Source organism: Nostoc sp. (assembly GCF_036917195.1).
GTDB lineage: Bacteria > Cyanobacteriota > Cyanobacteriia > Cyanobacteriales > Nostocaceae > Nostoc.
On sequence record NZ_JBALDG010000038.1, the window covers coordinates 1 to 57,671 of the forward strand.

The following is a 57,671-nucleotide window of genomic DNA, read 5'->3' on the forward strand; positions in this document are numbered from 1 at the left end:
GGAATTTCTACTTGATGGCTGCATAAATTGCCAGAGTGAAATCCACAATAGCATTTCATAATTTTTTATTCTTATTTAGCGACAAGTCTTTTGTATACTTCCCGTAAACGCAGACGCAGCAGTTCCGCTAGCAACAGGCGATTGACAAAGGCATAGTTAGCAGCAGTAGCCTCAGCTTGCAAGTAACTGGCGACTAGTTCGGGGTGAGAATGGGTAGAGAGAGGAAAAATCTGCGAATCAGGGTACTTGAGACCTTTTTGCCAAATCGCCTTAGCTTTATCTCGCCATATTCCCCCAATATACTTACCCACGTTTCGAGAACCAGAGTGAATCATAAAAGCTAGCTGTCCCTCGCGCACTCCCCAGGCGTGGGCAAGTGTACGATTTTCAACTTTATCAACCCGTTGCACTTCTACAAAATGGTTGCCGCCGCCAATGGTTGCTAGTCCGCCATCGCGTACTAGTCCAGCATCGGGAACCAATTCTTCAGGCGCAAGTTTCCAGTCACCATCCATTGAACCACCCAAGAAGATGCGTTCGCTCTCTTGGGCAAGTTGTTGCAAATCAGACTTAACTACACTCCCTGTAGGCTGATCTAGCATGGCATTCAGCCAACCGGAAACTCCGTACTGAAATAGAGCCTGCATTGCGTCAGCAGTCATCGTCACATCACGTGTACCGAAGAAGTAATCCCCCTTCATCCGTTCTACGAATTGGTCACGCTTTGCCAGAAATTCCTCTATTGTCAAATCAGCAACATGCAGGCGCATTCCACAATTGATGTCAGAACCGACAGCACCAGGGATGACCTGACCCACAGTTTCTACGACTGAACCAATGGCAACACCCGCATCACCTGGATGAAAGTCAGGCGTAGCACAGGCACGACAAACGCATCCACCTGACGGGTGGCGGACGCTTGCCAAACTCGCTAACTGCTTCAGTGCCTTAGCTTCAACAGGGAAATCTTCTGGCAGTAACACTTCTGCTACAGGGACATCAGGAGAATTAACTAAACGGACAGAATAAATGCGATCATTATAAGTTACATCCAAACCTTGCCGCTCTAAAGCACGCAGGAGACGTTTCAGATTTTTTGGCTGCATGAAAACTCCAAATAGAGCCTTAAAAAAGACTCTTTGTTGTGAAGAGATGAGGAGACTTGGGTTCAGCAGCCGCGTCTCAAGTGGTGCGGAGGGTCATTTTCCCAGAACTGTGGGGAAAACAACAGGTTATATAGCCTTAATAACACATACTTGCATCGGAAGACAAGTGTTTTGTAGTATCTTGTATTTTTAGCAATTTATGTACTACATATGTAAATAAATTTGAAGTTTAGCGAAAAACTTTTAAAATTCTCTAGACTCTCCAGCCGGCTAGAGAGTCTAGGATGAATTCAAGGCGACTCTCTTTCCAGTTATTTCTGACTGTTGACGGTTGTCCCTCAGTCATCCAGCTTCGTCTGGCTAGGTTGTTCATTTTATCCCGTAAATCTATGACTCTCCAACTCACAGTTCCCAATATGGCTTGTTCTGCTTGTGCAGGCACCATCACCAAAGCACTTCAGGCAGTCGATGCCAACGCCAGCATTCAGGCTGATCCGACAACCAAGCTTGTCAGTGTAGAAACTCAAGCATCAGAAACAGCAATTAAAGAAGCGTTGGCTGCTGCTGGCTATCCAGTTGCTTAATCTTTAAGATCCTCTCACATCAATCACGGCGGTTCATTTAGTTATGGATACTCTCACACTCAAACTTCGAGGCATGAGTTGCGCCGCTTGCGCCAACAACATCGAAAGGGCAATTCGCTCTGTTCCTGGGGTGATTGACTGCAACGTTAACTTTGGAGCCGAACAAGCCGCCATCAATTACGATCGCTCTCTAGCCAATTTGGAGAAAATCCAAGCTGCTATAGATGCTGCGGGATACTCTTCCTACTCACTCCAGGAAGAAATGCTCTCCGAAGAAGATGATGCAGAGATTGCGAGTAGGCAAGCATTACAACGCGAACTCTCCCTCAAGGTAGTGGTGGGAGGTGTAATCAGCATTTTCCTACTTTTGGGGTCGTTGCCCATGATGACTGGGCTGAACTTCCCCTTGATTCCAAGCTTCCTGCAAAATCCTTGGGTAGAGTTAGTGCTGACAACACCCGTCGTGTTCTGGTGTGGTGGATCTTTTTACCGGAATGGCTGGAAAACCCTCAAGCGCCATACGGCGACAATGGACACGCTGATTGCTTTGGGTACAAGTGCAGCGTATTTATATTCTTTGTTTGTCACTGTTTTCCCGAAATTTTTTATTGCTCAGGGCTTGATACCTCATATTTATTACGAAGTTGCCGCGATTGTCATTACCTTAATTTTGTTGGGACGGTTATTGGAAAATCGCGCTAGGGGGCAAACTTCTGAAGCCATTCGCAAACTCATTGGACTGCAAGCTAGAGATGCCAGAGTTATCCGTGATGGTAGGGAAATTGATGTTCCCATCGCCGAAGTCAGAATCAACGATGTGATTTTGGTGCGTCCTGGTGAAAAGATTCCAGTAGATGGCGAAGTGATTACAGGCGCTTCGACGGTAGATGAAGCGATAGTGACGGGTGAAAGTTTGCCAGTTAAAAAGCAACCAGGAGATGAAGTGATTGGGGCAACGATTAATGGTGCGGGTGCATTTCAATTTCGGGTGACACGAGTCGGAAATGATACGTTTTTGGCTCAAATCGTCAAACTAGTGCAACAAGCCCAAGGTTCTAAAGCCCCAATTCAGCGGTTGGCAGATCAAGTGACAGGATGGTTTGTCCCAGCTGTGATTGCGATCGCGATCGCCACTTTCATCATTTGGTTTAATTTCACTGGCAACCTCACCCTAGCAACAATGACAACGGTGGGTGTACTGATTATCGCTTGTCCTTGTGCTTTAGGTTTAGCTACCCCCACTTCTGTAATGGTAGGGACGGGTAAAGGTGCAGAAAATGGCATCTTGATTAAGGGTGCAGACAGCTTAGAACTAGCACACAAAATTCAAACCATTGTTTTAGATAAAACTGGCACTTTGACTCAGGGGAAACCTACAGTTACAGACTTTGTAACTGTCAACGGTACAACTAATGGTAATGAAATCAAGCTTTTACAGTTAGCAGCAACGGTGGAACGCAATTCTGAGCATCCTTTAGCATCAGCAGTGGTGAAATATGCCCAGTCTCAAGAAGTGAGTTTAATAGAGGCAAAGAACTTTCAGGCGATGCCAACGGCTACCCACTTCGTGGCTAACGCAGGTAGTGGTGTCCAAGCAGTTGTTTCAAATCAGCTTGTGCAAATTGGTACACAACGCTGGTTAACAGAACTTGGAATTAACACCATTGCTCTCCAGCAGTATAAAGATGCCTGGGAAGCGGTTGGTAAAACAGTCATTTTGATTGCAGTAGATGGCGAACTACAAGGAATAATGGGTATTGCTGATGCCCTCAAACCTTCATCCACAGCAGTAGTGAAAGCTTTACAGAAGTTAGGTTTAGAAGTAGTAATGCTTACCGGAGACAATCGTAAAACTGCTGATGCGATCGCTCTACAAGTTGGCATCCAGCGAATCTTTGCCGAAGTCCGTCCAGATCAAAAGGCAGCGATTATCCAATCTCTGCAAGGGGAGATAAAGAGATTTCCCAATTCAAAATCCCAAATCCCAAATCTAAAATCTAAAATTGTCGCAATGGTAGGTGATGGCATAAATGATGCGCCAGCTCTAGCACAGGCTGATGTGGGTATTGCTATTGGTACGGGAACAGATGTAGCGATCGCAGCTAGCGATATCACCCTAATTTCTGGAGATTTGCTCTTAATTGTGACAGCAATTCAACTGAGTCGCGCTACCATCAATAATATCAGGCAAAATCTCTTCTTTGCCTTCATTTACAACGTCATTGGTATTCCCATTGCGGCTGGAATTTTGTTCCCCATCTTTGGTTGGTTACTCAATCCAATCATCGCTGGAGCAGCGATGGCTCTTTCTTCGCTTTCTGTTGTTAGCAATGCCCTCAGATTGCGTAACTTTCAACCAAAAACTACCTCAAAATTGCAGGGTAATTTAGGAAATGTTCAGTAAAAAAATGCTTTGGGGAAGCCTTATAGCTTTAGTGCTTCTCACTGGAACATCAGGTGTAACATTAGCAGAAATCCCAGCCCACTTGTCACAAACCAGCCAATTTCACCGTATTGAGCAACCTTTAGGCTTGAAAGTTGGTGTTGCGATCGGTGGTTTAGCCTTAATTGGACTAGAGTTGTGGTGGTTCCTTCTCTATAAAAGTTCTGAGTCCTAAATCAGGAATGAAACCCAACATTATTTGGGAATTTGCTGGGTACAGCAAAGCGAAACCAAACCTATAATTCATATTTTTGACCCTTACTAATGACAGCGAATACTACAGCGCATTTTAACTGAGTGTAGTACACAAACTAGGTTTCAAAGTCAGGTATAAAGCCTATTTTAGTCGTGACTCCTGACTCCTACTGTAAGTCTTATTTTGAATGATCGGACAAATTGTATCCTCATGGTGGTCACCGATATTCTTCCAGCCTGAAAGTAATCCTTCTATTTCAGAACGTAAGGTTAACAATTGATTAATTTGGCGATCAATCTGCAAGACCTTATCTTCAAACTTTTCTTTAATTTCACCACAGGGAGCCTGTCCTTGGTCATAAACCTGAAGAATATTTCCAATCTCCTCTAAGCTAAGACCAAGATTTTGTGCCCTTTTAATGAAAGCTAGACGAGTCAGCACATCCAATGAAAACTGGCGAAAGCCTCCCTCTGTTCGTCTTGATGATTTGAGTAAACCTAAACTCTCGTAATAGCGAATTGTCCTGATGGGGATTTTGCTTATATCTGTTACCTGACCAATCAAAAGCAGTTTTGTCTCCTGAGTTAACACGGCAGATTTTCCCAAATATTGTAATTATTATGACATATTTTCCTAATTTATTAACTCATTTGATTTAGCAAAATGTTGGCATCAGTAGTTGAAATTTTTATCTAATTAAAGATTTTACTAATTTACTACCAACATTTAATAATTTCCGCTTATTTACTTAAATTTACCATTTTTATTTAATAAATTTAACTCAGCATTTTACCTCTCTAATTTTATCCATTGATAGGGTAACTGTTTGTCATGGTACTGAAAGTAACTGTTTTTTTTTAGTTTGCATGTTATTTCTAGATTAACTGCTTCACCTCAAGTGAAACTATAAAAATGAATCTCAACTCGCAGACTTTTAGCTCAACCCGTAAACCTAAAATTTTCAATAATCCAGAGCGTTTTATTGAAGGATGGTATTGGCTAATACCCTCTCGAAATCTGCGGGTGGGTGAAGTAAAACCTGTCACGATTTTGGGCAGAGAATTAGCGATTTACCGTGGTAAAGACAAAAGAGTAGTTACCTTTGATGCCTACTGTCCGCATATGGGCGCTCACCTTGCTGAAGGTAAAGTTGAGGGTAATGCACTACGTTGTTTTTTCCACCACTGGAAGTTTGATGCTGAAGGGATGTGTATTGATATCCCATGTTTAGATACGCCACTTTCCCTAAAGTTACAAACTTGGCCCACTGCTGAGAAGTACGGGATGATTTGGGTTTGGACTGGAGAAATACCACAGCAACCTCTACCTTTTGTTCCAGAGTTAGAAGAAAAAGAGTGTGATGTTGCTATTACTTCCCATTTTGTGATGAACTGTCACCCGAATGTGGTAATGATTAATGCAATCGATGCTCAACATCTCAATACAATTCACAAACTGCCAATAGAAGTTATTTTTGAAAGACAGGAACTGAACGAGAATGCTATTATCTTCAGTAACATTACACCCATCAAAAACAATTCGTCTTTCATTAAGCTCATCCGTCTTTTCTACAAAAATGCCATAACTTACAGTATTTGCTATTGGTACGGCAGCATTGGTATTGTGACAGTTGGGCCCGATTTCTTCCATATTCACATGATGGTTGCAGTTCGCCTCTACGAAGGGGGAAAAACTGAAGGTCAAATCTTGTTGATGACCAAAAAACGTAAAGGAATTTTTGGTTGGTTATGCAATCGAGTTGTGCTATGGCTGACTAAGATTATAGCTAAGTACTTTCTCATGGGTGACATTAAAATTGTCCAAACAATTCAGTTTGATTTAAAAACTCCCATCAAAGCAGATCAGTCAGTTATGCAGTTTATTAACTATGTTGAAAAACAGCAATCCCTAATGTGGGGGACTTGGCAAGAAGCGCGATCGCGCGATGTGGAGAGCAAGCCCAAGCGTGAGAAATGGCAAGATACAATGAGTAATGACTAATATCATGTCTATATGACCAGAATTTTGTCATACTGCTTGGATACAAAACTGTAGATTAACAGGCTAATTATTTTATGGTCAATTAAACGGACATGATATAACAACTAATAAAAGTTAAAAGTTCAACAAATTACTTTTAACTTTTAATTTATTTTTTTCCTGGGCTACCAGATTAATAAAAAGAAGTGGCTTTGCCACTTCCTAATTCCCAGGTAGAACCTAAGTCATGAGTATAACCACTACAAAAAATTGAAATAGTATAAACAAACACCAATTAACTGAATATCTCTATTTTCCTTGTTTTCTAGGTAGGGAAATCCTGATTTCCATCTGCCAAATAACTGTATATTTACATAAGTCTCATGATTGCAATGCAGACTCAATTCTATCCAGTTCATCGCCAAGATGTGCCAGTTTTGCCTCTTCATCAAGAAGCTGCTGTTCTAATTGAAACTTAACGGCGGTACCAGCCTCAATAGCTACAGCTTTTTTCATCTGCTTAAACTTCTCGCTGCGGATGTCAAATTCTGCTTGAAGCGCGTCTAGTTTTTGCTGCGATCGCCCTCGCTCTCCGTTAAGTTAGTACAAATTGGACTAGTTTTAATAGTTGTTGCTTCACCAGGTAAAAATTTACTTCCACCTGCGTAATAGCAAAGGGGAAAATTATCGCCTAAATCCAGCACTTTATTTACAAACGGGTGCTGCGACCCTGATATTCCCACGAACTGCCTATCAATTACTGGGGGGTGCGCCGCAGGCGCACTCCCCTGAACGGTTACTATTTATATATAATTGATTTTTCCGAATGATTTAGATTGCTAAATTTTAATTACGAATTACGAATTAGTATTATATCTGAGCGCTCAGTTCTGATGGCAAAATTACTGTAAATGTAGAACCTTTTCCTAGCTGTGAATTTACTTTAATCTCGCCATGCATTAACTGGACAAATTGAGAGACTATTGCTAAACCTAATCCTGTACCATCAGTATTTTGTACTTGGGGATAAGTTACGGCACGAAAATAGGGATTGAAGATTTGTGTTTGAGCCTCTGGGGAAATACCAATACCACTATCAGTAACAGAGATAGCCCACTGCTGTTGAGATTCCATCCAGCACTTTAAAAGAATTGAACCTGTTTGTGTATAACGAATTGCATTACTCAGCAAATTGGTAACAATTTGCTGAAGCCGGAGTGGATCTGTAGTAACTTGCTTGGGAGCGCGATCACAATCAACTACTAAAGATAATTCTTTGGCCTGCGCTAACGGTTCAATCATCTCAATAACTAAGTTGATTAAATCATGTACGTCAGTGATACTTGGCTGCAATATCATTTGCCCGGTATCATAACGCGAAATTTCTAGAGTATCGTTGATTAAACGGACAAGAAGCCTACCACTCTTGAGGACTCGCTCGATACTTTCAAGATTTGTATAAGAATCCTTAAGTTCTGGTTGTTGACGCTGCTGACGTAAAAATAAGTCTGCATAACCAATAATTGAAGTTAGGGGCGTTTTCAGTTCGTGAGCCAACTGAGATAGATTTTCTTTACTAGCACGAACTAAACGAGTTAGTTCTTGGTTAGTCAACCGCAACTGACTTTGCAGTTGTTTAAACTCTTGTATTCGCCCTTGGGTGTAACTGTGAAAACAACGGGCGATCGCTTCATCAATTATCATATCAATCAGGCGAACCGCCCGTAATACCTCTTGCGGAGACGCATTTAATAAATCTTCTTCTAAATAAGAAAAAATCACAAGTCTGAGTAAACGATACTCTCGTGCAATTTCTGCTGGCTCAAATCCTTGTTCAGCGCGAAGTGTGCCGTGTTCTAGGCTTGCATCGACTACCGTTTGTAAATCGCTGGTTGCTGATTCAGAAAGTACTGTTGCTAATGCTTTCAAAACGCGCGGTAAGCTATTTCGTACAGCTTTAAAAGTTAGCTCTTTAGTAGCTTCGATTTGTTCATCCTGGTAAACTGCTTTTACCCATTGTTCAATAATGGCATTACTTTTCTGACTTAGAGTTTGACTAAAATCCATCTTATGCTCAATCCAATACATTAAGCGGGAAGTCCCTTTGGCTAAAGCTAGCTTAGTCCGTTTAAGGTAATGTTGGCAACTGAGGCAGGATTTACGCAACTGGCACAAAGGTTTCGGTAACTGTGCCGCAAAATAGATAACAAAAAACTGTAAAATCCTTTTGGGATCTAACTTTAAATCATATCTCGAATCACCGAAAACCTGATAAGTGATCCGTTTGCTCCAACACTCTGAAAATCTCCCAAAACATCGGAAATATCTGAGATGGTTCTACCTCGTCAAGCAAATCTCGGATACGGTTATTGCTTGGAATCTGATGCACACCAAACAGGCTTTGAGCATTATTATGCCCTTTGTTCTCTGCCATTGAGCGTTGATAGGCGAGAAAACAAGGGGTTTGTAGTAAAAAACAGATTAGACGCGCTTAAAGTTGCGTCAGTATCTGATGTGGATTAGAAAGGCTCCTACTGAATGAGTCTCAATAAAGCTTGTTCGAGATCATCAAGCTGTTGAGCCAATTCGTTTAGTTCAGCTTCAGTTTGTTCAATTTGCTTTTCTAATTGCAAGCGAATGAGAGTATCTGCTGCGATCGCATAATCTAGTATAAGAACGTCGTCTCCATAGTCCCTCTACGCCCTAGCAAGCAAACTGATGTTTAGCATACCACTACTCACTTGGGTTCAGTACAACGATAATTTCTGCTAGCCTGATTCCCAGAGGTTTCCAGTGGGGATTGCTGGAGGAAAAAGTACTGTCCCCAGAAACTGCTTGGTAGTCATTAGGGAACTTTTCAGAACCATTGGGAGCCGTGTTTACTCGTAAAATCAGTTTGCCTTGATAACGAGATAATTTACTACTATCTAATAAAATCGTGCCGCCGTAATCCCACGCCAATCCATAAAGTTTAAAATTACCTAATTTTTTGCGTAACTCGCTCAAAGGGATTCCGACACCGATACCTTCGCGGGTTTTCCAAGCTGAACCCAAGTTACGCACATCTAGAGGTTTAGTACGAGTATTATCACTCCAAACTACCAAGAATGATCGCCCCTGATTTAGATTTAACTGAGTAGCTGCAAAACTACCCATTCCTTCAGCGCCAGAAATGGTTTTATCAATGAGATGGGATGCACCAAACAGCTTCACTAAATCTTGCTTGGTGGTTGTGCGTGTAATCGGCCCCACTCTTTCCCCAGGAACAATCAAGGTGTCTGTTAATGGTTGCGATTTAGCAACAGTCACTGGATGATTGATTTTCTGGGGTAGTGCAAAGGCTGGGTTTGCTGAATAGTTTAGCAGTAAAGCTAAAGTAGCTGTAGCAATGCCTTTTATTGATGAATTCATGGGTTCCATTTGGGGTAGCAGAATATGAGTGAGAAGCGTTAAATAAATAACTCCTTACTCTTTAGTTTTAACTTCTACAATTTCCCAATTATGAATTCCTGATTTCCCAATAATTTTATTTCATCGCTCTAGTTGCGTTAAAAATTGCAAGCATTGCTACTCCAACATCAGCAAAGACAGCTTCCCACATTGTCGCTATCCCGAAAATACCCAATCCAATAAATACAGCTTTAATTGCTAAAGCAAAACCAATATTTTGCCAAACAATTTGCCTTGTTTTTCTAGCAATTTGTATTGCTTCTGCGACTTTTGACGGTGCATCTGTCATGATCACAATATCGGCAGTTTCTATGGCTGCATCTGAGCCTAACCCACCCATTGCCATACCAACATCTGCTCTAGCAATCACTGGCGCATCATTAATACCATCCCCAATGAAGGCAACTTTACCATGCTTGCCGGCGGTGCTGAGTAACTTCTCAATGGCATTGACTTTTTCTTCAGGTAATAACTTTGCTTCGTAAGAATCTATGCCAAGCTGTTGAGCAATTCGGGAGGCGATCGCTTGATTATCTCCTGTCAACATTACTGTTTTCTCGACACCCATTCGCTTGAGTGCTTGAATAGCGTGTCTCGCATCTTCTTTAAGTTCATCAGTAATGACAATATATCCAGCGTAAATATTATCCACTGCTAGATGAATAACTGTTCCTTCTAACTGGCAATTATCATGAGCAATCTTCTCTCTATGCAATAGGCGATCGCTTCCCGCTATTACTACCTGATTTTTAACCTTGGCTCTAATTCCATAACCTGTTATTTCTTCATAATCTCTCACATCTAATGTATCAATTTTTTCACCATAAGCATTGCGGATAGATTGGGCAATAGGATGATTTGAATGCGATTCTACTTTGGCTGCAAATTGCAACAATCCTTGTTCATTAAAGCCATTTTTTGGTACTATTTTTGCTACTTGAAATACTCCTTTAGTTAACGTTCCGGTTTTATCAAAAACAACTGTATTGACTGCATTTAAACTATCTAAAAATGTAGAGCCTTTAACCAAAATACCACGTTTAGCAGCACCTCCCACACCTCCAAAGTAACCTAATGGAATACTGATAACTAGTCCACACGGACAGGAAATAACTAATAAAATTAAGGCCCGATAAATCCATTCAGAAGAAGTTGCGCCAGAAATGAATAAAGGAGGTAACAAAGCAACTGCTAAAGATGTAAAAACTACTATTGGCGTATAATATCGGGCAAATTTAGTAATAAATTTCTCTGTTTCTGCTTTTTTACTTTTGGCATTTTGCACCAAGTCTAAAATCTTAGCAATGGAAGATTCATCAAAAAGTTTTGTTACTTTAATGCTGAGAACACCCATTTTATTGATCATCCCAGCCAAAACTGTCTCGGATAGCCTCACCGTTCGCGGCACAGATTCTCCAGTTAATGCAGATGTATCAACTTGCGAATTACCATCTATAATCTCACCATCTAAAGGAATCTTTTCTCCAGGCTTGACAACGATAATATCCCCAATCTTTACTGTTTCTGGCGACACTTTCTTAAGTTCTCCGCCTATTTGGATATTGGCATAGTCTGGGCGGACTTCTAATAAAGCTTTAATAGAATTACGAGAACGACTAACGGCAATATCTTGAAACAATTCCCCAATTTTATAAAATAGCATGACTCCGACAGCTTCGGGTAATTTATGAATTGCGATCGCCCCTAATGTCGCTACTGCCATCAAAAATGTTTCATCAAATACTCTACCTCTGAGTATATTGCGCCCAGCAGTTTTTAAAACACTCCATCCACTTAATAAATAAGCAGGGATAAAAAGTAAATATTCACCTATTGAGTAGAATGTATTGTGTAATTGATTTTCAAAAATTACACCAGGTGCATATAAACTTAAAATCACTACCAAAGGCAATACCTCATTTTTAAGATTGAATTCTCCACCGTGGTCGTGATCGTGGTCATGGTTATGATTCTCATCATGATTGTGATTATGAACATGGTTATGATTCTCGTGATGGTCATGTTCGCAGTTGGAACAACCTGATGATTCTAAATGTACTTTCTGCTTCATTTTTTCTGTTGAGGCTAGTAAATTACTTGATATATGAGCCTTTTTCCAAATGTAATCAAAAAAAGAAGTTTTTACAAGTTGAGAATTTAAGAATGAGAATCTATATCAGATTAATTATTAAATATTTGTCCTATCTTTTGATTAAAATCAAGATTTTTAATCTTGTAAAGATAACGATATTAGTTCGGAATTGTATAGAATAATATCAGATATAGTTTTTGTTCGTAGTCAGCGATTTATCGCTCTGTATAATATTTTAAAGGGTTAGAGCCGCTGACTACGAGCTTTAATTTAATTAAGCCCTTATACTTAACATCAAGCAAACAATCACTATCTTGGGAATATTAAAACTATTTCATTCTTATCTAGCTCACTTCAGAATGAATTCATCAGTTTAATAGTGAAACTCGTCTTTAGACGCTGAGAAAAGGTTATAGTCCGTTAAAACGGACTTTAGTTATTAGACTGGAACTTGAGTTCTAGACGGTTTATGTATATAACGAAATAGAACTGTTAGGAATATACAGCAGATTTAAATTTTGTGAAGTACACAACTTAGGTTAGGTATCAAATTTAGACAGAAAGCCTGTTTGACTTGTGAATTATGCTGTAGCAACTAGTTTGTGCTCAAACTGGGTAGATATGGAACTTTCTTGAGTAATAAGTGTCAAGCTAGCTATTCTTAGGGAAAATTCACTTGAAGTTTGAAAGTGAATATAATACCCTAAACTAGTAGACAATTTTCTCAAGGAAATCTATGAACAAAAAAATTATCCTGAATTTACTTTCCAGTTCCTCTATTTTTGTGTCGATGATGTCTACGCTGGGGGTATTTCATCCTGCCCATGCTAGTATTAATATTACACAAAAATTAATGCACACACAAGACGGTCGTACCTGTATCACTAACCCACATGGGCAAAAAGATTTTGTGTGTATTCGAGATTCAGAGAGAAAGCAACCTTATACCTCATCTACACGTTCCTCAACCATTGTCACATCAGTATCAGATCAGAACATTGCCATGTTGAATTTTACTGACGCGGAAAGCGATCGGGCAATTCAGCTATTTGGATGCGATTGTCCATTGTGTATAAATTCTTTGCGTCAGTTGCAGGGTACTGGAAACCTGGTTTATTAGGATTGAAAAGCCTTGACAGGGACTATAACTTCTGTTAAATACACATGATTAATCACGTATAAAACATATACGAAACCAAAAAAGCACTTTTAACCACTTACCACTACTATTGTTTGGTCAAATCTAAATTCATTGTTGGGGCAGTTTGTAGCATTACTTCAAAGGCCTCAAATTAATGTTGACGAAGAGGACGCATAGAGAAAAAGAGGTAAAGATGGACAGAGGTTTTTACGCAAAGAAATTATCGAATACTCTCTGTGCGTAAGAGCGTTCTGTTCATTCAACCACCTCATTCACAGGGAATCTATCAATCAACTGCATCGCCCGATAGGCATTACGCTGGAAAGAGTGTGGCAAATGGGGAACGTGGGGGATTTGCGATAATAAATCCAACGTCCGCCGTAAAATTCTTACTACATCGCCTTCATCCAAGGTAGTGTTCTCGCAGAGTTCTGTCCACTCCATTCCTAGCGCCCATTGTTCCACTATGGCAATTAACTCAAATTCCAACCATATAGGCAGCGCTACGTTATACCGCCGTTGTCGGTGGAACATTTGGTGACGAATTCCCCGCAATTTTTTCAAGGCTTCTGCCACTTCATTACTAAGCTCAAAGTTAACCTTGCTATCTGGACGGGGCGTTTCCATCACCAAAGCGGCGGCGGCGGCGGCTAAATGGTGTGGATCTAAGTTGTCCAATTCACCACTAGCGAATACTAAACCCAACCACAATTCATTCTCCCCTCGAATGGCGGCAGCGATTTGCCCTAATTGTGTAGGAACTAAGTTATCTAAAGCGCCAAAGTGTTGCAGAATTGAAATTAAATTGAGAAATTCTTCCCAATGACGTTGTGACTGTTGCTCTACTTGCTCTTGCAACTGTTCGAGTTCGGCTTCTAGTTCGACATAGCGGGCGCGACGCTTGAAAAGCGTGGCAGCATTGCCTGATTGATGTAAGGGATGAGCTTCTAATTGCTCTTGGATGGCGGCAGTTCGACTGAGTTGTTCTGTTACTTCTGGTGCTAGATACAAAGATTCTATCGGATTGGGAATACGTCCAGCGATCGCAAAGGTTTCTTGACTACCACGGCGCGACTGTCCTGGTTTCAAGGGCATCTCTGGCGGTGGTAGTACATCAGGTGGCACCTCAACTCGCGGTAGTTCAGCATACAAATCGACTACATCCCCTGTTGTTGCTACATACCAGCGGTTATCGTGCCCCAAGCATACCAAGTAAGGAGCTTGACCAAAACTAGGCGATTTTCCGACTAAGATTGCGGTTACAGGTGAAGGCACTGTGATATTTTTGCCTTTAAGACTTAACAGAGTTCCTGAGACTGCAAAGCTCAACATCATCCCTAATTCTTGTTGTCTATCATCCTGCGCTTGCTCTTGCAGGGTTTTCAATATCTGGCGTTCTATTTTCAGGCGTTGCCGCAATTTCTCATAAACAGCCAGTTCATTTTCATCAACTGCGGCGATTTGCTCATGAAGTTGAGCTAATTGTGTTTGTAGTTCGGCAATCTCATCATATTCTGGTCTTAAATGCAAGGTGGCCATGTACTGCCCAAAGCTGCGTTCTATGAGTTCCCTGGTTTGCTCTAGGGTGTGGGTTTGCAGCAAATTGAGTACCATGCCATAACTGGGCGTAAACTGGCTTACTAGGGGGTCTGGCTTGGATGTTCCCAAATACGCGGCTTCTTTGGCTCCTTCAAAGGGAGTTTGGACTGTCACCACATGACCTTGTTTATCCATCCCCCGACGGCCTGCCCGTCCCGCCATTTGCAAGAATTCGGAAGCATTCAACAGGCGGTGTCCAGTGTCGGTACGCTTGGAAAGGGTAGAAATTACCGTTGTCCGGGCGGGCATATTAATTCCCGCTGCTAGTGTCTCGGTGGCGAATACTACTTTAATCAGCCCCTGCTGAAATAGTTCTTCTACCAGTGCTTTCCAAGCAGGCAAAATTCCGGCGTGGTGAGCGGCAATTCCTCGGTATAGGGGTGCAATTTGTCCAGAACGCCCTGCTTCGGGATTGCGGACTAAAAAGTCATCAATCTGTTGGCGCAAAATCTGAGACTCTTCATTATTTACCAGCCATAAATCACCCACTTCTGCCACCGCTTTATCACATCCCCGGCGGCTAAAAATAAAGTAAATCGCTGGTAGCATATCCCGTTGCTCTAACTGGCTCAAGGTATAAATGATGCCAGGAGCCTCCGGTCTACCACTTCTCCCCCTCTCCCTTTCTCCCCCTCTCCCCTTTTTCTTCTGAAGACGGGGGTTAATTTTGGTTTTGCTATCATTCAGCAGGGGAAATAACCCTTTGGGATTGCAAAAGTGAAATTCTAAGGGGACTGGGCGAAAATCGGAGTAAATCAGGTCTGTTGGACCGTGAACGCGATTTAGCCAGTCGGTGAGTTGATCGCTGTTGGCAACAGTTGCTGAGAGGGCTGCCAGTTGCACTTCCCGAGGACAATAGATGATTGATTCTTCCCAAACTGTACCGCGCTGGCGATCGTTCATGTAGTGGCACTCATCAAGGATCACGGCGTCAACGTCTACTAATGAGATGCCAATTTGCCCAATAGGTGTGCCATAGAGCATATTTCGGAAAATTTCTGTAGTCATCACTAAAATCGGTGCATCCCTGTTAATGGAAGCATCTCCAGTTAACAGTCCGACTTGATCAAACCCGAATTTTTCTCGAAAGTCACGTAATTTTTGATTCGACAGCGCCTTTAAGGGAGTAGTATAAAATACACGTTTTCCTCGCGACAGGGCGCGATAAATGGCGTATTCCCCGACTAATGTTTTGCCCGAACCTGTGGGGGCACACACGACTACGGAGCGTCCGGCGTTCAGGGACGCGATCGCTTCTTTTTGAAACTGATCCAGTTCAAAGGGAAATATAGACCCTAAGTCAAGTTCTGGAGACGGCGCAGGATAATTCACTCAATCACATTTGCAACCAGATTGTTTACTATACTAACGAGTCTTTTGTCAACTTCGTTAGGTTATGAGTTAGAAGTGAGGAGTTAGGAGTTAGAAGTCAAAACTGATAACTCCTGTACAGACGCGATTAATCGCGTCTTTCATAATTTTATTTTCCCAGTTCTTGCGATCGCTCTGTGGCAGCTTTTACTGCTTCAATTAAAGCTGAACGAAATCCTGCCTGTTCTAGCTTGGCAATCCCCGCAATGGTTGTACCACCAGGACTGGTAACCCGATCTTTGAGTTCTGCTGGGTGCAGTTTGGTTTCCTGCAACAGTTTCGCTGTGCCCAATACGGTTTGCAAGGCTAGTTGATTGGCAATTGTTCTAGGTAAACCTGCGGCTACTCCGCCATCAGCAAGTGCTTCTACCAAGAGCGCCACGTAAGCCGGACCGCTACCAGATAGCCCTGTAACAGCATCCATCAACCCTTCTGACACTTCCACCACTTCCCCCACAGCAGAAAAAACTTGCTGTGCTATTTGGTGGTGCTTGGGACTAGTGTATGCACCTAAACAAATCGCAGTAATTCCTGCCCCCACAGTTGCTGGGGTGTTGGGCATTGCTCTAATAACTGGCAATTGCACAAATGCAGCTTCTAGCTGGCTTAAAGGCACACCCGCCAAGATGGAAATGATTACGGGTGAGTGTTCTCTATTAATAATATCAATATCTGCTAATTCTTGAGCGATCGCGCTAAACACCTGCGGTTTCACTGCCAAAAAGACAACTTCTTTTGCTGCGGTGAAAACCTGGCTATTATCTCTAGTCACAGCAACATCGTATTGCTGTTTTAAAAAATCTAGGCGTGAAGATAGCGGTTCGCTAATTATGACTTCTGATGATTGATAAATTCCACGCGTGATTAGGCGGGATAAGAGTGCTTCTCCCATTACCCCACCACCAATTAAGCCAAATTTTATAGTCATTGATCATTAGTCATTAGTGAGCCAGCGCTTTTACAGGGGGTTTCCACGCCACTTGACGGCAGTTGCTTCTCCCAAGGGAAGACGCTACGCGTAGCTTGCTTCCCCGTAGGGGTACAAGTCGGGAAACCGCATCGCCCTTGGCGTCTCCCCTTGGGAGAAGGGCGCACTGCCTCCTTTATGGCGACGGCACTTCCTTCAAGTCGGGCATTGCCCGCCCAACGGAGTGCCTTGGGAACCCGTCCACCGCAGTCGCTCCCCATGAGTGACTGGCGTTAGCGTTCACGCAGCGTCTTTAAGAGTTGCGGTAGCGTTAGCGACTGTGCGTAGCGTCACCCGTAAGGGTCATTAGTCATTAGTCGTTTGTCATTTGTCATTATGATCAAAACCCACGACAAATGACAAAGGACAAAGGACTAACAACTAATTTAACTTTATTGTGCCATCCGGTTAGTTTCGTTGCCCCAGGTTTGATTTGGAGAACCTGTAGGACGAGACGGACGGGCTGGCGGTTGTGGTACTTCATGAAGAACGCCACCTTGGGTGCTAACTTGGACACAGCTTGGCGTAAACAAGAAGATGCTCTCACCGATGCGCTCTTGATGCCCATCTAGTGCGTAAGTACCACCTGCAACAAAATCTACTGCTCGTTGAGCTTGATCTGGATCCATTATTGTCAGATTTAATACTACTGACTTGCGTTCTCGCAGCGCTTGAATTGCCTGGGGCATTTCTTCAAAGGTGCGTGGTTCAAGGACTAAAACTTCTGAAATTCCGTTAATTGCTCCTGGCATACCAATCACATTCCCCATTGGCTTTGAACCTGCTGCTATATCATCTCCCATTGTAGGCACTGGTTCCCGCCAGCGTCGATTTTGAGCGGTTGCGCTCTCTTGTGGTGCTGGTTGGGGATTTTCTTGCTGATACAGATTTTGGTAATTATTATCTGTTTCTGGTTCTTCTTCGTAATACTCGTATTCCACTTGCTCATTTAGACCCACAAAGTCTCTGAGTTTGGAAAAGATGTTGTTCATTGTGTGTGTACTCTCCTGGTGCGAATAGTCTGTTTTGACTTGGCTTAGGATTGATTGAACTAGGAGCGATGCCTACGGTGGTAAACTACGCTACATCGGTGGATATTTCAGCAAGTGTATTGCTGATTTGTAGCCTATACTACGGGTTTTGGCGATGAACTGACACTTATTGGAAAGGTCTGTGCATCGCCTAAACATAATAATGAGTCAAGATTATATCCTAAGGTTTGTCCGAAGGTAAGTTCTTTTTATCCCATTTTCCCTTGGCGATTGCTCTTGTCAATACTATATCCTTTGTTTCCAATTGCACCAGTCTGTTACAAAATTCTTGTCATCAAATCCTGATCTCTATTAATACTGACCTCCAAGGCTGATGATCAATAGGCTAAGAGCGATCGCCAAACAATATTGTTCCTAATCGTACCATCGTCGCGCCTGCTTGCACTGCCAGTTCGTAGTCGCCTGACATACCCATAGATAGTTGCTGCATTTTAATGTGTGACCAGTTTTGCTCCTGGATTTCCTTTGCTAGCTCACGATTGAGATTAAACACATTCAAAATTTCCGGAGCATTTAATCCTGAAGGCGGAATTGTCATCAAACCTTGAATTTGTAAACTTTTGTATTGATTGAGTATGGGTAAATCAGCCAAAAGTTCTGGCACACTCCAACCGGACTTGTTGGGATCGGGGAGAATTTTCACTTGCAGGCAAACATGGGGACTCACTCCTAGCTGTTGTGCCAATTGATCTAAGCGCTGTGCTAGCTTCAAGTTATCGACGGAGTGAATCCAAGGGAATTGCTCGATGGCTTTTTTGGCTTTATTGCTTTGCAAATGTCCAATAAAGTGCCAGGTAATATCCGGTAAGTCTTGCAACTCGGCTTGTTTGCTGGCGGCTTCTTGGATACGACTCTCCGCAAAATCACGAATTCCTGCGGCATAGGCAGACCGAATGGCCTGGGCAGAAACTTGCTTGCTAACAGCAATCAATCGGACTGAAGTTGGCAGTGAGGAGCGAATGGAAACAATACGTTCGGAAATCGAACTGTTCATTGGAAGGTGCGTTGGAAAACACTCTGAAGCTGATCGTACTCCTGAGATTGTCCACTGCGACGCAGAGTACGTAAGCGATTTTCCAACATCATTCTAGCCTCAGTCCGTCCTAGAGACTGGAATTTAACACCTTTAACGTCATTAGCTACCAAAAAAAATAAGCGCTGGGCATAAAGTGTGGTGAACAAATCCTGGTTCTCATCAACCATACAGATTTTGTAGAGTAAACCCCAAGTTGGATGGTTTATGTAAGTTTCTGCGTTTTCTGGATTCATTTAAGAGTCAAGGTGGGAGTATGTATATCTTTTCGCAGTGAATTTCAAACATTCAGACGATAATACCAACATTCGCCTGAATATTTGTTTAAAATGCAAAACTGCGGTTACGAAGACCTTGATCTAGTTCCTAATGGGCAGATGAAGCTAGTGGTAGTGAAGCGAAATGGTACAACAGAAGCCGCAAAGCGTAGATTCTACAGAGTAGAGGCTGGTTGATAAACATCACCATCTGCTTTGGTGATTTCAATTTACCAATCTGTAAGGATAAGGCACAAAATAGTCCTGATCCTGTTGTTGAAGTTCGGCGTTACCAGGAAAAACACCCTTTGAAGTTCCCAACGATAACAGCGAACTTTTCAACTTCTTTCTATACTGCCACAACTGTCGCCCAATGGAGCAAAATAGCTAACAGAATAGGGGAGGGGACAGCAAAGAAAACTATCTTCTATTGATTATCTAGCATTTTCAGTGCTGCAAGTTGTGCCTGAGCTTTATGCAGAGATTCATACCATTCTCTCTCAGGATCGCTGTCTGCGACAATTCCTGCACCAACTTGTCCCCAGACAATGTTGAGTGCTGAGTGACTTCGGCGTGAGCGCTCAGTCGAACGCTGGGGGATCAGTCTTGAGTGGGGAGATGAGGAAGAATTTACTTCCCCTGCTTCCCCTGCTTCCCCACTTTCTTGAAACGCGGGAGCTAGTAGCAGGGTGCGGATTAAGATATTTAAATCTAAATGACCACGCCAATCTAAATAGCCACAAGAACCGTAGAACAAGCTGCGCCGCACGGGTTCTAATTCTTCAATAATTTCCATACAACGGACTTTGGGACAACCTGTAATTGTGCCACCTGGGAACGTGGCGCGAATCAAATCAATGGTAGTGCATTCGCCTTTTAAAGTACCTTTGATATTGCTGACAAGATGCATTACATGGCTATATCGCTCAATTGTCAGCAATTCGTCAACAGCAACCGTTCCCCATTGACAAACTCGCCCTAAATCATTGCGTTCCAAATCCACTAGCATAATGTGTTCTGCACGTTCTTTGGTGTTGCTGAGTAAATCTTGGGCCAGTTGCATATCTTGTTCTGGAGTGACACCACGCGATCGCGTTCCGGCGATCGGTCTGGTTTCGGCTTGCCGATTTTGCAACATTACTAACCGTTCCGGCGAACAACTGATCAGTTCCCCCCAAGGCGTTTGCCAATAGCTGGCAAAAGGAGAAGGATTGATTTTTTGCAAGGCTTGGTAAATTTCCCAACCAGAAGCCGATGTAGACGCTTGAAATCGCAATGAAAGATTTGCCTGAAAGATGTCTCCAGCTTGAATATATTTTTTCACCTGGTTGACAGCTGTTTCATAATCTGCCTGAGATGTCAAAAACAGGGGGAGTGAAGAGGATACGGGGATGCGGCGACAGGGAGACACGGAGAATTCTTTTCCCGTATCTTTCTTTGCTAACTTCTTTTCTAACTCATCGAGTCCACTTGCATCACTGGCGGCTAGCCAAAGAATTTGTTGTGCATGATCCAAAACGGCAAAACAATCTGGTTCGTACCAAAAAACTATGGGAAAGGGCAGGGGATCAATTTTATCACGGGGTAACTGTTCAATTTCCCATGCCACATCGTAGCCTAGCCAACCCAACCAACCGCCAGTAAAGGGGAGATGGGAAGTAGGAGAAGTAAATTCCTCTTCATCGCCTGCTACTTCTTGCTGTAACAACTTTTCTAGGAAGGGAAAAACCTCTCCTACTTCTGGTGTCCACATCTGTGGGATGCCATCTACTATGCGAGGAGCACCTGCACAGATAGAATATTGGTTGAGTTGGGGATGGTCGATTGGCGTTGGGTAGGGACTTTCTAGTAGGGTAGCAATTCCCGGTGCGGCAGTGGGGTGAAAAAGAGCAGCAAAAACTTCCGAACCTGTGCGCTTTTCTAAGGGTAGCGATCGCCAATACCAAGGCTTGGTCATACTGTTTAGAAGCGTTGTCAATAGTTAGTTAACAGTTTTCAGCAGTGAGTACAAATAACTACGACTACTGACCCCTGACAAAATGCAATTACCTATTACCATTTTCTCGGCGCAAAATTAGACCTGAGTTCCTATAGCTAACCGTATTCCCCAGAATAAAATTAAAGTTGCAATAGCAAGCCAGTCACGCCCTTTTAATCGTAAGTCGTGCCACTGCACTCGATGCTCATTGGGACTGGTAAAACCCCTCACCATCATTGCATTCGCCATTTGATCGGCTCGTAAAAGCAGATTTTCCAACAGTCTTTCTGCTACTGTCATCCAAACTTTAAATCCTCCTTTCAATCCCAGCTTTTTCCAATTAATTGCCCTTGTCATCACGGAGCGAAATAAGTTTTGTACTTCTTCTAATACCAGGGGAATAAAGCGTAAGGACAAAGTTAAAGTTAAAGCAATTTCTGTGACAGGCAACTTCAGGCGTCGCAGGGGTTGCATTAGGCTTTCTATACCAGATGTGATTTCTTCTGGTGCGGTTGTCAGCAGATACAGGTTGGTGCTGTAAATCACGGTAAATATAAGTGTACTCAGGCGTACTGCCAAATCCAAGGAATAGCGAGTTACTTTCACTGGGCCTTTATGAAATCGCACGTAGCTGTATTTTTTTTTCTCAACTACTTGCTCTTGAACAATATTATTGGAGTTTGATGGCTGGCTTAATATTTGTTCATTAGCTGGCAGGCGTGGCTGATAATCTACACCCATTCCATCAGGACTGATGGCTCCGATCGCTAAGACAAAAAACGATAGCATTAACAGCCAACCCATTTGCTGCTGCCATACTCGCCGAGGAATCCTGGCAATCAAGGTGGCAATAATTAATACTACCACCAGCAGCACCCGCCAAGAGTTGTTAGCCAAAATATAGCTTGTTAAAAAGCTCATCAACCAGGCGAACTTGACTCGCGGATCGATTTTATGCAGCCAAGTTTGGGGTTGTTCTAAATAAAGTCCAAGTGGCAGCGATCGCAATAAATCCATTTTAAAGTTAAGAGTTAAGAGTTAGGAGTGAGGAGTTAGGAGTTTTAACTTTAACTCTCATAACTTTCACCTTGTACCGCTATCAAACTCAAGTCGATAAAGTTCTATAGTGAGCAAGCAATTCTGACTTTAACTTATAACTCCTGTAGAGACGCGATTAATCGCGTCTCTACTCCTAACTTAATTTAACGCGAGTTGCTCTATTAACATTACCAGTTTCGGCATCACGGACTTTTTTACTCCGCCACAGTATAATCATTGGCGTCCCCTTGAATCCTAGCTGTTGCCGGAATTGGCGTTCAATGTAGCGGCGGTAGTTGTCGTTGAAGCGTTTGGAATCATTGACAAATAAGGCGATCGTTGGTGGTTGGCTACTTACTTGTGTACCATAATAAATTTTGCCTTGACGCCCACCACGGGATGCTGGCGGTGAATGCCAACTGACGGCATCTGTTAAGACTTCGTTAATAACTGATGTGCTGACACGGCGTTTGTGTGATTCAGCCGCCGTTTTCACCAACTCTAGAATTTTTTCTACCCGTTTTCCTGACAAGGCACTCACAAAGATTGTTTCTGCCCATTCGGTAAAATGTAACCGTGATTGCAGAGTTTTTTCGTAGTCGTAGATTGTGTAAGAGTCTTTTTCGACAGCATCCCACTTATTAACGACGATGATGCAAGCTCGACCTTCTTCGATAATCCGCCCAGCTAATTTTTGGTCTTGCTCAGTGACTCCATCTACGGCATCTAGTACTAATAAAACCACGTCAGCGCGGCGAATCGCTTTGAAAGCACGGTTAATACTAAAGAATTCTGTGCCGTATTCTATGTGTTTCTTTTTGCGAATGCCAGCGGTGTCAATCAAGCGGTAGCTTTGTCCGTCTCGTTCAATAACGGTATCAATAGCATCGCGGGTAGTGCCGGAAATTGGGCTGACAATTGCCCTCTCTTCCCCGACAAAAGAATTGAGTAAGCTCGATTTGCCCACATTCGGGCGTCCCACAATTGCTACTTTGATTTCATTAGTTTCTGGGATATCTTCAATAGCAGGTATGTGATTAATTAACTCATCGAGTAACTCTCCTGTACCACTGCCATGAATCGCGGAAATGGCGTAAGGTTCGCCCAATCCCAATTCCCAAAATTCGGCAGCTTGGATTAAGCCTTGTTCTGGGGATTCACATTTATTTACAGTTAGTAGCACAGGTACGCGTTGTTGGCGCATCCATTCGGCGATTTCTAAATCTGCCGATGTGGGGCCTGTTTTACCATCTACTACAAAAATAGCGGCACATGCTTCTGCAAGGGCTGTCATTGCCTGCTGGCGAATTAGTGGTAAAAATTCAGTATCATCATTAAAGACTAAACCACCAGTGTCTACGACTAAAAATTCGCGACCATTCCAGAAAGCTGGCATGTAAGTGCGATCGCGTGTCACTCCCGGTTCATCATGGACAATCGCCGTTTGTTCCCCGGCGAGTCGATTAACCAGGGTGGATTTACCCACATTTGGGCGTCCGATAATTGCAACAATTGGCAGTGCCATAAAACCAGGGTAAGTCAGAGACGTAGTATATCACGTACTTACATTTTACTCACTTTAAACTTGAAATTTAAATAATTTCCCAAGTATTGCATCTGAACAATGGGAACTACGGTACTAACCAGCGCTTCAGCAGACACGCTCAAGTTTTTGAGTGCGATATCATTTCCACTCAGTATTAAAGCTGCGATCGCGTTTAGCTAAATTGATTAAACCCGACACTGACAACGTTCGCTTTTATTTTCTCTGTGGCTGTTGTCAGCGAAAAGTCGAACATATTAGCAAAGAACAGCCACGGGAGGAAACAATTTTCTTTGCTGAGTCCCTTTCTAGCGGGACTTAAACATTTTTTCGGGAGAAACAAGCCTCAAACCCATGCAGGGTAAGGGGAATACACCAAATGCTCAAAAATAGCCCAAACCCAGATATATCAACAAAATAAGCCTAACGATGTCAAAGTCTTTCTTTATATTGATTTGAGGCTCTTTTTTCGGTGTTTTTTGTCTAAGTCCCATTAGGGATTGAAACATATTTTTTTGTAATTTTAATATGGAAATTTTGGATTACAATTGATTAAAATTCTTATTAGGAATTAAAATAATATTATTTATCTAAAGTTAATCGCTTTCCTGCTGATTTTTAACCAAAAAAAGGTGGGCAAGCAGCCCACCCTAGACCATTATTTACTTAATACTACTTTATACAGATGCTTCTTCAGCAGTCTTACCAACCAACTTGGCAGCATTTTCCTCGCTTTCGAGAATACCGAATTCAATCAACAACTCTTCTAGCTCTTCCATCTCGATAGGTGTGGGGATAGACAGGTTTGTGTTGTTGATGATCTTGTTAGCCAATGTCCGATATTCATTAGCTTGGTTGCTCTCAGGTGCATACTCGTTAACAGTCATCCGGCGCAATTCTGCGTGTTGAACGATGTTGTCACGAGGTACGTAGTGAATCATTTGGGTGTTCAACCGTTTTGCCAAGGTTTGGATTAGGTCGATTTCCCGGTCAGTATTACGGCTATTACAAATCAGACCACCCAAACGCACGCCACCTGTGTGAGCATATTTAAGAACACCACGAGCGATGTTGTTAGCAGCATACATCGCCATCATTTCACCTGATGTCACGATGTAGATTTCTTGTGCTTTACCTTCACGGATAGGCATAGCGAAACCACCGCACACAACGTCACCTAATACGTCGTAAGATACAAAGTCTAGGTCTTGGTAAGCACCGTTTTCTTCCAAGAAGTTGATGGCGGTGATAATCCCACGACCTGCACAACCTACACCGGGTTCTGGACCACCAGATTCTACGCAAAGAACGTCACGGAAACCCTTGAGCATCACTTCATGGAGTTCTATATCTTCTACTGCGCCACGTTCAGCAGCAAGGTGAAGAACGGTTGTTTGAGCCTTGCTATGTAGCATCAAACGGGTAGAGTCAGCTTTGGGGTCGCAACCAACAATAAGAATGCGTTGACCGATTTCAGCCATTGCTGCTAGGGTGTTTTGAGAGGTGGTAGATTTACCAATACCGCCTTTACCATAGAAAGCTATTTGTCTAATCTTTTCTTCAGTCATGGTTGTGTTTTCCTAAAATGATTTAGCTGATGGGTCGGAAGCTTGATCTGAAATATTCACCCTTGGTGCTGTTGGGAAGTAGAGCCTGTTGGCGTAGACGTGTAGCGACAAGTCGCTACACATCGCATCCTGATAAAAACATTTAAAATCAGAACATATTTACCCACGAAGCGTAGACGCAGAGCGACTTGTCCTAAGACATCGCTTAAGGGATAGAGAAATCTCTATTTCCTAATAACGAAGCCTTTAAAACTTTGACTTCAGCATTGTCAGTTGTTGTAACAGAATCCCAAATGGTTGCTCAAGCCTCAAGAGTGGTTGCAGCAGGAATTCAAATGAACGCAGATTTGTTCTCTGAACCACACAACCAACCAAATTGCAATCCACTCTTAAATGGTCGCTACAACTTCTCTGATTTTGCTGATGTCAAGTCGCCAAAAACTTGTGTAGCGCTTTTCGTTTCGTGATTGATGCAGCAGGATAAATTCTAGTCTAAAAGTGGTAGCTACAGGTGCAGTACTATAAAGTCTGCACAGGCAATCCCTAACACTCTGGCTTAGACAATATCTTAGTGACTTTTGACAGCATGGTTAAATTCCTGAAAATTCTGGAACAGTACCATTCTGCTTGAAGTTTTCCTTCCAAAAGTCAGCAACTGCTTCAACTTAGTTTGCGGTTGAAAATGTTTGCTCCCGCAAGATTGAGTTCGTAAATATTCTGTATTTCTATGGATTTGTCAGGCTGTACTAAGAGTCTTTCTTCCCAGACTCCAAGAGTAATTGCTTTTTGCGTGTAATGCTCTAGCTAGGTTAACCAACTCTTATTGGCTCATACCCAGATAAATTTGGATTGACTTCAAGTTGTTACAAAGGCTACTATCCTACTCAATCTAGTTTTAGATTTTTGTGAGAACAAAGATGTAGCGAATTGAAGTGGACTTACCAGAGCAAAAAAACTTTCTTGAGCTTGCCTCAAACTTGTCTTGAAGTCTTTTTGTGTTTTCACTTTTTTGATTCCTATAAAAACCATAACATACATCTCACTAATTTATTTGTCGAATTTCAAATTATTTATCTACTCGCCAGGAGATTATCCTTAGGATCTTTAATAGTCATAAGTTACACGCTCACAGGTTGCCAGTTAGTGAAATTATTTATCATAGCCAAGATGTACAGTTAGATACTTTTGGGTATTTTAGAAAAGTATTTAAAAGTAATGTTTTACAACCAAAACAAAATTTCCTATTTTTGCACTCAAAAATTTAGTCAATAAAGTAGATTAAATAACTCACACAATTTCATCTGATAATATCAAGTTGGCTTACCCCATTGGTGTCAACTTAAAGTGAATGCTAGTAAGCGAGAATGCTTTGAGACATTACCTCGTTTACCTCGTTCCCAGTCGGAAACTGGGAACGAGGTGAAAACAAGATATTAAACTTGTTTTACTCCTAACTCTGCCAATTTTAGATTTCTCTTCAATCCAAAATTCAAAATTCAAAATCTAAAATTGGATAACTTCTACCTTCTTCAAATAGTTCTTTGCCACACATGTCGCCCATTAAGCCCTTGCTTAATCCAACTCAGACATTCATATTCGGATTTGAATAATTTTGGAGCTGCAATATTATTCAATAACTCTGGTGGGTAATGGTCATAAAAACATTTGTCTCCTTCTTGGAAGATGATAATCAAATTGTTCCGATAAATGTAGCGAGACTTAAAACTATCCTCCCGATGAATAAACTCGGAATTTTGAGCAATATCAATATGTTCTTTAGCAATATCAATGATATTACTAACGCCACTTCCATAGATTCCGGCTGGGTTTTCTGCTTTATGAAATTGGCTTCTGTGTCCAATTTCAGATAGCAATTTATACGAATAAATCTCGTAATTATCAGCTTGCCCAAAAACAAATGGAATGATGAGATATCCTTTGTATGAGACTGAACTTTCATAAAGAAGACGATTCATCTCAAGCTCCTTTGATGTAACTGCTCTCAAAAAAATCGCTGAAATCATATACACATTAAAAATCAATGCTTTTCTGTTAGATATATTCATGCATTACTTAAACCCTGATCGCCATTTAAAAAATAGGGCTACTACCCCTTTTGTCAAGGAGAAAGTAGTATGAAGCTTAAACAGAAAAGTATCGCAAGACTAATTATCGCTCTTTTTTGAATTACTAAACATTAGATATCTTGTAAAAGTTAAAAAATTAGTAATTTCATTCTGTGGCACTATTCCCCTATTCGCTCTGTCCCTTGTGCCTTGGGGATAGAGTTCGCCCACCCAACCTTTATATGCCCAAACAGCACAACCGATAAAAAAGTTCATAGTGCTTAAAAGTGAATGACACTAATAAAAGCTCTAAGCTATGCAGGATAAGGGCTACAGATTTGAAAGCTATTGAACAGTGGAGAATGAGTCAGGCGATCGGTCTTGATGCACGGTCAGCGAAGCGATCGCAGTGCCTGTCAGAGATGGTGGAATTATATGTATGGATTGTCCAAAAATTTTTTGAAGGAAAGAAAAAGCGGTGTTGCATAAGTGAACGTTCGCGCAGCGTGTCGTTAGACAAGCGAAACTTGTTCAACCTGGGGAGTGTCAAGATTCCTGTTTTGTATGTTGACCCCAAGGTTCACGAGCGAAGATCCGATGTACCATCGGCTCAAAAAAAGTCAGCGGCAGAGTATCATAGTTTGGATCAAATGATTCTTGATCCCACTTATGGCAGAACTCAGTAGTGCAGTCAAAGTAAGGATGACCTCGAAACTTTTCTCTAGCATGGCGATCGCGTCCTATATGATGCCAGAAATAATAGCCTTGGAAAATCCCATGATGTTCAACTATCCAATGGGTAGCTGGACTTACATAAGGTTTGAGGATGGCTGCTGCTAGCTGGGCGTGATTTACGGGTGCTAGTAAATCTCCAATATCGTGAAGCAACGCAGCCACTACGACCTCTTCTTGTGCCTCATCCCGAAAAGCCCGTGTTGCCGTTTGTAGCGAATGCTGATAGCGATCAATCAGATTTCCTGGATAACTTTCTTGTAAGCCAACTAAAAGTGTCAGGGCGCGATCGGCAACCTGATTCAACAAAGGCTTAGAGTGTTCCTGTAACAGCAAATAATCCTCTTTTGTTCCATCTGCCATTCTTGTATAGGTGGCAATAGGTCTTTCTGTAGATGAGTTTGACATTAGATTCCTCCTGGTGTAAACTTCAAAATTCTTTGTTTATCAAATGTGAGTTTTTTTGCAACTTAGTACAGCATTTAATTAATTTGTAGCGAATTAAATTTGGCAATACCTTACAATTTCAATGCGTCTTGATGCAATGCCAATGCGTCCCTCTACAATGCCAATGCATCTTGATGCAATGCCAATGCGTCCCTCTACAATGCCAATGCATCTTGATGCAATGTTAATGCGTCCCTCTACAATGCCAATGTATTTTGATGCAATGCTAATGCGTCCCCCTGCATTAAAAACGCTACGCTTTTAATGCAAAAGTGTACTTAGTTAAGTGAGCTGGGTTAAATTTTCTTACATTACTCAACCTATAAACTAATGGTATGACAGTAAATAAGGCAATTGGCACATAGAGTGAAAGATAGTTACCCCAAATGACTTCAGTAGAGTAGCCTCACTCTGATTGGTATACCCGTCAAGAGGAGAAACAGAAAAGTTCATAAATCTAGGATTAGCTTTTTCAAGGTGACTTGTAAAATCTCTTATTTCTCTCTGCGCTCTTTGCGTCTGTGCACTTAAAAAGTCTTTTGTTTAACCACAGAGAACACAGAGTCAACAGGTTAAATAGGAGTTTGTTGAGCAAAATTTTTACCCACCTTGAAAGGGCTAGTTCTAAATCTGTTCCCTATCATCTGTTACCTATTCCCTTACTTCTTCCCCAGTACCAGATATTGCTATGGGCGACTGGCAGAGGCGGTTGGGTACTGATGTCCTAAGATGGGATGGGGTGTGTAAGGTTCTTCAAGGAATTTGCGCTCTTCATCAGAAAGCTTCAAATCCACAGCCTCCACTGCTTCTTTGAGATGCTCTATCTTACTAGCACCAACAATCGGAGCCGTGACACCCGGTTGATGCAACAACCAAGCCAAGGCAATTTGTGTTGGTTTAACACCGCGTTTTTGGGCTAACTCTACGACGCGATCGACTATTTGGAAATCCGAATCTTGATAGTAGAGATTGTGAGCAAATTCATCGGTTTTAGCGCGCACAGTTTCCCCATAGCTTTGCTTGCTGCGATTTCCCGCTAGAAAGCCTCGTGCCAGTGGACTCCAGGGAATGATCCCAATTCCTTGATCTAGAGATAAAGGTATCACCTCTCTCTCTTCTTCTCGATAAACTAAGTTGTAGTGATTTTGAATAGATATAAAGCGAGTCCAGCCGTGTTTGTCAGCCGTGTAAAGGGCTTTGGCGAACTGCCATGCGTAAACACTTGAGATTCCCAAGTAACGAACTTTACCTGATTTGACTACATCATGCAGCGCCTCTAGGGTTTCCTCAATTGGTGTTTCGTAGTCCCAACGGTGAATTTGGTACAAATCGACGTAATCTGTTTGTAGCCGCCGCAATGAGGCATCAATGCCATCAAAAATATGTTTGCGAGACAGCCCTTGATCATTGGGCCCATCACCGATTTTATTGAAGATTTTGGTAGCAATGACAACTTGATCTCTTTTGGCAAAATCCTTAAGCGCCCGTCCCAAGATTTCTTCACTAACACCTAAGGAGTAAACATCGGCGGAATCAAAGAAGTTAATCCCCAATTCCAAAGCTAGTTTAATAAACGGGCGACTCTCTTCTTCTTCTAGTACCCATTCTCGCCATTTCCGAGAACCGTAGGTCATAGTACCCAGAGTAAGGCGTGATACTTTTAGTCCACTTTTTCCAAGATTTACGTATGTCGTCATACTGTTTGCTCTACTTTTTGATAATGTTGTGATAGTTCTAATGCAAGTTGAGAAGCTTGATGTGCTTCATCGATCTGTCCTAGCTGGCTGTAAGTATTAGCTAATTCCCGCTGAATCACTGGAATATTGCCACGGGCAGCATTGCGCTTTTCCAGGACATTCAAGGCTTTGTGATACTGCCGATCGCGAATCAGTGCATCAAGATAAATTTGCTCAAACAAATCTCGTTGAGCATGAGATCCACCCGTGGAGTATAAATCGGGTAACACTGGCTCTAGTTGAGCGATCGCCCTCTCCCAATCTCCACGAGCATGAGCAATCATCCCCCTAGCAGCTGGTACTCCTACCTCTAGCCAAGTACGCCGCAGGTAGGGTAAGACTTTCTCTGCATGAGTTTGCATACTCTCTAACATCTGTGCCGCCCAATCATCCTTACCGCCCCGCACCAGTGCATAGATGTATTGTAAATCCAGGAAGGCGAGGACGTGTTCGTGTAGCCGTGGTTGCAGGTAAGCAGCAAGTTCCTGCCAGCGCGAACCGACATCTACACCGCGTAACTCTAGCCGCAACAATAATGCGATCGCATTAATCTGCTCGCGTCTATTGTCTTTTTCGGCACGTCCCCAAATGTTTCGGTCATAAATTTCTACTACCTTGGCAAAATTCTCTGCATCTAGGTAGTAAAGGGATGTGTGCCACCAAAGATGTCCGTAAAACACTGGGTTACCATATTCCCAGGTATCGCTGAGACTTTCCATTAAGGCGATCCCTTCATCTAAGCGCCCTTGAGTTTCTAACACATGAGCAAGGGCGTGGTGTGCCCAACGGTTATCTCGTTTCAGGGCGATCGCTTGCCTGGCATATGTTTCTGCTTCTGCTAAACGATGACACTCTTCTAGCCCGAAGGCCAACATCCCGTAGATATACGGGTTGTGACGATTAGCGGCGAAAACTTTTTCGGCAATTTGCAGCATCCCTTGACTGTTACCAGAATTTCTATAGTGGTATTGGGCAACATGCAACGAGGCTAAATCGCGGGGATAGCTATCAGCGATCACTTCATGGTGGGCGATCGCTTGGGCAATATCTCGGTTTGCCCATGCTTCAATTGCAGCAACATAAAGTTTTTCGCGATCATTAGCGTAGGTGAGGTTTACCTTTGCCGTATTTAGATAAGATGTCGCCTGAGTTAAGGCAACAGAACCACCAGCAAACAGATAAAAGGCGGCAGCTTGAGCATTGGCGATCACACAGGCTGGATCTGCCTCAACTGCTTTGAGAATAACTTGGGCATGGTTACCAACACCCAATAATTGATCGACAAAGCTATCGATGGCATTTACTGCTGCTGATGAGTCGGTAGTAATTTCGAGTTCAAATGCATCTTTTACCATTGGTTTCCCAGAGCATTGCACAGCTACAAGCATAACTTTGCAAAAGCTAGGCTATAAACTACTGTATCTCAATCGTGTTATTGGAGTTAATAATGATCTGATTAATAATTTCGTACAAATGCTCATGTGATAGCGGCTGTAAAACCTCAAGTTATCCTGATGGATGAGCCTTTTGCTACTTTGGATGCGCTGACGCGGACTCAACTGCAATACGAACTCAATACTATTTGGCAGAATACAGGGTTGACAATCATTCTAATCACCCATTCCATACAAGAAGCTGTTTACCTGGGACATTGAGTTTTAGTGATGACAGCAGTACCTGGAACTGTCAAAGAAATTGTTGATACCGCAGAGATTAATGACATCAACACTAAAAAGTTTGTCGAAGTCGCTGCCTATTTAGAAAGTTTACTCAGCAATGATTTTCGTCGTGAGGCTTTTCGAGTATGAAATTTGTAACTCGAACAACAGCAAATTCCGATAAATTTGAGAAGTTATATACTTCACTCAAAGCCAGTAGTACTTTCAGGCGTGGAGCAATTTTTTGCCGTCTATTGATTTTTTGGCAATTGTATGTCTGGGTTTCCCAAGTTTTCGCCTTACTCATTCCTGGCCCAATAGCAGTTCTAGAAGTACTGTGGCGCGACTTATTGAGTCAAAAACTAATGCAAGCAACACTCAGTACTTTATCGGTGTTATGTATTGGTATGGTCTTGGGTGTGATTCTGGGTACGGCTTTAGCAGCTTTCGCCAAAGTTTCTCGTTTTGGTCAAGATTTGCTAATTGTAATGAGTTCAATGCTGAATCCCTTACCTGCGATCGCTATTTTACCTCTAGTGATAATTTGGTTTGGGTTCACTTCTGTTTCTATGATCGTAGTTACTGCCCATGCTACAACTTGGCCTATTGCCTTGAATACAGAAATGGGACTCACTACCATCAACCCAATAGTTCTGATGGTGGGGAAAAACCTCGGTCTAGATGGTTTCAAACTGATTCGAGAAATTATGCTCTCTGCTGCATTGCCTCACATCTTAACAGGCTTGAGAACTGCTTGGGCTTTTGGTTGGCGCACTGTGATTGCATCTGAGTTAGTCTTTGGTTCAGGGGGTGCTACTAGCGGTTTGGGATGGCAGATTAATAACAGTCGCTACTTCCTCCAAACCGATCGCGTATTTGCCGGATTAGTGGTGATTGCAATTTTGGGTTTAGCTGTCGATTATATTTTTCGATTAATTGAAATCAAAACAGTGCAAAAATGGGGTATTAAACGTAGTTAAACTTGGGTTTGGATGAAGTATTAAAGGCAGTTTTTGTTGAAATGTCGAGTTGAGAGAATTAGGCGTAAGCGTAGCCCGCACAACTCTTGGAGACGCTGCGCGTAGCTTGCTTCCACGAAGTGGTACGACAAAGCTCAGTGACCATCGTAGACATCGCTTCCAGACAAGATCGAATCAAAGCGGATTTAGCCTTTACTTGACTGTGGAAGTAAGCCCAACTCTGCATAAATTGGATGCACTATCTTTCTGATTTGGGGCAGTTGTCTACTAAAAAAATATGCTCCTAAAATGCAACAAATTCCGCCAAATAATAAAGCATTGGTAACACCTAGATGACCTGCCAATGCCCCGAAAAATAAATTACCGAAAGGCAAGATTCCTAAAAAACCAGTTGTAAATAGACTAGTTACTCTACCTCTTTTATTTTCATCAAGAAGAATTGATTGCATAAAGTTATTTATTGAAGCTAGAGTTAAAGTATTATTCATACCTATAATAAACATGAATATTAAACAAATCTCTAAATTGGTTGACCGAGAAAAAACTATTAAACCTAAACCTAGAATTGCAGCAGAACTTGCTATAATTTTTCCCAATCCTATGACATTTTTTCTAGAAATCAGATAAATACCTGAAACTATAGAACCAAGTGCCGAAGCTGTCATCAAAAAGCCCATAGTTTCAGCGTTACCCTTGAGAACTTCTTGAGCAAAAATCGGCACTAAATTGACATGAGTCATTCCCATAAAACAGATAATGATTTGTAATATTAATAAATATTTAATTGGCAAAAATTCGTATGCGTAAACAAACCCTTCTTTGAGGTTTTCCCAAATTTGGTATTTTTGAGCCAAGGAATTATTTATAATTGGGTTTACTTTGACAGTTAAGATTGCAGATAGAAAAGGTAGATAACTAATACTATCTACTAAAAAACAAGAAGCTGTACCAGATCGAGCAATTAGTAAACCCCCAATCATCGGACTAACAAACTTCGCTGTATTAATCAAGAATGAATGGCAAGCCATCGCACTATAAGTATCTGATTTCTTATCCAAAAGTCTAGGAATAATTACCTGACGTGCTGGTAAATCGAAAGCTTTTACCGTTCCCTGAAGCGTACCGATGACAATAATCCATACAACATTGATGTTCCCACTAAGAGTTAAAAATGTTAGTGTTGAAGATAGCAGAATAGATACTAGCTGAGTAGTTAATAGGACATATCGTAAGTTCCAGCGATCTAGTAAGACTCCTATCAAAGGAGTAATAATCAAGCCCATAGCTTGATTTGTAAATCCAGCCACGCCAACTAATACAGCCGAATTAGTTATTTGATAAACTAGCCATACCAAAGCAATTTGAGTCATCCAAGATCCAAAAAAAGATAAGCTTTCTCCGATAACGAAGCAAGAAAAATTAACGGATTTTAACGCAGACGGAAGTTCAAAATAAACAAAGTTTAGCTTGCTTTTTTGGAAGTTTTCTTTATTACTTGGTATCATGAATATTTCCCTGTTTAAAAATTGTTGCAGCCCTTTTTTTTTAAAATAGACTTCACTTGAAAATATGAACTAGTGGTTTGTAATGAGTGATTTATCACTAAATTTCAAGGGCATAACTGAATGGCACTAAGATAAGTCCAAAGTCTTGCCTCGTTCCCAGCCTCCAAGCTGGGAAACTATTTTGGGAGGCTCCGCCTCCTTTTTCTTGACCAAAGGCAGAGGCTTGTGTAACCTTGTTCCCAGTCTGAAGACTGGGAACAAGGTTACACAAGCCTTTCAACTTTTCTTAGTGCCATTCGGCTATAGCTTAATGGCACTAAGTTAAGATACAGCCCTTGCCCTGACTGGTTAAGAGCCTTAAGGCTCTTAACCTATCTTGGGTGCACCCCACAGGAATACATTCCCAGTCTTAAGACTCTTAACGAGGCGACACAAGCCTTTGGGTTTTTCCTTTAACCCATTACGCTTGGAGAAGATAATTTGCACGGACGAGGACATTAGTAGAGACATTGCATTGCAACGTCTCTACTATTTTTTTGATGGAGTTTTAGCAGAGTTACATATTAACAGCCCTGAAAGAGTATTAGCAAAGCTTAATGTTTGTAACACAGAAAGTTTGTATGCTTAGTATTACAACAAAAAATACCGACAGTATGACTAGAATATGTATCATACCATGTCTAGTCGAATACTCACAATTCTTACAAATCAACCCTCAACCCCTACCGCCAAGCAGCAAAGGTTTGGGGTGGTTGATCCTCAATTAAGCACAGGTGAGATCATAGCCAAGCTCGGTCGTATTGAACAGGCCAGAGTTTATCGTGTCCTAACTGTTTGGCTGCCAGATGTGGCCAGTAAGGATTGCGGAGTAGTTCACGTCCTAACAGCACTATATCAGCTACTTCTGTGCGAATAATTTTGTCAGCTTGCTCAGGGGATGTAATTAAGCCCACGGCTCCTGTATGGATATTGGCTTCGCGGCGGATGCGTTCGGCAAACTCAGTCTGATAACCAGGTTTAATTGGTATATTGATGCCTGGTATAATACCGCCCGATGAAGTATCGATGAGATCAACTCCTAGAGACTTAAGTTTGTCACTTAAAGCGATACTTTGCTCGATGTCCCAACCCTTATCTACCCAATCGGTGGCAGAAATACGTACCCACAATGGATATGTCTCAGGCCAAACATCTCGGACTGCTTGAACAACTTCTCTAAGCAGACGAGTCCGGTTTTCAAAGCTGCCACCATAATCATCTTGCCGTTGGTTAGAAAGAGGTGAGAGAAACTGGTGTAGTAGATAACCGTGGGCAGCATGGATTTCAACTACCTTGAAACCAGCTTCCAGAGAACGTTTGGTAGCTTCGACAAAGGCTTCAATAACTTCTTGAATTCCCTGAAGACTTAGGGCTTCTGGAACTGGGCTATCTTTACTAAAGGCGATCGCACTACTCGAAACCAAGGGACGCCAACCTTCCTGAGATTCATCTAGCGCTTTTCCTCCCTTACTGGGTTTAGCAGTGCTGGCTTTTCTACCTGCATGAGCAAGTTGAATACCTGCAACAGCTCCAAAGTTATGAATCAATGCCACAGTTTTGGCTAAAGTTTCAATATGTGCATCTGACCAGATTCCCAAATCTTGGGGGCTAATGCGTCCGCTAGGTTCTACAGCTGCTGCTTCTGTTATCACTATACCTGCACCGCCAACTGCGCGAGAAGCTAGATGAATAACGTGCCAATCATTAGCATATCCATTTGTACTAGAATATTGACACATCGGTGAAACAGCGATGCGGTTGCGAAAGGTAACTTCACGAATCTTGAATGGTTCAAATAGGTGTGCCATTAATATTGATTCCTTCTCTTGTTAGGTGAAAGAAATTGGGGACGGATTTGCAGCATGAACTCGAATTTGCATTAAACAGCTGGAGATTTTCTGTTACATACACTGAAATGAACGATAAACGTGATAAACGCCACAGCCAACAAAAAGAATTCCAATGCACAAACGCCCTTCCATTGCCACAATCCCCACGTATAAGTACTAAGAAAAGAGCCGAGTGCGCCGCTAGTGTAGTTAGTGACCATGTACACCGTATTTAGACAGCTCTTAGCATTTGGAACTAAGTTGTAGACGCGGATTTGATTTGAAACGTAACCAGTGTGCATTCCCAAATCAAGAATAAGCACTCCTAATATATGACCCATTAAATGAGTTCCACCAGCTATCCAAAGGATGACAAAAGCTACTAGTCCGAAACTCGACACAGATAACCAAACGAGATTAAGAGATGTAGCCTCCACCACCAAAGCACAAGCCAGCAAACTTAGCATAGTGACAATTAACCACCTGCGTTCCATCCTGTCGCCCAAAGGAACTAACAACAGTAGCCCCACTGCATAGCCAGTTTAGGTAAGAGTGGGAATAAATCCCACCTGCTGGACAGAGATATTCAAGCTACCTCCCATATCAACCAGTAGTGGCTGATTATAGTAGACATTAGCCACTGCTAAACCACAAGCGATCGCTAAAGTTAAAACGGAACTTCGCTGCATCAGCGAATTTTTATCATTGGTCAAAATGTGCTGCACCTTATTATGCACCCAAATATGGAATAGTAGCTTAAATACTTGTTGAATGATTAGAGTCCTGATCAGGACTTAGATGAACAGGCTGATCATCAGACTTTTGGCTCTGCAATTCCCAGATATCGTCTTTTCCTAGTTCTTGATCCACTAATAACTGTAAATGATCTGGTAATTTAGTTGTTTGCCAAATTGACCAAATTTCTCCACAACATAATTCATTTTCAATTTTTCCGAAATACATGGCTTTATTCTCCAACTAATGTGACAATTTAAGTTTAGTAATTGGTAACTTAGGAAAGATGAAGTATAAAATTTTCATCTTTGATTCTTTCACCATCTTTAAAATACAGGTACTATTCGCCCCTGATACTGCTTGTTAATAAAATCTCTAACTTGTGGATCGTTAAGAAGTTTGTTTAGCTTCTGAATTTTTGGCTCATTTTCTCGACCCTGTAATGTGACTAATGCCAGGGCAGACTTTTTATCTTTAGCTGTCTCCTGTCCCATAGATTGCGATGTTATTCCTGCTAGAGCAACAATTTGAGCCGAGGAAACAATAAAGTCTACATCATTAATAGCTCGAACTACTTGGACTCTTTCTACTTCCTTGATTCGCAAGTTTTTAGAATTCTCGGCTATATCTCTTTGAGTTACAAATTATTTAGTATTTTCCTTAAGTTTTATTAAGCCATTATTTGCCACTAACCTCAGTCCTTAGTCATTATTTATTACATCATTGGCAATTGTGACAGTGACATTTTGAGGAACCTCATTCACAGATTTGAGGCTTTTTAAGAAAAGACGGAGTGTGCTTAAAGAAACTAGATTTAATGGGACTAAATTGATTAGGACTTACGCAAAAAACCTCTCAAACTCTTATTCCTCCGTGTCGCGCCAGTTGCTTCTCCTAAGGGAGACGCGCAAGGGACAAGCCGGAGAACCCAAGGGCGTACTGGCTTCTCTGCGTCCTCTGTGGTAGCCTGCGGCAAGCCGCTTTGCGTCTACGATTTTCCGTTACCTGTGCGTAAGTCCTGTTGATTTTGAGTTCCTTGAGAGCATTATTCATCAAAGGTCGATGTTGAAAAAAATTGGCATCGATTACTTTGTCTCTTAAAACTATATTCGGTTGTATCCAGTCATTAAAGAATCGTTGGTAGCCGTATTGAATTGCTAAATTACCTAAGCCGTCGCCACCAACGGCCCCAGCCATTGCTGAAGAGTTCAGTAGACTGACGACGAGAATTGTCATACTCAACAGCAGGGATGGGAAAGCCTCTGGAATCAATACTTTGAGGACGATTTGCCAATGGTTGCAACCCATTGCTTGGGCGGCTTTTATTAGTCCTTTATCAACTTCCAGAATGCTGGTTTGAGCGATGCGGCCAAAAAATCGGATGGCGGCGAGAGTTAGGGGAACCAGCGCGGCTGTGCTACCGATGGAAGTACCGACGATCGCCCGCGTCAGTGGTGTCAAGACGACTAGCAAAGTAATAAAGGGAAATGATCGCCCTGTATTGATGATCGCACACAACACTTTATGCACCTGTGGAAAATCTAGCAGGTTCCCTGTCCCTGTCATCACTAAGATTAAGCCCAAAGGCAAACCTAAAAGTATAGCTACTACCGCTGATATACTTTCGATGTAAAAAGTGTTACCAGTAGCCAGCCAGAAACTTTGCAGTAATTCTTGCCCTTGCATCAATGCACCTCCACTTCCTACTCTGATTCGGGTAAATATTTCAAGGCTTAGGTTACTTTTGATTCTTCTAGTTCGATGTGAAACTGACCAACGCGGCTATCTATGGGCTTTTCTAATTGAGTAACACTACCAATTAAGGTACTTTTTCTGTACGCTTTGTCATAAAACACTAAAAATCTCACTTGGTTTAAAAAGCTGCCATACCACTGTTACCTGCTATTAGATAATTTAATTGCATATTACGGTAATTTTATAGATTTAACGTAGTATTGACTATAAGATTTGCATAGATGAAGATAAAAAACAAGGGTAGAGGCATACAGTTCCAAGCCTCTACAGCCAATTTATGTGGGAGAACGGGTTGCCGTAAAGCCTGCAACAAAGGGCTATCGGGATAATCTGCTGGACTAGTGATCGCAGCACCTGTTTTAAGAAAAGTAGTGTCAATTGCAGTCATAGTTTGGTCTAATCTTTGATTTAAATTTGGTAATTGACTCTTTCCATCAACAAATAATTACAAATTACGAATTACGAATTACGGATTGTTAATGCACTTCCACTTTAAACTCTGATTCGTGTAAATATTTCAAGGCTTGAGTCACCTTTGCTGCCTCTAGTTCGATCTGAAACTGACCAGGCGATCGCCTACGGTTTCGATACTACCGCTGAGGATATTAATATCAACATCAAAACGACGTGCTAAAGTGGCGAAAATCGGCTGACTTGCTTGTTCTCCGGCAAAGGCGATCATTGCTAGCACTATGCCAGGACGTGCTATATGTTCATTCCGACGCGGGAAAACTTCTTGGTTGGGCAAGAAGTGATTCTGGCTTGGCGATTAAATCGCTGACTCGCCGCTATTCTACAACCTTGCCAGCATTGAGTACGGCTACACTGTCGCAGATTTGCTTAACTACGCCCATTCATGGGTAATCAGCAAAATTGTTAGCCCCATGCGCTTGTTGAGATCGCGCAATAGTTCCAAAATTGATCGCGTCGTCTGAGGATCAAGTGCTGAAGTCGTTTTTCCGAATCTCCGTAGACTTACAGTATGGACATTGCACAGTAGATGACCTCAATTCATCCCTCTATTATGCAACGCCAACAAAGCCAATGATTGGGCGATCGCGAATCCAGACGCCTATGCTCAGGTTTACACGAAACTGTCGCGCTTGCCACTGAATACCTCCAAATCCATTACCCAGCGCGGAGCGCGAGAGCTACGCCCGGTCAGCGATGACGATATCCGCGCATTGCAAACCGTAGCTGATTGTTCCTACCAGGATGAAATCCTGCCTACACGGATCGAGGTGCGTTCCATCGCCAACCAAAGTATCTGGACGAAATGACGCCATTTAGTCAAATATCGTACTCAGGCATCCAGTAATATTCCACATTAGGTTGACCGTTGATTTCGTTTCTTGACAGTTTGCCCACTTTGAAACCGTGTCGTTCGTAAAAAACACAAGCTTTTATATTCGCTTGTAATGTGTGAAGCCTTATACCTTGGGGACAAATTGCTTTAGCTTTATCAAGTAATACTGAACCGATACCCTGATTTTGGTATGTCGTATCTACAAACAGCTGGCTTAACCATTGTTCCTCTTTGATGACTATAACAAAACCTACAATTTGATTTTCAACTTCAGCCAGCCAAATATCCCCGTGTGCAGCGAGGTGATCACGAAATCGAGCTTTCCATACGGAATATGGGTATGGGTGTTTAATGTGAGAAAATGTTTCATGCCAAGTTCGATACCATAGCCGAACGGTATCTTCTAAATTATTTAATTGATAGGGACGAATCCTTACCACGATATGGCAAGTTATTTTTAAAGTACTACTTTAATGTTTGTAGATTGTTTAATTACACTGATTTCAATCAGGATGGTTTATATGCGATCGCCATTCAAGACTGGATGAAGGGCAGTTGCTGGTGCTCTACAACCAATGATCACCTTATTAACAAAACTACCATTCGGCTATGTAGCTTCTCATGTAGCTAACTGAGTTAAAAGTCATGAACGTGTGATCATTTATTCATCTACATAGCACGGCTTTTTGCGAAATTATAGATAGCAAGGGCTATGGCTACAATTAACACTATATGAATTAAATTTCCAGCGATATGAAGTGCGAGTCCTAATGCCCAAAAAGCAAATAGTAGAACTACAATTCCCCAAAGTATACCCAACATATTTTTGCTCTGAGTCAGGTGATTTTTTCTAACTCAGACATTTTAACGGTTACCTCAGTTAAATTCTATTTATCCTAAGACAGATATCCGAATTCAAATCATCTTCCGTTGGAAATAAATAAATTAAAAATCAGACAGCTTTTGAATGAGCGCTTACACGGGCAACCAGCACTTTATCAACTCGGTTCCCATCCATATCAATTACTTCAAAACGTAGTCCCGCCCACTCAAAATATTCAGCACTAGAAGGAATATGTCCAAGCTGGTTCACAATAAAACCCCCTAAAGTTTGATAGTTGATTCCTGCCTGTGGTGGTAACTTTTTGATGTTGAGAATTTCTTTCAACTCGTCAATGGGCAATAGTCCATCTAACAACCAAGATCCATCCTCGCGTTGCACAATCTCAGGGTCGGTTAGCTCTTCACTCGAGGGGATATCACCTACAATCGCTTCTATAATGTCAGTGAGTGTAACCAAACCTTGTGTCACACCATACTCATCCACGATTAAGGCAATGTGAGTCCCAGATTTCTTAAATAAATCCAGGAGTTTCAAAGCATTCATGCTTTCTGGCACATACAAGAGTGGTTTTAATAAGGCTTGCAATTCAATCGGTTGAGTTGGATTATGGGCTAAAAATTCTTTGGTTTGTACAACACCTAATAAATTATCAACGCTATCCTGTCCAACAGGAAAGAAATAATGCATACTTTTGATGACTTGATGGCGGATTATTTCAAGTGGCTGATCAATGTTAAGCCATTCCATCTCTGTACGTGGTGTCATAAACGCACTAACTCGTCGATCGCCAATACTAAACACTCGCTCCACTACATCTTGTTCGGCTGACCCCAATAAACCTGCTTCATGACTAGCTGCGACTAAAAGTTTCAATTCTTCAGTAGAATGAAATAATTGTTCGGCATTTCCTGGTTGCAAGCCGATAAGTTTGAGAACGAAATTTCCGATATTATTCAAACCCTCGACAGCTGGGCGAAATATAGCTAAGTACAGTTCTAACAGATTAATCACAGCGAAGGCAGTGCCTTCTGTACGTTGAAGTGCCAGACTCTTAGGAGCTAATTCTCCCAAGACGATATGGAGACAGGTAATGATTATGAATGCTACAATTACTGATAGGGTATGGGCGCTCAACAAGGCCAAGGATTGCGGCAGCCAGTGGAAAGCAGGCTCAACGAGTACAGCTAGTGCTGGTTCTCCAATCCAACCTAAGCCCAGAGAAGACATAGTAACGCCAAGTTGAGTTGCTGCTAGATAAGAGTCTAAGTTGTTGACTGCACGTTGTAAAGCCTTTGCCTGAGGATGTTCTTCAGCAACTAGCTCCTCGACACGACTACGACGTAAAACGACTAAGGCAAATTCTGCTGCTACAAAAAAGCCGTTGGCTAGTACCAAGAAAATTAGGGCTAGTAACTTGCTTGCTGTAAGCAAATTAAGTTGGCTGTTCATAATAATTTCAAGTTCTGTTGACAGACTATTAAATATATTTAACTCTAATTAATTAGATTGAGCGTGGCAAAGTAGATGTAATGAGTAAGTGCAATGCCTTTACTACTTGCCACCGTCAATCGCCACTCATGCTTTAGTTTAATAGTTATCACTCCTAGTGTCATACAACCACCTAGCAACATTCGTTTCAATATACCTTTTTATTAGTATTAACAGATACATTAAGCAAAAATACTATGTAAGTCAATCCAAAAATTGAGATGAAAGATGCACAAAAGATGTTTTAAGTAAATCTACATGTTGACTGAGATAAATTACGTCATTTTGGTAGATGTAGGTGTCTGCTATTTTTGATAAAACTATTTAGAGAAATATTTGGCAAATAAACTTGTTAGCTAATTTATGAGTCAAATAGTAAGAACGGCGTTCTCAGTGTTGATATTGTCAATTGACAATACCAAAAATTATTTTATAGCTGGAAATGAAAACCAATCCTATGCTTGTCATCTGCTTATAAGACTTTTTAATTATAAAAGCTCTATGCTAAGATTTCCTTAATTCAAATTTGTTAGCTTTCATGTTGAAATTAACTTACATAAATTACTATTCAACACATCTTCAAGTTTGTTAGTAACAGTAAAATTAGCTTTTGGTATTTCACTTATGTATGTATCTGTATGGCCTGGAAATGTATATCCCTTGGGTGCTAGTTGGGATGGGAAGGGCACAAACTTTGCTTTATTTTCCGAAAATGCAACAGGTGTAGAACTTTGTTTGTTTGATGCTGATAATCAGGAAATTCGCTTACCTTTAACAGAAAAAAATAATTTTGTTTGGCACGCTTATCTACCAGGAGTGGGGCCTGGACAACGCTATGGGTTTAGAGTCCATGGCCATTGGGCCCCAGAAGCTGGTCATCGATTTAACCCTAATAAACTACTAATTGATCCCTATGCCAAGGCAATTGATGGGGAAATTAACGAGAGTTCAGCTATTTTTGGCTACCCTTTAGATGCACCAGAAGAAGACCTAGCTTTTTCCGATTTAGATAATGCCCAAATTATGCCAAAGTGTGTTGTTGTTGATCAGTCCTTTGATTGGGGAGACGACAAACCACTTGGTAGACCGTGGCACGAAACTATTATTTATGAGACTCACGTTAAAGGTTTTACTAAGCTACACCCAGAAATTCCAGAAGAATTACGTGGTACTTATGCAGGGCTAGGACATCCAGCAGCAATTCAATATCTCCAACAACTAGGAATCACATCTGTGGAATTGATGCCTGTACATCACTTTTTATCTTCTCCAGGATTTCTGGTGAATAAAGGACTCAAAAACTATTGGGGTTACGATTCCATTAATTATTTCACACCCTACTCCGGTTACAGTGCTAGTGGCTCACTCGGACAACAAGTGACCGAGTTTAAGCAGATGGTCAAGGACTTACACTTTGCTGGCATTGAAGTAATTTTAGATGTAGTTTATAACCACACTGGCGAAGGCAATCATTTAGGGCCAACATTGTCGCTGCGAGGCATCGATAATAGTGTGTACTACCGCTTGATCAAAGATAACTCTCGTTACCACATGGACTTCACAGGTTGCGGCAACTCTCTGAATGTGCGTCATGCCCAAGTTCTGAAGTTAATCATGGATAGTCTGCGCTATTGGGTAACAGAAATGCATGTTGATGGTTTTCGCTTTGATTTAGCTTCAGCATTAGCGCGAGAACTATATGAAGTAGATAATCTCGCAGCTTTTTTTGATATTATTCATCAAGATCCAGTTCTGGCAGATGTGAAGCTGATTGCTGAACCTTGGGATTTAGGAGAAGGCGGTTATCAAGTTGGCAATTTTCCTTTACGTTGGTCTGAATGGAATGGCAGGTATCGTGATACTGTACGGGATTTTTGGCGTGGTGAGGATGATAGCCTCGGACAATTTGCTTACTGTTTTACTGGTAGCCCTGATCTTTACCAAGCAAACGGGCGCAATCCCAGTGCCAGTATTAATTTCATCACTGCTCATGATGGCTTCACGCTCAATGATTTGGTCAGTTACAACCAAAAGGATAATCAGGCCAACGGCGAAGATAACCGGGATGGGGAAAGCCATAACCGATCTTGGAATTGCGGTGTAGAAGGAGAAACCCTTGAGCCAGACGTGATCCGCTTACGGGAACGTCAGCGACGCAACTTTTTAGCAACTTTAATGCTATCTCAAGGCATACCCATGCTACTAGGAGGAGATGAAATTGGTTTTAGTCAGAAGGGTAACAACAATGTCTACTGCCAAGATAATGAACTTTCCTGGCGTGATTGGAGTTTACAAAAGTCTAATACTGAACTATTAGACTTTACCCGTCAACTGATTAATTTTCGTCATCAGCATCCAGCATTTCGACGGCGTAAGTGGTTTCAAGGCCGTCCGATTCACGGTTTGGGTATTAGTGATATTGGTTGGTTTAATGCCGATGGTAGTGAAATGACCCAAAAGCAGTGGCTAGTTAGTTATGCCAAAGCTATGGAAATCTTCTTGAATGGCGAGGGCATTGTTACTCCTGGGGCCCGCGGTGAACGTATTATTGATGAGAGCTTTCTGCTATTTTTTAATGCTCATTACGAAACGATTGAGTTTGCCTTACCCAATGTTTTCCAGGACAGGGAATGGGAAATAGTTATTGATACCAACGAATCTCGCTTTCTTAACTCAGGAAAATTGATTATGGGTGAGCAAACTGTGCCAGTTACAGACCGCTCTCTGATGCTGTTACGTCGTCTTTCTTAGTAGCATAAAATCTCAGGATTTATAGTGGTTCTCAGTTGGGCCCAATATAGTAGCAATCTGATTTGATTGTGTGAAAAAATATAACTATATATGTAGGGTGCGTTATGGAGATTAGTCCAAACGCACTAAAACTTTCGGACGGTGCTTTATACCATTTTGGCTTAGGTAGCTTGGATTTCTCCACCTTGGGATTTTGACAGCGCCTGTAGTTCTTCCCAAGTGTAGTGACGGGGTAGTTCAATTGGTTTGTGATCGGCTCCTAATCGCAATCCAATTATCGGCTGGAGTTCTTCAATCAAATCCTCAGTGTACGCTACTAGCTGATTACCTGCAACGCCACCGGCGATCGCTCCTGCAACCCCACCGATCGCAGCACCGAGTTTACCCGCAATTGAGCGGCCCAGTGCGGCTCCTGCTACGCCACCTCCCACAGCCCCTAAACTTGTAGCTATAGAATGAGAATCCGTTGCATCTGAGCCAATTTGTTGAGATTCAATCTGCGGTTGGTCTTGTTGTTTAATTTGCTGTTCATCGTTTGTCATAATGTTCCTCCTTTTGATTTCAAGCGTTCAGCTATGCGGTCGCCAACCCGCAATGCATTCGCCATAATTGTTAATGTTGGGTTAGCACCTGAATTTGACGGAAAGAAACTACTATCAACCACATAGAGATTATCGACATCATGGGTACGGCAATTGATGTCAAGGACTGAGGTTTTAGGATCTGTGCCAAATCGACAAGTACCGCATTGATGGGCAACTGCTTGTTCTGGTATAGTAGTGCGGGGATAAATACTAAATGGTAGGACGTGTTTAGCAGAGTTAGGAATTGACTTGAGTACAGATGTCCAACGATGAATTAAGCGATCGCCTGCTTCGGTATTGTTCAGTGTATAGTCAATATAAGTTTTGTCACCCACTAGCCGAATCCGATTATTCGGGTCTGGTAAATCTTCTGTTTGCAACCACCAGCCCACTGATCTTTCAGCAAGCAAATGGCGCTCATACTCAGGAATCAGTTTAATAAACGGAGCCATGAGCGGCGGAGCCTCGGCGGGAATCATATCAGCTAGGACATTGCCAGTATTTTGCACCATTCCCATTGGATAAGGAAAATCTGGCTCTCCCCAATAAAAATCGTTGACAGCGATTGTTTTTTGAAAGTTGGCGCGATTTACATTTAGATGTATGGAAACGATCGCAGTTTCCAACTGTTTCATATAATTCCGCCCCACTTGATCGGAACTGTTTGCCAATCCATTGGGATGTTTGTCATTAGCAGACTTTAAAAGCAACAGAGCCGAGTTGATAGAGCCACAGGCAACAACTACAATATCACCTGCAAACCAATGTGACTCTCCGGCAATTTCAGTTTCTACACTCGTAACCTCTCGCCCCGACTCACTGGTATGCAGCCGTAAGACTTTGGCATTAGTTAAAAGGGTGAAATTAGCATACATTTCGCGGCTGGGACGAATGGCGTTAACATCGGCATCGGCTTTTGCACCTACCAGACAGGGGTATCCATCAAAGGTATCGCAGCGAATACAGGGACTTTTAGTGCGATCGCTTTCATTGAGTTTTAATCCCAGTGGTAGATGAAATGGGTAGTAACCTAGTCCGCGGATGCCATCAGCCAATTCCTGCATATCCGGCTCATGACTCACTGGCTCATAGGGATATGGTTCGCTGCGAGGTGGTTCAGTTGGGTCTTCCCCTTGCTTGCCATGCACATCATACAGCTTTTCTGCCTGGGTGTAGTACGGCTCAAAGTTTGAGTACTTGAGTGGCCATTCTGGAGAAATTCCTCCCTTGTGAATTACCCTTTCAAAATCTCGCTCGCGTAATCTAATCAAGGCTGCACCGTAGAGTTTGGTATTGCCGCCAACCCAGTAGCCTGTCTGCGGTTTAAAGGTTTTGCCTTCCTTGTTATACCATTCCTCATCTGCGTGGTAGCGATGTTTTTGATAAACTTCCCCTGGACTCCAGTTAGCTTTCTCTCTCGGTAAAAAGTCGCCTCGTTCCAGCACTAGAATTTTTTTACCTGTGGGTGCGAGGCGGTGAGCCAGTGTCCCTCCACCGGCTCCCGTACCGATGATGATGATGTCGTAGTGTTCAGTGATGTTTGTCATATATGCAGGAGATGCCAAATTACCTTGTCTCAAACCTATTGCTTGTTATTAACTGGCTGTCTTTGAATCAAATCAACTGTACCACGCCGTAATTCCTCAACAGTTAACATCTGGTTCAAGCGCATCAATTCTGAGATAGCTGCTGTTTCTGTATCTTTATGGCTGGTTGCAACTGCCAATACTTGATTGTTTTTGACGTAGAAAGCAATAAATTCCTGTTTTTGCAAATCCCCATCTACAATTATCTCATCCCAACTTTGGGCGTGGCCGATGTAGCGCAAGGGAAACTTGAATTGCATCGTCCAAAACAAAGGAAGCCCTCTAAATTTAACTGCTTTCCCTGCCATGTTATGAGCTGCAATTCGCCCCTGCTGTGCTGCAACTCGCCAATGTTCAACCCGAAGCGATTCATTTGTGCGCCAATCGGGATAACGGGCAATATCGCCTGCGGCATAGATGCCATCAGCTGCACGCAAGTATTCATCAACAACAACACTGCCATCTTTGGGATGCAAATCGATCCCCTGAAGAAAGTCTGTTGCTGGCTGTACACCAATTCCGACAATTACTATATCTGCTTTGAGGCGATCGCCATTATCTAAAATTACAGCTTCTACCTTGTCACTACCTTCAAATTGAACCGCTTTCCTACCAAACTTAAAGGAAACACCGTTTTCTTCATGAACTTGCTGAAATATTTTACCAATTTCCTCACCTAATATTTTCTTAAAAGGTACAGAATCCGGTGAAACAACAGTCACTTGTAAGCCGTGCTGACTCAGCCCAGCTGCTGTTTCCATGCCGATAAAACTGGAGCCAATGACTATCGCTTGTCCTTTTTGCTTGCTCAGTGTCAAAATGCGGTCAGTATCATCAAAACTGCGTAATGTGAGAACATTTTGCAAGTCTGCACCGGGAATATCTAGCTGGAGTGGTTTTCCTCCTGTTGCTACTAGTAAGGCATCATAATTCAACGAATCACCAGACGCTCCTGCGTCGCTACTGCTTGCGCTATCGCTAAAGGTGATCGCTTTTGCCGTTGTTTGCACCTGTTCAACTCGCTTATTCAACAGTACTTCAATCGCGTGTTCTTTGTAGAAATCTGGCGATCGCAGGGGCATTTCCTCTGAGGATGTTTTACCAATGAAGTAGTCTTTACTCAGCTTGGTGCGATCATAGGGTAGCCTGTCATCCTGAGTGATCATGACGATTCGCCCTTGATATCCAGCTACTCGCAAAGTTTCTGCGGCATGGACACCCGCCGCCCCTGCGCCTAAGATCACAAATGTGCGTTTATCAGCGTCGGGGTTAAATTGCGCCATTGCGGGCGATCGCAATCCCGTTGTTTCCTCTGGGACGCTGACAATGACGTTTTCACCTTCAATCCGTACCTGATAACAGGTTAAAGAATCCAAGCCAGGTGGTTCTAGTTGATCCCCAGTCCTCACGTCAAAATAGGCATTGTGCCAGGGGCAAACAACATGATGTCCACTCAATACCCCCTCTGCCAGCGGCGCTTTATAATGAGAGCAGTGTGCGCCGACGGCATGAAACTTTCCATCTAATCGGGTCAGTAAAATTTCTGTCTCGCCGACAGCTACCTGTCGCATTTCACCATCATTTAGATCATTTATATTGGCAACAACTGCTTCTATCTGTTTCATAATCAACTCTTAAATTAAGAATAAGAGTTATACCAATTCTTTCAAATCCGGCAACAGATTCAAACCCGAAAAAACTGATGCAATCTGAGTCCGAGCGCAAGATTTACACCCCTTTATTACGAATTACGAATTGATATAACAACAAAGAACTTGCATAAATTGTAACCTTTGCACCCTCATCAGCAAGCAGTTTCGCTGTGGCTTTTTCACTACCGGAATCACCTCCAGTAATTACAGCTACTTTACCTTGATCCGTAAGCTATTTCTCTATTTCTTAATTGGGAACAATTTATGCGAAGCTGATTAATTGAGAAATATTCAGATATTTTTTGCTTGCACGCTTTACTTTATATCACAAAGTCTGAATTTTTCAACTCATCAATGGTCTATATCTTAAATGATAAATTCAGCCTTTAGACATAGATAACCTTTGAAAAAAATTGTTTTAACTAGGATTTGTAACTGAGAATTGAGAAAATTTCTGGGGCTAGATGGATTGGCATAATCCAGAGCAACAAAGATATTCTCAATCTAAAATTTTAGATTCTACCCAATGGCTTAATTTTTATTTATGCCTAAAGAGATGCTAAGATTTCATTTTAATTTGATTTTTGTTTATATATTATGTAAGTCAAGCATATTTGATATCTATAAAAAGTGCGGATAAATTTTATAACCTATTACTTTTTAAATTGACATTAACTTTAAGCTGCCATTTATTGTCAGTAACCAAGTTAAATAACAGGAGATTCCTATGCCTGAAGCCATTGAGATTTATGACGATCGCCTGCGTGCTATTATACCTCTAGATGTTTCACTTCAAAAGCTTGCCAACGGTGCAGTCCATAGCGAAGGCCCTCTTTACTTCCATGAAGACGACAGTGTTGTGTGGAGTGATGCTCACGGCAACCGTTTATTACGCTGGAGTGCTACTGAGAACGTAAGTGTCCTCCGAGATCCATCTGATTACCAAAGCGGTAATTACCGCGACTTAAAGGGTCGTCTAGTTGCTTGTTCCTCCGGTTTGCGTGCGATTATCCGACGCGAAGACGATGGTGAATGGAAGGTTCTAGTTGATCGCTACCAAGGCAAACGCCTCAACAGTCCAAATGATTTAGTAGTTAAAAGCGACGGCACAATTTGGTTCACCGATCCGCCTTATGGGATCACTGAGCCAAACCAAGGTTACGGCGGCGAACAAGAACAACCCGGAAGTTATGTGTACCGCTTTGACCCTGCTACTGGTGAAATTTATCCTATAGTAACGGATATGGTGCGCCCTAATGGGCTGGCTTTCAGTCCAGACGAAAGCCTGCTGTATGTTTCAGATACAGCCGCGTTTAATATACCTGGGGGGCCTCATCATATTCGCGTGTATGAGGTTGTGGACGATCGCCATGTGAAGAATGGCCGTGTATTCTGTGTCATCGCTCCAGGACAACCTGATGGATTTCGGGTTGACGAACATGGCAATATTTTTATTAGTTCCCAGGATAGCGTGCAGATATACGCCCCTGACGGGACTCAGTTAGGAAAAATTCTCGTACCGGAGACATCCACTAACCTAACTTTCGGTGGGAAGGAAGGCGATCGCTTGTTTATCACAGCGGGTCATTCCTTATATGCTATCGACCTTAATACCCGTGGTGTACAGCAATGATTTATAAATTTGCCAGTGGTGTAGCGATCGCCTTTTTTCTAGCTGCATTTAATTTCCCGCAGCTAGGGCCATACCTATTAAGTTCACTTTATCATCTGTATCCTGACGGATTCCCCGGATTAGCACTTTTACTACTAAGAGTTAGCCTTGGCTGGTTATTCATCCTCCACGGCTATCCGAAGATAACGCATCTTCAACAGTGGGCTGAGTCTGTAAAAATGCCTGTCTTTCTTTGCTTTTTATCAGCTGCATCTATGTTAGGTGGCGGAATTTTTCTGATTATTGGATTTCTGACACTTTTGGCGACATTGCCCATTCTCGGCTCAATGATTTTTGCGATATATTTAGAAGTCTCTGGAAGTAAACCTTTTGTAGCCCAAGATCCATACTTAATTCCAGAAGACCAGTATAAAGGCCCTTTAGGAAAAGGCGAACCGCCAAGTTGGGAAAAAGCGTTTATGTACTGCGTCATGCTGATTGCGATCGCAGTTTTAGGCCCTGGAGCATATTCACTGGATGCTCTGATTTTTGGCCGGTGAAAATTAGCCGAAGGCATATTACAGTTATCCTCCAACCACTTAGATGTGGCTAAAATGCTGTAATAGGCGATCTGCTTTGTTATAGTCGCCAGCCTAATAATGCAATCTACAGATAAACGTCCTCTCAATTGGTTGTTTCAGCAGTTTCAACTCAAACCAGGTAAGCCCGCTATTTTCTCAGGATTGCGTAGCCTTTTTATACTGGGTGTCCCAATTGGAGTTGGAATCATTACTGGTCACGCGGCTGCAAGTGCGGTCGCCACTATGGCGGCTTGGTTCGTTGGCATGGTAAATGTTGACGGAGCCTATCGCCAGAGAGCGACTGCGATGATCGCAGCTACGATTGGGGTAACTTTGATGTTCGTGATCGCGAGTCTGGTTAGCAGTCATCTCTGGTTAGCTGTGCCGACAACATTCTTGGTGATATTTATAGCAGGTTTAGCAAGTCTCTATGGCAACGTGGCTGCATCTGTCAGCTTAGTTACTTCGATCATGTTTGTGATTTCGCTTGCTAGATTCGCTTCATATTCCAATTTGTCTACTCTTATCCAGCAATCTGCGCTATGTCTGGCTGGTGGAACATGGACAACCGCGCTCTTATTAGGACTGTGGGTGGTGCGTCCTCATGTACCTGCAATGCAAGTAGTTGCTAACTGTTATCTCTCGTTGAGCAAATTCGTAGATTTGGAAGGCCAGAGAACATTAAATCCAAAGGCTCGTCAGCAGTGGGCACAGCAATTTTTGCAAGCTCAGGATACCATTATCCAGGATTTGACAGCTGCCCGTAGCGTCTGGACAACTATATGGACTAGACAAAAAGGAGCTAACCTGCGGGGAAATTACTTACTGGTGTTAATCGAGGATGTAAATCAAATTGTCAATTCTGTTGTAGCACTGAGCGAACTATTAGCGATCGCATCCGAACATCAACTATTTTCTCGATTACAGAAGGAAATTCAGCAAGTGCTCGAACAGTTAGCAATTGCTCTGCAAATGTTGTCACAAGCAATCGCCAAAGGAAAAAACTCACCTCACTTGGGGGATCTGGATCGGAGTGTTGAAGCATTGGAACACCACCGACAAGTTTTGCGCTCTCAAGTCCTGAATAAAACGATAAATGTTCAGCCAGATAGCTATTCCGATCTAGTCAACCTTGAGAAGATTACAGCCAGTCTTAGAAAGCTGGCACAGAAAATTCATACTGATGCGGATCTTGTTACAGATTTAATCCAGGGAAAACAGCCTAGCATTACCCAGCGAGACATTTCCCCCCCAGCCCAACCAGAGGGGACTGCATTTATTGATACACTGCGGAATAACTTCACTTTTGATTCAGTCCTTTTTCGTCATGCGTTGCGCCTAGCACTGATTACAACTTTTGCTGAATTGATTGCGTCGTTATTGCAACTACCTAGAGGCTACTGGATAACGCTCACAGCTCTAGTTGCACTCAAGCCCAACTTTGGTGGAACGTCCGAGACAACAGTACAAAGAGTCATCGGTACTATTTTGGGGGGAATTATTGGTATTACTTTGATTTTACTAATTAAGAATCAATTGGCGATCGCAGTTTGTTTCTTGCTACTGGTGTTTGTTGCAATGTCGGTGCGATCATTAAGCTACAGCATATTCACTATACTGCTCACTTCCGCCATCATCTTGCTACTCAACATTATTAGTGCAGGTGGCTGGAAGGTTGGAGTATTGAGGATTTTCGATAGCTTGGCTGGGGGTAGTTTAGCACTGCTTGGCAGCTATTTGCTTTTCCCCCGTTGGGAACGACAGCAACTTCCCGCACAACTGGAAAAGACAATTAGAGCCAATCTTGCCTACTATCAGCAAGTAATATCTAACTATATGCATCCAGAACAGAATACATCTGCTGATTCTATCAATATGCTACGCCATCAAGCAGCACTAGAGAACGCCAACGCTAACGCCGCCGCTCAACGATTGTTCAGCGAACCTCGTCACATTCAGGGAGAAATCGAACCTGTAATGACGCTGATGGTATATATTCGGGGCTTTTTCAGTTCGGTGACAACTCTAGCAGAACATCTGCGGGAATTTAGCGGCGAGTACCAATTTCTTGAACTGAAGCGGCTTACTGATACTATTGTTCAAGTTTTGGAAAACTTAGCAGATGCCCTTCGGCAAGGACAGCCACCCCAATCGTTACCAGCGCTGGATAGCTATCTCGAAGCAATTCACAACCAAATTGAACAGTTACATACTGCTCGGTTATTAGAGATTGCCACAAATTTCCACAGTTTAACTCCCACATTACAAGCCGTTCGAGAACAAACTCCTCTATCTACAGAACTGGATCGAATTGTTAATGAAGTTAAAGTTATGCACTGTGTAATTGCTCGTCTGCAAGAATAATTTTCTTGAATAGGGTTTCGCAAAGCAAAGGCTCAACCCTACCTTTGAATATTCTTAACTGGATTTTGATAAATTTACAAAACGCATAAAACGCATAAAACGCACAAAACCTATAAAACCCACAAGTATAAGACGCGATTCATCGCGTCTCTACAAGGGTTAATCGGATGGTTAATGGGGTGGTTGTTGGCGATCGCGTTACCAATTGATTGGGTTATTGATAATATATTGTCTGAGGATCGTAATTATTCATCATTACTTTAATTGATACAAAAACTTATGCAAGTATTGCCTTGCATTTATGTAATTGCCAACCCAAAAAACTCGGAATTATTTCCACTATGTAAAGACGGGATGAATCACGGCAATCAAAAAAGCGATCGCATTTCCGTCCTGTTTACAATATTTGTTTTACTAGGGGCGATCGTATTCCCTGGATTTGGATAAATTCACAAAACGCACAAAACGGATAAGTACAAGACGCAATGAATCGCGTCTCTACAAGTTTTGCATCCCCTGCATTCCCTGTCCTCTTCACCACATCGCACTTTTTCGCGTTGCACCATGCCATTTTACTTACTCAAAATGAGCTTTTGCTTTCTCAAAAGCAGCTTTTACTTTCTCATTTTGGTGTTTTCCGCAAGCAAAAGCAGGTTTTACTTTCTCAAAAGCAGCTTTTGCTTACTCATTTTAGTGTTTTCCGCAAGCAAAAGCAGGTTTTACTTTCTCAAAAGCAGCTTTTGCTTACTCATTTTGGTGTTTTCCGCAAGCAAAAGCAGCTTTTGCTTACTCAAACCCCAGTTTGCTTACTCATTTGGGTAATTCACGCATTTTTTTTGGTATATCATTGAGCCGAAACCTTGCGTAGGCGTAGCCCGTCGTAGACATCGCTTGTCTGCAAATCTTAAAAGCTATTCCATTCTTCTAGCGTAATTTCCCGCTCTAGAATAACCTCAACTTCCCCAATCATCACCCGCAATTGCGGTACAGAATACTCATCATTAGAGGGAATAGTTAGGCGATGTTGCGCCTAAACCATAAATTGATGTTTTGTTCCAGAATAAGGCCCTCAAACCCAATCCGTCGTAATTTCTTCACAAAATCCCGACGCTTACAGGGTATCCATCGGCTCAAGAGTCGGCTCCTTGTTGAGGTCAATGTTATCAATTATTGGTAGAGAATGTCCCAGCTTTAGCCCAAGCAAAATCCAGTCTTCCAGTGTTGAGCGTAATTCATCCTCACACTCGCGCAAAGTTGATGCAAAAGCTATCACTCCTTTGCAAACAGGAATTCTACCTGCAAATGTACCATCTTCTAACTTGTCATAAATTGCCTGAGCAATCGCTCGGTCAACATAGTCGCTCAGAATAAACTTTATCACCATGAAATCTCACGTTGTGCTACCAGTTTAATCTTATGTTAAATGATGGTGTTTCGCCGATGAAGCGTCTACGCTCTAGTTTAAAGTGTAAATCTACAGGCGATCGCCTGGTTTAGAGATGAGCATTACTCAAATAAATCAAATCCCTTTTCGCTTCTCAACTTTCTGTCAAAAGTTGCTGTTGAATTACAACCAGAATTCTGAGCACTTGTTTTCAGATATTGTCGGAAATATAAACGATATAATTCACACGCAGGAATACTGCGATCGCCTTCTAAATTAATTAGCCCCATACTTTGTAATTTATATGCCAATGCTGGCTCTAATTTCACAGAATTTGTAGCATTAATCACTTCAGATAAAGCATCTCCCAAATCTGGCTGATCTTGTAGCGTTAAGACATACTGCCTTAAATACTCGTGATAAATTCCTGTTTCTGTGGGTGCTTGTTGCAATAGCTGTTCTAAATCCCCTTCTAGTCCCCCTTTACCCACAAGGTGATAAAAAGCCAATCGCACTAAATAAGGATATCCTCCCACCATTGCCATCAAACTCTCAGCATCTTTACCATCTGTCCAATCCAAGCCGTGACGTTGTGCTAAATCCTGCACTTGCTCTTTCGTAAAAGGAGGTAAATTTATTCGCAAACCAATATTAAATGGCGATTGAGTCTGTTTTATGGAAACAAGTATTTCAGTTGAGTAAACTAGAACCAGGTGCAGTTTTTGCCAAATTTCTACGCCTTTGGCCCGTTCATGCCAAGTTCGGATTAGTGATAGTAATTCTCCAGCAATTTCCTGATATTTAAACACCCAATCCACATCATTCAATACCAACACAAGGGGACTTTCCAGCGCCGAGAGTAAATACTGTTGGAAATAGATAGAGCAACTCACTTTGCTACCCATATCTTCATCCCAATAATCATTCAGTTTTGGTTCTAGCTGTAACTCCCGACAGACATTGGCACAGAACCAGCGCAAAAACTTATCTAAATTGGCAAATACTGCTTTATCTACTTGCTGAAAGTTCAAGGTTGCGGTGCGAAAACCTTGATTGTTAGCGCGTGTAAGCAACCGCAAAATCAGAGAGCTTTTCCCCATCTTTCTAGGCGCTTTGATGCAAATGACACTCCCAGGTTCAGCTATTTCTGCGTAGGCGAGTTCCTCAATTGGCAAACGAGGGATGTAGAATCGGGAATTAAGGGATACTGGCCCACTAGGAAATTCTAAGGATATAGCCGTAGCTGCTTTGTTGAATTCCTTAACTAACTGCTGATGGGCTTTGCTAAGATGGTGATTTTCTAGAGTCTGGCGGAAGTTGGATTGATCTATAGGTTCTTTGCAAAAATCACTCAGTACTTGCCATAAATGAGCAGCAACTTTCCTGACACGTTCCTCGCCGTAGTCAGCTTCATTGGCTATATTGGTATAGGTTTTTCCTTCCCAGGAAGAACGCAATACGATCTCTTGGAGCGTTGTTAAACCCTTTGCTTGACTGGCTTTTAGCAGCAGTACTGCTTCATCTATAGTCATTACTCATCGGCTCTACAGCATGACATGTTCTCACAACATTATTCTTTGGAACTCAATGTAGCCTACTTTGTGTGAGTAGCAGTTAGTTTTTATACCAATTATTTATAAAACTGCACAAAATCAGGCTTGGTGACACAGGGGGCTTGAGCAAATTGTTCTATGCAACCTCACAGGTAATCGGTATTACCAAAAAAGCTACAAACCAGGCTTAAGAATTTTTCTGTATCCGCAAATATTTTACGTGACTTAATCATAAAATTTTTTTTACAAAATTTTTCGAGTTTTTAGGTGATTATATGTGATTTGAACTACTTTTTTTAGACATATCTTAGAATGTAGATGCACACAATGTAGCTATTTTTTCTAAAAAATGGCCACGGCGATCGCAACAGCGGTTACATTCGTCTGTTTACCTTTTTCTAAATTCCATCCAAATTGATCATCTGGGCTGATACATCTCTGACCTAAGTTACAGCCTAATCAACCAAGTAGACGATTTGTCCATAACTGGATCGTCAGGGTGCTAAGACAGCGTAGAGAGAGCTACAGGATATCTTCCTCATCGTACCAGCAGCTATGCATATCGAAGAACCCACTACCCATGAACCGGAAGCTCCACTTTCAGTACAAGATTCCCAGAGTTTCCCAGAATCACAGCCACTGCAAAAAGGACAAAAAGACTTATCTCAAGAAAATTTAGATCCTTGTCAATGCTCACAAGCCGCCTTACAAATGGCATTAATAGCCAATGGCTTGGGATTGTGGGATTGGAATCTGATCACCAATAAAACCTATTATGATCCCCGGTGGAAGGGCATTCTGGGGTATGAAGTAGAGGAAATCGATCACGACCATAAATCCTTTGAGCAACTTGTACATCCACAAGATTTACCAGGAATTCATCAGGTATTGCACGATTATCTCGAAGGATGCACACCCGTATTTGAAGTTGAATTCAGAATGTTGACTAAATCCGGTGAGTGGAAGTGGATTCTGGCTTGTGGGAGAGTATTTCAGTGGGATGAATTCGGTAAACCAGTGCGGATGGCGGGGACGCACAAGGATATTAGTCAGGATAAGGCGATCGCTACTCAACAATATCAACTA

General features: G+C 42.1%; 52 protein-coding genes and 3 pseudogenes (1 of these 55 running past the window's edge). 16 read left to right on the forward strand and 39 right to left on the reverse strand.

Annotated elements, in window-relative coordinates:
• Positions 1-71: 71 nt before the first annotated feature.
• A complete protein-coding gene (locus V7K40_RS13120; protein ID WP_334960174.1) occupies positions 72-1,106 on the reverse strand; it encodes an RtcB family protein in 1,035 nt (344 codons plus the stop codon).
• Positions 1,107-1,495: 389 nt separating this feature from the next.
• Here V7K40_RS13120 and V7K40_RS13125 point away from each other — a divergent pair, with 389 nt between their 5' ends.
• From V7K40_RS13125 to V7K40_RS13135, 3 genes are read left to right on the forward strand one after another with little or no spacing between them, the layout of a single operon-like run.
• Complete coding sequence (locus V7K40_RS13125; RefSeq protein ID WP_273764231.1) at positions 1,496-1,690, forward strand: heavy-metal-associated domain-containing protein; 195 nt, start codon at positions 1,496-1,498, stop codon at positions 1,688-1,690.
• A gap of 43 nt (positions 1,691-1,733) precedes the next feature.
• Positions 1,734-4,094 (forward strand): heavy metal translocating P-type ATPase, encoded by a 2,361-nt coding sequence (locus V7K40_RS13130; RefSeq protein ID WP_334960176.1) that lies wholly within the window; start codon positions 1,734-1,736, stop codon positions 4,092-4,094.
• The gene (locus tag V7K40_RS13135; protein WP_334960178.1) at positions 4,084-4,308 is read left to right on the forward strand and encodes a hypothetical protein; all 225 of its coding nucleotides are present in this window, start codon (positions 4,084-4,086) and stop codon (positions 4,306-4,308) included. Before V7K40_RS13130 ends, V7K40_RS13135 begins: the two co-directional genes overlap by 11 nt.
• Positions 4,309-4,470: 162 nt before the next feature.
• Here the strand turns inward: V7K40_RS13135 and V7K40_RS13140 are convergent, their stop codons facing one another.
• Positions 4,471-4,920 (reverse strand): heavy metal-responsive transcriptional regulator, encoded by a 450-nt coding sequence (locus V7K40_RS13140; protein ID WP_334960180.1) that lies wholly within the window; start codon positions 4,918-4,920, stop codon positions 4,471-4,473.
• Positions 4,921-5,241: 321 nt separating this feature from the next.
• On the opposite strand from V7K40_RS13140, the gene V7K40_RS13145 reads away from it, so the two are divergent.
• Complete coding sequence (locus V7K40_RS13145; protein ID WP_334960182.1) at positions 5,242-6,330, forward strand: aromatic ring-hydroxylating dioxygenase subunit alpha; 1,089 nt, start codon at positions 5,242-5,244, stop codon at positions 6,328-6,330.
• A 360-nt stretch (positions 6,331-6,690) separates the two neighbouring features.
• Here V7K40_RS13145 and V7K40_RS13150 read toward each other — a convergent pair whose 3' ends face one another.
• From V7K40_RS13150 to V7K40_RS13170, 5 genes and pseudogenes are all read right to left on the reverse strand, one after another.
• Positions 6,691-6,825 (reverse strand): hypothetical protein, encoded by a 135-nt coding sequence (locus V7K40_RS13150; protein ID WP_334960184.1) that lies wholly within the window; start codon positions 6,823-6,825, stop codon positions 6,691-6,693.
• A gap of 354 nt (positions 6,826-7,179) precedes the next feature.
• Positions 7,180-8,376 carry a HAMP domain-containing sensor histidine kinase gene (locus V7K40_RS13155; RefSeq protein WP_334960186.1) on the reverse strand — a complete coding sequence of 399 codons (1,197 nt, stop codon included), beginning with the start codon at positions 8,374-8,376 and terminating at the stop codon, positions 7,180-7,182.
• A 220-nt stretch (positions 8,377-8,596) separates the two neighbouring features.
• Positions 8,597-8,776 (reverse strand): annotated as a pseudogene (locus V7K40_RS13160) (ISNCY family transposase); the annotation flags it as partial.
• A 266-nt stretch (positions 8,777-9,042) separates the two neighbouring features.
• A complete protein-coding gene (locus V7K40_RS13165; RefSeq protein ID WP_334960188.1) occupies positions 9,043-9,720 on the reverse strand; it encodes a hypothetical protein in 678 nt (225 codons plus the stop codon).
• Between the two features lie 115 nt (positions 9,721-9,835).
• Complete coding sequence (locus V7K40_RS13170) at positions 9,836-11,830, reverse strand: heavy metal translocating P-type ATPase (RefSeq protein ID WP_334960190.1); 1,995 nt, start codon at positions 11,828-11,830, stop codon at positions 9,836-9,838.
• Between the two features lie 757 nt (positions 11,831-12,587).
• Between V7K40_RS13170 and V7K40_RS13175 the strand changes: the two genes are divergently transcribed.
• Positions 12,588-12,971, forward strand: a complete 384-nt coding sequence (locus V7K40_RS13175; protein ID WP_334960193.1) for a hypothetical protein — start codon at positions 12,588-12,590, stop codon at positions 12,969-12,971.
• 276 nt (positions 12,972-13,247) lie between these two features.
• On the opposite strand, the gene V7K40_RS13180 is transcribed toward V7K40_RS13175, so the two are convergent.
• From V7K40_RS13180 to V7K40_RS13205, 6 genes are all read right to left on the reverse strand, one after another.
• Positions 13,248-15,923 carry an RNA helicase gene (locus V7K40_RS13180; protein ID WP_334960195.1) on the reverse strand — a complete coding sequence of 892 codons (2,676 nt, stop codon included), beginning with the start codon at positions 15,921-15,923 and terminating at the stop codon, positions 13,248-13,250.
• 148 nt (positions 15,924-16,071) lie between these two features.
• Positions 16,072-16,890 (reverse strand): pyrroline-5-carboxylate reductase, encoded by an 819-nt coding sequence (proC, locus tag V7K40_RS13185; RefSeq protein WP_334960197.1) that lies wholly within the window; start codon positions 16,888-16,890, stop codon positions 16,072-16,074.
• Positions 16,887-17,150: a hypothetical protein gene (locus V7K40_RS13190; protein ID WP_334960199.1), complete on the reverse strand. Its 264-nt coding sequence runs from the start codon at positions 17,148-17,150 to the stop codon at positions 16,887-16,889. The genes proC and V7K40_RS13190 overlap by 4 nt, the downstream gene beginning before the upstream one ends.
• Before the next feature lie 171 nt (positions 17,151-17,321).
• On the reverse strand, positions 17,322-17,921 hold the full coding sequence (locus V7K40_RS13195) for a cell division protein SepF (RefSeq protein WP_334721813.1): 600 nt from the start codon (positions 17,919-17,921) through the stop codon (positions 17,322-17,324).
• Positions 17,922-18,306: 385 nt separating this feature from the next.
• Positions 18,307-18,975: a YggS family pyridoxal phosphate-dependent enzyme gene (locus V7K40_RS13200; protein WP_334960202.1), complete on the reverse strand. Its 669-nt coding sequence runs from the start codon at positions 18,973-18,975 to the stop codon at positions 18,307-18,309.
• The gene (locus V7K40_RS13205) at positions 18,972-19,250 is read right to left on the reverse strand and encodes a PipX family protein (protein WP_109010971.1); all 279 of its coding nucleotides are present in this window, start codon (positions 19,248-19,250) and stop codon (positions 18,972-18,974) included. Before V7K40_RS13205 ends, V7K40_RS13200 begins: the two co-directional genes overlap by 4 nt.
• 93 nt (positions 19,251-19,343) lie before the next feature.
• Here V7K40_RS13205 and V7K40_RS13210 point away from each other — a divergent pair, with 93 nt between their 5' ends.
• Complete coding sequence (locus V7K40_RS13210; protein WP_334793841.1) at positions 19,344-19,469, forward strand: hypothetical protein; 126 nt, start codon at positions 19,344-19,346, stop codon at positions 19,467-19,469.
• 229 nt (positions 19,470-19,698) lie between these two features.
• Here the strand turns inward: V7K40_RS13210 and V7K40_RS13215 are convergent, their stop codons facing one another.
• The 3 genes from V7K40_RS13215 to der form a co-directional block, all read right to left on the reverse strand.
• On the reverse strand, positions 19,699-21,228 hold the full coding sequence (locus V7K40_RS13215; protein WP_334960205.1) for an anthranilate synthase component I: 1,530 nt from the start codon (positions 21,226-21,228) through the stop codon (positions 19,699-19,701).
• 117 nt (positions 21,229-21,345) lie between these two features.
• Complete coding sequence (locus tag V7K40_RS13220; protein ID WP_334960207.1) at positions 21,346-22,266, reverse strand: energy-coupling factor transporter transmembrane protein EcfT; 921 nt, start codon at positions 22,264-22,266, stop codon at positions 21,346-21,348.
• Between the two features lie 175 nt (positions 22,267-22,441).
• The gene (gene der, locus V7K40_RS13225; protein WP_334960209.1) at positions 22,442-23,812 is read right to left on the reverse strand and encodes a ribosome biogenesis GTPase Der; all 1,371 of its coding nucleotides are present in this window, start codon (positions 23,810-23,812) and stop codon (positions 22,442-22,444) included.
• 143 nt (positions 23,813-23,955) lie between these two features.
• Here der and cas2 point away from each other — a divergent pair.
• Positions 23,956-24,152, forward strand: a pseudogene (cas2, locus tag V7K40_RS13230) (CRISPR-associated endonuclease Cas2); the annotation flags it as partial.
• Positions 24,153-24,507: 355 nt separating this feature from the next.
• Here cas2 and nifH read toward each other — a convergent pair.
• The 6 genes from nifH to V7K40_RS13260 all read right to left on the reverse strand — a co-directional run bounded on the left by nifH (position 24,508) and on the right by V7K40_RS13260 (position 31,734).
• The gene (nifH, locus tag V7K40_RS13235; RefSeq protein ID WP_334960211.1) at positions 24,508-25,398 is read right to left on the reverse strand and encodes a nitrogenase iron protein; all 891 of its coding nucleotides are present in this window, start codon (positions 25,396-25,398) and stop codon (positions 24,508-24,510) included.
• A 1,529-nt stretch (positions 25,399-26,927) separates the two neighbouring features.
• On the reverse strand, positions 26,928-27,374 hold the full coding sequence (locus tag V7K40_RS13240) for a hypothetical protein (protein ID WP_334960301.1): 447 nt from the start codon (positions 27,372-27,374) through the stop codon (positions 26,928-26,930).
• A gap of 457 nt (positions 27,375-27,831) precedes the next feature.
• Complete coding sequence (locus tag V7K40_RS13245) at positions 27,832-27,984, reverse strand: hypothetical protein (protein ID WP_334960213.1); 153 nt, start codon at positions 27,982-27,984, stop codon at positions 27,832-27,834.
• Positions 27,985-28,010: 26 nt separating this feature from the next.
• Positions 28,011-28,604, reverse strand: a complete 594-nt coding sequence (locus V7K40_RS13250; RefSeq protein ID WP_334960215.1) for an HD domain-containing protein — start codon at positions 28,602-28,604, stop codon at positions 28,011-28,013.
• A 725-nt stretch (positions 28,605-29,329) separates the two neighbouring features.
• Positions 29,330-30,340, reverse strand: a complete 1,011-nt coding sequence (locus V7K40_RS13255; protein WP_334960217.1) for an aldo/keto reductase — start codon at positions 30,338-30,340, stop codon at positions 29,330-29,332.
• Positions 30,337-31,734, reverse strand: coding sequence for a tetratricopeptide repeat protein (locus tag V7K40_RS13260; protein WP_334960219.1), 1,398 nt, complete (start codon positions 31,732-31,734; stop codon positions 30,337-30,339). Before V7K40_RS13260 ends, V7K40_RS13255 begins: the two co-directional genes overlap by 4 nt.
• 126 nt (positions 31,735-31,860) lie before the next feature.
• On the opposite strand from V7K40_RS13260, the gene V7K40_RS13265 reads away from it, so the two are divergent.
• The 3 genes from V7K40_RS13265 to V7K40_RS13275 are packed head-to-tail and all read left to right on the forward strand — an operon-like array spanning position 31,861 to position 33,017.
• Positions 31,861-32,034, forward strand: coding sequence for a hypothetical protein (locus V7K40_RS13265; protein ID WP_334960221.1), 174 nt, complete (start codon positions 31,861-31,863; stop codon positions 32,032-32,034).
• A 9-nt stretch (positions 32,035-32,043) separates the two neighbouring features.
• Positions 32,044-32,187: a hypothetical protein gene (locus V7K40_RS13270; RefSeq protein WP_334960223.1), complete on the forward strand. Its 144-nt coding sequence runs from the start codon at positions 32,044-32,046 to the stop codon at positions 32,185-32,187.
• Positions 32,184-33,017 carry an ABC transporter permease gene (locus V7K40_RS13275; RefSeq protein WP_334960225.1) on the forward strand — a complete coding sequence of 278 codons (834 nt, stop codon included), beginning with the start codon at positions 32,184-32,186 and terminating at the stop codon, positions 33,015-33,017. Before V7K40_RS13270 ends, V7K40_RS13275 begins: the two co-directional genes overlap by 4 nt.
• A 185-nt stretch (positions 33,018-33,202) precedes the next feature.
• On the opposite strand, the gene V7K40_RS13280 is transcribed toward V7K40_RS13275, so the two are convergent.
• The 12 genes and pseudogenes from V7K40_RS13280 to V7K40_RS13335 all read right to left on the reverse strand — a co-directional run bounded on the left by V7K40_RS13280 (position 33,203) and on the right by V7K40_RS13335 (position 42,479).
• A complete protein-coding gene (locus tag V7K40_RS13280; protein ID WP_334960227.1) occupies positions 33,203-34,522 on the reverse strand; it encodes an MFS transporter in 1,320 nt (439 codons plus the stop codon).
• Between the two features lie 779 nt (positions 34,523-35,301).
• Positions 35,302-36,369: an NADPH dehydrogenase NamA gene (namA, locus tag V7K40_RS13285; protein ID WP_334960229.1), complete on the reverse strand. Its 1,068-nt coding sequence runs from the start codon at positions 36,367-36,369 to the stop codon at positions 35,302-35,304.
• 71 nt (positions 36,370-36,440) lie between these two features.
• Positions 36,441-36,884 (reverse strand): hypothetical protein, encoded by a 444-nt coding sequence (locus V7K40_RS13290; protein ID WP_334960232.1) that lies wholly within the window; start codon positions 36,882-36,884, stop codon positions 36,441-36,443.
• A 48-nt stretch (positions 36,885-36,932) separates the two neighbouring features.
• Positions 36,933-37,103, reverse strand: a complete 171-nt coding sequence (locus V7K40_RS13295; protein WP_334960234.1) for a hypothetical protein — start codon at positions 37,101-37,103, stop codon at positions 36,933-36,935.
• Between the two features lie 43 nt (positions 37,104-37,146).
• Positions 37,147-37,353 (reverse strand): hypothetical protein, encoded by a 207-nt coding sequence (locus V7K40_RS13300; protein ID WP_334960236.1) that lies wholly within the window; start codon positions 37,351-37,353, stop codon positions 37,147-37,149.
• 98 nt (positions 37,354-37,451) lie between these two features.
• Positions 37,452-37,754 (reverse strand): annotated as a pseudogene (locus tag V7K40_RS13305) (MetQ/NlpA family ABC transporter substrate-binding protein); the annotation flags it as partial.
• Between the two features lie 265 nt (positions 37,755-38,019).
• On the reverse strand, positions 38,020-38,811 hold the full coding sequence (locus V7K40_RS13310; RefSeq protein ID WP_334960238.1) for a MetQ/NlpA family ABC transporter substrate-binding protein: 792 nt from the start codon (positions 38,809-38,811) through the stop codon (positions 38,020-38,022).
• 250 nt (positions 38,812-39,061) lie between these two features.
• Complete coding sequence (locus V7K40_RS13315; RefSeq protein ID WP_334960240.1) at positions 39,062-39,268, reverse strand: hypothetical protein; 207 nt, start codon at positions 39,266-39,268, stop codon at positions 39,062-39,064.
• A gap of 156 nt (positions 39,269-39,424) precedes the next feature.
• Positions 39,425-39,628 (reverse strand): NIL domain-containing protein, encoded by a 204-nt coding sequence (locus V7K40_RS13320; protein ID WP_334960242.1) that lies wholly within the window; start codon positions 39,626-39,628, stop codon positions 39,425-39,427.
• 542 nt (positions 39,629-40,170) lie between these two features.
• Positions 40,171-40,626, reverse strand: coding sequence for a GNAT family N-acetyltransferase (locus V7K40_RS13325; protein ID WP_334960244.1), 456 nt, complete (start codon positions 40,624-40,626; stop codon positions 40,171-40,173).
• 229 nt (positions 40,627-40,855) lie between these two features.
• Positions 40,856-41,008, reverse strand: coding sequence for a lmo0937 family membrane protein (locus tag V7K40_RS13330; RefSeq protein WP_334960246.1), 153 nt, complete (start codon positions 41,006-41,008; stop codon positions 40,856-40,858).
• A gap of 130 nt (positions 41,009-41,138) precedes the next feature.
• On the reverse strand, positions 41,139-42,479 hold the full coding sequence (locus V7K40_RS13335; protein ID WP_334960248.1) for a hemolysin family protein: 1,341 nt from the start codon (positions 42,477-42,479) through the stop codon (positions 41,139-41,141).
• Between the two features lie 663 nt (positions 42,480-43,142).
• Here V7K40_RS13335 and glgX point away from each other — a divergent pair.
• Entirely contained in the window at positions 43,143-45,269 is a 2,127-nt protein-coding gene (glgX, locus tag V7K40_RS13340; RefSeq protein ID WP_334960250.1) for a glycogen debranching protein GlgX, read from the forward strand.
• A 161-nt stretch (positions 45,270-45,430) separates the two neighbouring features.
• Here glgX and V7K40_RS13345 read toward each other — a convergent pair whose 3' ends face one another.
• The 3 genes from V7K40_RS13345 to V7K40_RS13355 are packed head-to-tail and all read right to left on the reverse strand — an operon-like array spanning position 45,431 to position 49,064.
• A complete protein-coding gene (locus tag V7K40_RS13345; protein WP_334960252.1) occupies positions 45,431-45,811 on the reverse strand; it encodes a hypothetical protein in 381 nt (126 codons plus the stop codon).
• On the reverse strand, positions 45,808-47,400 hold the full coding sequence (locus V7K40_RS13350) for a GMC family oxidoreductase (protein ID WP_334960254.1): 1,593 nt from the start codon (positions 47,398-47,400) through the stop codon (positions 45,808-45,810). The genes V7K40_RS13345 and V7K40_RS13350 overlap by 4 nt, the downstream gene beginning before the upstream one ends.
• A gap of 35 nt (positions 47,401-47,435) precedes the next feature.
• Positions 47,436-49,064 (reverse strand): FAD-dependent oxidoreductase, encoded by a 1,629-nt coding sequence (locus tag V7K40_RS13355; protein WP_334960256.1) that lies wholly within the window; start codon positions 49,062-49,064, stop codon positions 47,436-47,438.
• A 754-nt stretch (positions 49,065-49,818) separates the two neighbouring features.
• On the opposite strand from V7K40_RS13355, the gene V7K40_RS13360 reads away from it, so the two are divergent.
• The 4 genes from V7K40_RS13360 (at position 49,819) to V7K40_RS13375 (ending at position 54,095) form a co-directional block, all read left to right on the forward strand.
• Positions 49,819-50,724, forward strand: a complete 906-nt coding sequence (locus tag V7K40_RS13360) for an SMP-30/gluconolactonase/LRE family protein (protein ID WP_334960258.1) — start codon at positions 49,819-49,821, stop codon at positions 50,722-50,724.
• On the forward strand, positions 50,721-51,263 hold the full coding sequence (locus V7K40_RS13365) for a DoxX family protein (RefSeq protein WP_334960260.1): 543 nt from the start codon (positions 50,721-50,723) through the stop codon (positions 51,261-51,263). Before V7K40_RS13360 ends, V7K40_RS13365 begins: the two co-directional genes overlap by 4 nt.
• 99 nt (positions 51,264-51,362) lie before the next feature.
• Positions 51,363-53,648 (forward strand): FUSC family membrane protein, encoded by a 2,286-nt coding sequence (locus tag V7K40_RS13370; protein ID WP_334960263.1) that lies wholly within the window; start codon positions 51,363-51,365, stop codon positions 53,646-53,648.
• 279 nt (positions 53,649-53,927) lie between these two features.
• Positions 53,928-54,095 (forward strand): hypothetical protein, encoded by a 168-nt coding sequence (locus tag V7K40_RS13375; protein ID WP_334960265.1) that lies wholly within the window; start codon positions 53,928-53,930, stop codon positions 54,093-54,095.
• 664 nt (positions 54,096-54,759) lie between these two features.
• On the opposite strand, the gene V7K40_RS13380 is transcribed toward V7K40_RS13375, so the two are convergent.
• On the reverse strand, positions 54,760-55,032 hold the full coding sequence (locus V7K40_RS13380; RefSeq protein WP_334960267.1) for a type II toxin-antitoxin system HicB family antitoxin: 273 nt from the start codon (positions 55,030-55,032) through the stop codon (positions 54,760-54,762).
• Between the two features lie 122 nt (positions 55,033-55,154).
• Positions 55,155-56,564: an AAA-like domain-containing protein gene (locus V7K40_RS13385; protein ID WP_334960269.1), complete on the reverse strand. Its 1,410-nt coding sequence runs from the start codon at positions 56,562-56,564 to the stop codon at positions 55,155-55,157.
• Between the two features lie 576 nt (positions 56,565-57,140).
• Between V7K40_RS13385 and V7K40_RS13390 the strand changes: the two genes are divergently transcribed.
• A protein-coding gene (locus V7K40_RS13390; RefSeq protein WP_334960270.1) for a PAS domain-containing sensor histidine kinase crosses the window boundary here: on the forward strand, positions 57,141-57,671 show its start. Its footprint extends 1,020 nt past the window's final position; only the first 531 of its 1,551 coding nucleotides appear in the window; its start codon is at positions 57,141-57,143; the stop codon falls past the right edge of the window.

What these genes read in the sequence shown, in the direction of transcription:
- V7K40_RS13120 (WP_334960174.1), bottom strand. Translation starts at nt 1,106, where the DNA reads ATGCAGCCAAAAAATCTGAAACGTCTCCTGCGTGCTTTAGAGCGGCAA.
- V7K40_RS13125 (WP_273764231.1), top strand. Translation starts at nt 1,496, where the DNA reads ATGACTCTCCAACTCACAGTTCCCAATATGGCTTGTTCTGCTTGTGCA.
- V7K40_RS13130 (WP_334960176.1), top strand. Translation starts at nt 1,734, where the DNA reads ATGGATACTCTCACACTCAAACTTCGAGGCATGAGTTGCGCCGCTTGC.
- V7K40_RS13135 (WP_334960178.1), top strand. Translation starts at nt 4,084, where the DNA reads ATGTTCAGTAAAAAAATGCTTTGGGGAAGCCTTATAGCTTTAGTGCTT.
- V7K40_RS13145 (WP_334960182.1), top strand. Translation starts at nt 5,242, where the DNA reads ATGAATCTCAACTCGCAGACTTTTAGCTCAACCCGTAAACCTAAAATT.
- V7K40_RS13150 (WP_334960184.1), bottom strand. Translation starts at nt 6,825, where the DNA reads ATGAAAAAAGCTGTAGCTATTGAGGCTGGTACCGCCGTTAAGTTTCAA.
- V7K40_RS13155 (WP_334960186.1), bottom strand. Translation starts at nt 8,376, where the DNA reads ATGGATTTTAGTCAAACTCTAAGTCAGAAAAGTAATGCCATTATTGAA.
- V7K40_RS13165 (WP_334960188.1), bottom strand. Translation starts at nt 9,720, where the DNA reads ATGAATTCATCAATAAAAGGCATTGCTACAGCTACTTTAGCTTTACTG.
- V7K40_RS13170 (WP_334960190.1), bottom strand. Translation starts at nt 11,830, where the DNA reads ATGAAGCAGAAAGTACATTTAGAATCATCAGGTTGTTCCAACTGCGAA.
- V7K40_RS13175 (WP_334960193.1), top strand. Translation starts at nt 12,588, where the DNA reads ATGAACAAAAAAATTATCCTGAATTTACTTTCCAGTTCCTCTATTTTT.
- proC (WP_334960197.1), bottom strand. Translation starts at nt 16,890, where the DNA reads ATGACTATAAAATTTGGCTTAATTGGTGGTGGGGTAATGGGAGAAGCA.
- V7K40_RS13190 (WP_334960199.1), bottom strand. Translation starts at nt 17,150, where the DNA reads ATGGGGAGCGACTGCGGTGGACGGGTTCCCAAGGCACTCCGTTGGGCG.
- V7K40_RS13195 (WP_334721813.1), bottom strand. Translation starts at nt 17,921, where the DNA reads ATGAACAACATCTTTTCCAAACTCAGAGACTTTGTGGGTCTAAATGAG.
- V7K40_RS13200 (WP_334960202.1), bottom strand. Translation starts at nt 18,975, where the DNA reads ATGAACAGTTCGATTTCCGAACGTATTGTTTCCATTCGCTCCTCACTG.
- V7K40_RS13205 (WP_109010971.1), bottom strand. Translation starts at nt 19,250, where the DNA reads ATGAATCCAGAAAACGCAGAAACTTACATAAACCATCCAACTTGGGGT.
- V7K40_RS13210 (WP_334793841.1), top strand. Translation starts at nt 19,344, where the DNA reads ATGCAAAACTGCGGTTACGAAGACCTTGATCTAGTTCCTAATGGGCAG.
- V7K40_RS13215 (WP_334960205.1), bottom strand. Translation starts at nt 21,228, where the DNA reads ATGACCAAGCCTTGGTATTGGCGATCGCTACCCTTAGAAAAGCGCACA.
- V7K40_RS13220 (WP_334960207.1), bottom strand. Translation starts at nt 22,266, where the DNA reads ATGGATTTATTGCGATCGCTGCCACTTGGACTTTATTTAGAACAACCC.
- der (WP_334960209.1), bottom strand. Translation starts at nt 23,812, where the DNA reads ATGGCACTGCCAATTGTTGCAATTATCGGACGCCCAAATGTGGGTAAA.
- nifH (WP_334960211.1), bottom strand. Translation starts at nt 25,398, where the DNA reads ATGACTGAAGAAAAGATTAGACAAATAGCTTTCTATGGTAAAGGCGGT.
- V7K40_RS13240 (WP_334960301.1), bottom strand. Translation starts at nt 27,374, where the DNA reads ATGAATCGTCTTCTTTATGAAAGTTCAGTCTCATACAAAGGATATCTC.
- V7K40_RS13250 (WP_334960215.1), bottom strand. Translation starts at nt 28,604, where the DNA reads ATGTCAAACTCATCTACAGAAAGACCTATTGCCACCTATACAAGAATG.
- V7K40_RS13255 (WP_334960217.1), bottom strand. Translation starts at nt 30,340, where the DNA reads ATGACGACATACGTAAATCTTGGAAAAAGTGGACTAAAAGTATCACGC.
- V7K40_RS13260 (WP_334960219.1), bottom strand. Translation starts at nt 31,734, where the DNA reads ATGGTAAAAGATGCATTTGAACTCGAAATTACTACCGACTCATCAGCA.
- V7K40_RS13270 (WP_334960223.1), top strand. Translation starts at nt 32,044, where the DNA reads ATGACAGCAGTACCTGGAACTGTCAAAGAAATTGTTGATACCGCAGAG.
- V7K40_RS13275 (WP_334960225.1), top strand. Translation starts at nt 32,184, where the DNA reads ATGAAATTTGTAACTCGAACAACAGCAAATTCCGATAAATTTGAGAAG.
- V7K40_RS13280 (WP_334960227.1), bottom strand. Translation starts at nt 34,522, where the DNA reads ATGATACCAAGTAATAAAGAAAACTTCCAAAAAAGCAAGCTAAACTTT.
- namA (WP_334960229.1), bottom strand. Translation starts at nt 36,369, where the DNA reads ATGGCACACCTATTTGAACCATTCAAGATTCGTGAAGTTACCTTTCGC.
- V7K40_RS13290 (WP_334960232.1), bottom strand. Translation starts at nt 36,884, where the DNA reads ATGGAACGCAGGTGGTTAATTGTCACTATGCTAAGTTTGCTGGCTTGT.
- V7K40_RS13300 (WP_334960236.1), bottom strand. Translation starts at nt 37,353, where the DNA reads ATGTATTTCGGAAAAATTGAAAATGAATTATGTTGTGGAGAAATTTGG.
- V7K40_RS13310 (WP_334960238.1), bottom strand. Translation starts at nt 38,811, where the DNA reads ATGCAAGGGCAAGAATTACTGCAAAGTTTCTGGCTGGCTACTGGTAAC.
- V7K40_RS13315 (WP_334960240.1), bottom strand. Translation starts at nt 39,268, where the DNA reads ATGACTGCAATTGACACTACTTTTCTTAAAACAGGTGCTGCGATCACT.
- V7K40_RS13330 (WP_334960246.1), bottom strand. Translation starts at nt 41,008, where the DNA reads ATGTTGGGTATACTTTGGGGAATTGTAGTTCTACTATTTGCTTTTTGG.
- V7K40_RS13335 (WP_334960248.1), bottom strand. Translation starts at nt 42,479, where the DNA reads ATGAACAGCCAACTTAATTTGCTTACAGCAAGCAAGTTACTAGCCCTA.
- glgX (WP_334960250.1), top strand. Translation starts at nt 43,143, where the DNA reads ATGTATGTATCTGTATGGCCTGGAAATGTATATCCCTTGGGTGCTAGT.
- V7K40_RS13345 (WP_334960252.1), bottom strand. Translation starts at nt 45,811, where the DNA reads ATGACAAACGATGAACAGCAAATTAAACAACAAGACCAACCGCAGATT.
- V7K40_RS13350 (WP_334960254.1), bottom strand. Translation starts at nt 47,400, where the DNA reads ATGACAAACATCACTGAACACTACGACATCATCATCATCGGTACGGGA.
- V7K40_RS13355 (WP_334960256.1), bottom strand. Translation starts at nt 49,064, where the DNA reads ATGAAACAGATAGAAGCAGTTGTTGCCAATATAAATGATCTAAATGAT.
- V7K40_RS13360 (WP_334960258.1), top strand. Translation starts at nt 49,819, where the DNA reads ATGCCTGAAGCCATTGAGATTTATGACGATCGCCTGCGTGCTATTATA.
- V7K40_RS13365 (WP_334960260.1), top strand. Translation starts at nt 50,721, where the DNA reads ATGATTTATAAATTTGCCAGTGGTGTAGCGATCGCCTTTTTTCTAGCT.
- V7K40_RS13370 (WP_334960263.1), top strand. Translation starts at nt 51,363, where the DNA reads ATGCAATCTACAGATAAACGTCCTCTCAATTGGTTGTTTCAGCAGTTT.
- V7K40_RS13375 (WP_334960265.1), top strand. Translation starts at nt 53,928, where the DNA reads ATGCAAGTATTGCCTTGCATTTATGTAATTGCCAACCCAAAAAACTCG.
- V7K40_RS13380 (WP_334960267.1), bottom strand. Translation starts at nt 55,032, where the DNA reads ATGGTGATAAAGTTTATTCTGAGCGACTATGTTGACCGAGCGATTGCT.
- V7K40_RS13385 (WP_334960269.1), bottom strand. Translation starts at nt 56,564, where the DNA reads ATGACTATAGATGAAGCAGTACTGCTGCTAAAAGCCAGTCAAGCAAAG.